This window comes from Tolypothrix tenuis PCC 7101 (assembly GCF_963874875.1).
In the GTDB taxonomy this organism is placed as follows: domain Bacteria; phylum Cyanobacteriota; class Cyanobacteriia; order Cyanobacteriales; family Nostocaceae; genus Aulosira; species Aulosira tenue.
Window position 1 is genome coordinate 115,344 of the sequence record NZ_CAWNJS010000002.1, and the last position, 57,671, is coordinate 173,014.

57 protein-coding genes and 2 pseudogenes (2 of these 59 cut by a window edge) are annotated in these 57,671 nt (G+C 40.1%); 41 read left to right on the forward strand and 18 right to left on the reverse strand.

All coding sequences use genetic code 11. From position 1 onward, the window contains the following. Positions 1-1,098 (reverse strand): annotated as a pseudogene (locus tag AACU25_RS34655) (CARDB domain-containing protein); its annotated part reaches 23,895 nt to the left of the window's first position; the annotation flags it as partial. 396 nt (positions 1,099-1,494) lie between these two features. Beyond that, complete coding sequence (locus tag AACU25_RS34660; RefSeq protein ID WP_096584613.1) at positions 1,495-2,226, reverse strand: hypothetical protein; 732 nt, start codon at positions 2,224-2,226, stop codon at positions 1,495-1,497. Between the two features lie 719 nt (positions 2,227-2,945). Between AACU25_RS34660 and AACU25_RS34665 the strand changes: the two genes are divergently transcribed. Then, positions 2,946-3,269 carry an XRE family transcriptional regulator gene (locus tag AACU25_RS34665; protein WP_321206565.1) on the forward strand — a complete coding sequence of 108 codons (324 nt, stop codon included), beginning with the start codon at positions 2,946-2,948 and terminating at the stop codon, positions 3,267-3,269. Positions 3,270-3,618: 349 nt separating this feature from the next. On the opposite strand, the gene AACU25_RS34670 is transcribed toward AACU25_RS34665, so the two are convergent. After that, positions 3,619-3,750: a hypothetical protein gene (locus AACU25_RS34670; RefSeq protein WP_339382127.1), complete on the reverse strand. Its 132-nt coding sequence runs from the start codon at positions 3,748-3,750 to the stop codon at positions 3,619-3,621. A 40-nt stretch (positions 3,751-3,790) separates the two neighbouring features. On the opposite strand from AACU25_RS34670, the gene AACU25_RS34675 reads away from it, so the two are divergent. From AACU25_RS34675 to AACU25_RS34740, 14 genes are all read left to right on the forward strand, one after another. After that, positions 3,791-4,492, forward strand: a complete 702-nt coding sequence (locus tag AACU25_RS34675; RefSeq protein WP_321206566.1) for a hypothetical protein — start codon at positions 3,791-3,793, stop codon at positions 4,490-4,492. 484 nt (positions 4,493-4,976) lie between these two features. Beyond that, a complete protein-coding gene (locus AACU25_RS34680; protein ID WP_096584619.1) occupies positions 4,977-5,240 on the forward strand; it encodes a hypothetical protein in 264 nt (87 codons plus the stop codon). Between the two features lie 2 nt (positions 5,241-5,242). Continuing rightward, the gene (locus AACU25_RS34685) at positions 5,243-6,097 is read left to right on the forward strand and encodes a hypothetical protein (RefSeq protein WP_096584622.1); all 855 of its coding nucleotides are present in this window, start codon (positions 5,243-5,245) and stop codon (positions 6,095-6,097) included. Positions 6,098-6,418: 321 nt separating this feature from the next. Then, the gene (locus AACU25_RS34690) at positions 6,419-7,300 is read left to right on the forward strand and encodes a hypothetical protein (RefSeq protein ID WP_096584628.1); all 882 of its coding nucleotides are present in this window, start codon (positions 6,419-6,421) and stop codon (positions 7,298-7,300) included. Positions 7,301-7,398: 98 nt separating this feature from the next. Continuing rightward, the gene (locus AACU25_RS34695) at positions 7,399-7,617 is read left to right on the forward strand and encodes a hypothetical protein (RefSeq protein WP_096578395.1); all 219 of its coding nucleotides are present in this window, start codon (positions 7,399-7,401) and stop codon (positions 7,615-7,617) included. 39 nt (positions 7,618-7,656) lie between these two features. After that, a complete protein-coding gene (locus AACU25_RS34700; protein WP_096584631.1) occupies positions 7,657-7,953 on the forward strand; it encodes a hypothetical protein in 297 nt (98 codons plus the stop codon). Positions 7,954-8,034: 81 nt separating this feature from the next. After that, the gene (locus AACU25_RS34705; RefSeq protein ID WP_096583243.1) at positions 8,035-8,328 is read left to right on the forward strand and encodes a hypothetical protein; all 294 of its coding nucleotides are present in this window, start codon (positions 8,035-8,037) and stop codon (positions 8,326-8,328) included. Between the two features lie 134 nt (positions 8,329-8,462). Further along, positions 8,463-8,762, forward strand: coding sequence for a hypothetical protein (locus AACU25_RS34710; RefSeq protein ID WP_096584634.1), 300 nt, complete (start codon positions 8,463-8,465; stop codon positions 8,760-8,762). Positions 8,763-8,765: 3 nt separating this feature from the next. Further along, the gene (locus AACU25_RS34715; RefSeq protein ID WP_096584636.1) at positions 8,766-9,341 is read left to right on the forward strand and encodes a hypothetical protein; all 576 of its coding nucleotides are present in this window, start codon (positions 8,766-8,768) and stop codon (positions 9,339-9,341) included. Positions 9,342-9,454: 113 nt separating this feature from the next. After that, positions 9,455-9,628: a hypothetical protein gene (locus tag AACU25_RS34720; RefSeq protein ID WP_190446070.1), complete on the forward strand. Its 174-nt coding sequence runs from the start codon at positions 9,455-9,457 to the stop codon at positions 9,626-9,628. Continuing rightward, the gene (locus AACU25_RS34725; RefSeq protein ID WP_096584639.1) at positions 9,625-9,957 is read left to right on the forward strand and encodes a hypothetical protein; all 333 of its coding nucleotides are present in this window, start codon (positions 9,625-9,627) and stop codon (positions 9,955-9,957) included. The genes AACU25_RS34720 and AACU25_RS34725 overlap by 4 nt, the downstream gene beginning before the upstream one ends. Beyond that, on the forward strand, positions 9,954-10,361 hold the full coding sequence (locus AACU25_RS34730) for a hypothetical protein (protein WP_096584642.1): 408 nt from the start codon (positions 9,954-9,956) through the stop codon (positions 10,359-10,361). Before AACU25_RS34725 ends, AACU25_RS34730 begins: the two co-directional genes overlap by 4 nt. 14 nt (positions 10,362-10,375) lie before the next feature. Beyond that, positions 10,376-11,080, forward strand: coding sequence for a hypothetical protein (locus tag AACU25_RS34735; protein WP_096584645.1), 705 nt, complete (start codon positions 10,376-10,378; stop codon positions 11,078-11,080). Positions 11,081-11,403: 323 nt separating this feature from the next. Beyond that, positions 11,404-13,353 carry a nucleoside/nucleotide kinase family protein gene (locus tag AACU25_RS34740; protein WP_096584648.1) on the forward strand — a complete coding sequence of 650 codons (1,950 nt, stop codon included), beginning with the start codon at positions 11,404-11,406 and terminating at the stop codon, positions 13,351-13,353. A 320-nt stretch (positions 13,354-13,673) separates the two neighbouring features. On the opposite strand, the gene AACU25_RS34745 is transcribed toward AACU25_RS34740, so the two are convergent. Beyond that, positions 13,674-15,014, reverse strand: a complete 1,341-nt coding sequence (locus AACU25_RS34745; protein ID WP_096584651.1) for a sulfatase-like hydrolase/transferase — start codon at positions 15,012-15,014, stop codon at positions 13,674-13,676. A gap of 194 nt (positions 15,015-15,208) precedes the next feature. Here AACU25_RS34745 and AACU25_RS34750 point away from each other — a divergent pair, with 194 nt between their 5' ends. From AACU25_RS34750 to AACU25_RS34755, 3 genes are all read left to right on the forward strand, one after another. Next, positions 15,209-15,685, forward strand: a complete 477-nt coding sequence (locus AACU25_RS34750; protein ID WP_096584653.1) for a nuclear transport factor 2 family protein — start codon at positions 15,209-15,211, stop codon at positions 15,683-15,685. Position 15,686: 1 nt separating this feature from the next. Further along, a complete protein-coding gene (locus tag AACU25_RS37055; RefSeq protein ID WP_190446080.1) occupies positions 15,687-15,932 on the forward strand; it encodes a QcrA and Rieske domain-containing protein in 246 nt (81 codons plus the stop codon). 171 nt (positions 15,933-16,103) lie between these two features. After that, positions 16,104-17,174: a DUF6745 domain-containing protein gene (locus AACU25_RS34755; RefSeq protein WP_190446082.1), complete on the forward strand. Its 1,071-nt coding sequence runs from the start codon at positions 16,104-16,106 to the stop codon at positions 17,172-17,174. 166 nt (positions 17,175-17,340) lie between these two features. Here the strand turns inward: AACU25_RS34755 and AACU25_RS34760 are convergent, their stop codons facing one another. The 3 genes from AACU25_RS34760 to AACU25_RS34770 all read right to left on the reverse strand — a co-directional run bounded on the left by AACU25_RS34760 (position 17,341) and on the right by AACU25_RS34770 (position 19,814). Further along, positions 17,341-17,589: a hypothetical protein gene (locus AACU25_RS34760; RefSeq protein ID WP_096584661.1), complete on the reverse strand. Its 249-nt coding sequence runs from the start codon at positions 17,587-17,589 to the stop codon at positions 17,341-17,343. A 649-nt stretch (positions 17,590-18,238) separates the two neighbouring features. Next, positions 18,239-18,571, reverse strand: a complete 333-nt coding sequence (locus AACU25_RS34765) for a hypothetical protein (protein WP_190446083.1) — start codon at positions 18,569-18,571, stop codon at positions 18,239-18,241. Positions 18,572-18,863: 292 nt separating this feature from the next. Continuing rightward, on the reverse strand, positions 18,864-19,814 hold the full coding sequence (locus AACU25_RS34770) for an RNA polymerase sigma factor, RpoD/SigA family (protein WP_096584664.1): 951 nt from the start codon (positions 19,812-19,814) through the stop codon (positions 18,864-18,866). 266 nt (positions 19,815-20,080) lie between these two features. On the opposite strand from AACU25_RS34770, the gene AACU25_RS34775 reads away from it, so the two are divergent. Next, positions 20,081-21,283, forward strand: a complete 1,203-nt coding sequence (locus AACU25_RS34775; protein ID WP_096584667.1) for an AIPR family protein — start codon at positions 20,081-20,083, stop codon at positions 21,281-21,283. A gap of 196 nt (positions 21,284-21,479) precedes the next feature. Here AACU25_RS34775 and AACU25_RS34780 read toward each other — a convergent pair whose 3' ends face one another. Next, a complete protein-coding gene (locus AACU25_RS34780; RefSeq protein ID WP_242044081.1) occupies positions 21,480-21,932 on the reverse strand; it encodes a helix-turn-helix domain-containing protein in 453 nt (150 codons plus the stop codon). An 872-nt stretch (positions 21,933-22,804) separates the two neighbouring features. Between AACU25_RS34780 and AACU25_RS34785 the strand changes: the two genes are divergently transcribed. Together AACU25_RS34785 and AACU25_RS34790 are read left to right on the forward strand one after the other, a co-directional pair. Next, positions 22,805-23,794, forward strand: a complete 990-nt coding sequence (locus AACU25_RS34785; protein ID WP_096584670.1) for a hypothetical protein — start codon at positions 22,805-22,807, stop codon at positions 23,792-23,794. A 556-nt stretch (positions 23,795-24,350) separates the two neighbouring features. Further along, a complete protein-coding gene (locus tag AACU25_RS34790; RefSeq protein WP_096584673.1) occupies positions 24,351-25,913 on the forward strand; it encodes a helix-turn-helix domain-containing protein in 1,563 nt (520 codons plus the stop codon). A gap of 569 nt (positions 25,914-26,482) precedes the next feature. On the opposite strand, the gene AACU25_RS34795 is transcribed toward AACU25_RS34790, so the two are convergent. Then, positions 26,483-26,728, reverse strand: a complete 246-nt coding sequence (locus AACU25_RS34795) for a hypothetical protein (protein WP_096584676.1) — start codon at positions 26,726-26,728, stop codon at positions 26,483-26,485. Between the two features lie 132 nt (positions 26,729-26,860). On the opposite strand from AACU25_RS34795, the gene AACU25_RS34800 reads away from it, so the two are divergent. Continuing rightward, entirely contained in the window at positions 26,861-30,526 is a 3,666-nt protein-coding gene (locus tag AACU25_RS34800) for a hypothetical protein (protein WP_096584679.1), read from the forward strand. A gap of 7 nt (positions 30,527-30,533) precedes the next feature. On the opposite strand, the gene AACU25_RS34805 is transcribed toward AACU25_RS34800, so the two are convergent. After that, on the reverse strand, positions 30,534-32,144 hold the full coding sequence (locus tag AACU25_RS34805; protein ID WP_096584682.1) for an AAA family ATPase: 1,611 nt from the start codon (positions 32,142-32,144) through the stop codon (positions 30,534-30,536). Between the two features lie 265 nt (positions 32,145-32,409). Here AACU25_RS34805 and AACU25_RS34810 point away from each other — a divergent pair, with 265 nt between their 5' ends. Continuing rightward, the gene (locus AACU25_RS34810) at positions 32,410-33,060 is read left to right on the forward strand and encodes a primosomal protein (RefSeq protein WP_190445785.1); all 651 of its coding nucleotides are present in this window, start codon (positions 32,410-32,412) and stop codon (positions 33,058-33,060) included. Positions 33,061-33,230: 170 nt separating this feature from the next. Beyond that, entirely contained in the window at positions 33,231-33,662 is a 432-nt protein-coding gene (locus AACU25_RS34815) for a hypothetical protein (protein ID WP_096584688.1), read from the forward strand. A gap of 126 nt (positions 33,663-33,788) precedes the next feature. On the opposite strand, the gene AACU25_RS34820 is transcribed toward AACU25_RS34815, so the two are convergent. From AACU25_RS34820 to AACU25_RS34840, 5 genes are all read right to left on the reverse strand, one after another. Then, positions 33,789-34,337: a hypothetical protein gene (locus AACU25_RS34820; RefSeq protein WP_096584691.1), complete on the reverse strand. Its 549-nt coding sequence runs from the start codon at positions 34,335-34,337 to the stop codon at positions 33,789-33,791. A 187-nt stretch (positions 34,338-34,524) separates the two neighbouring features. Beyond that, positions 34,525-35,307, reverse strand: coding sequence for a DUF6753 family protein (locus AACU25_RS34825; protein ID WP_096584694.1), 783 nt, complete (start codon positions 35,305-35,307; stop codon positions 34,525-34,527). An 81-nt stretch (positions 35,308-35,388) separates the two neighbouring features. Then, complete coding sequence (locus tag AACU25_RS34830) at positions 35,389-36,159, reverse strand: mobilization protein (protein WP_096584697.1); 771 nt, start codon at positions 36,157-36,159, stop codon at positions 35,389-35,391. A 45-nt stretch (positions 36,160-36,204) separates the two neighbouring features. Then, positions 36,205-36,828 (reverse strand): hypothetical protein, encoded by a 624-nt coding sequence (locus AACU25_RS34835; RefSeq protein WP_096584700.1) that lies wholly within the window; start codon positions 36,826-36,828, stop codon positions 36,205-36,207. Then, entirely contained in the window at positions 36,825-37,973 is a 1,149-nt protein-coding gene (locus AACU25_RS34840; RefSeq protein ID WP_096584703.1) for a ParM/StbA family protein, read from the reverse strand. The genes AACU25_RS34835 and AACU25_RS34840 overlap by 4 nt, the downstream gene beginning before the upstream one ends. Before the next feature lie 771 nt (positions 37,974-38,744). On the opposite strand from AACU25_RS34840, the gene AACU25_RS34845 reads away from it, so the two are divergent. From AACU25_RS34845 to AACU25_RS34870, 6 genes and pseudogenes are all read left to right on the forward strand, one after another. Next, positions 38,745-39,227 (forward strand): AAC(3)-I family aminoglycoside N-acetyltransferase, encoded by a 483-nt coding sequence (locus tag AACU25_RS34845; protein WP_096584705.1) that lies wholly within the window; start codon positions 38,745-38,747, stop codon positions 39,225-39,227. 128 nt (positions 39,228-39,355) lie between these two features. Further along, on the forward strand, positions 39,356-39,895 hold the full coding sequence (locus AACU25_RS34850; protein WP_199347337.1) for a GNAT family N-acetyltransferase: 540 nt from the start codon (positions 39,356-39,358) through the stop codon (positions 39,893-39,895). 530 nt (positions 39,896-40,425) lie between these two features. Further along, complete coding sequence (locus AACU25_RS34855; RefSeq protein ID WP_321206715.1) at positions 40,426-40,881, forward strand: helix-turn-helix domain-containing protein; 456 nt, start codon at positions 40,426-40,428, stop codon at positions 40,879-40,881. 55 nt (positions 40,882-40,936) lie between these two features. Beyond that, positions 40,937-41,350, forward strand: a pseudogene (locus AACU25_RS34860) (transposase family protein); the annotation flags it as partial. A gap of 147 nt (positions 41,351-41,497) precedes the next feature. Beyond that, positions 41,498-41,944 carry a plasmid mobilization protein gene (locus tag AACU25_RS34865; protein WP_321206716.1) on the forward strand — a complete coding sequence of 149 codons (447 nt, stop codon included), beginning with the start codon at positions 41,498-41,500 and terminating at the stop codon, positions 41,942-41,944. Further along, on the forward strand, positions 41,941-43,443 hold the full coding sequence (locus AACU25_RS34870) for a relaxase/mobilization nuclease domain-containing protein (RefSeq protein ID WP_096584711.1): 1,503 nt from the start codon (positions 41,941-41,943) through the stop codon (positions 43,441-43,443). The genes AACU25_RS34865 and AACU25_RS34870 overlap by 4 nt, the downstream gene beginning before the upstream one ends. A 314-nt stretch (positions 43,444-43,757) precedes the next feature. Here AACU25_RS34870 and AACU25_RS34875 read toward each other — a convergent pair whose 3' ends face one another. Further along, positions 43,758-44,378 (reverse strand): hypothetical protein, encoded by a 621-nt coding sequence (locus AACU25_RS34875; protein WP_096584714.1) that lies wholly within the window; start codon positions 44,376-44,378, stop codon positions 43,758-43,760. Positions 44,379-44,524: 146 nt separating this feature from the next. Between AACU25_RS34875 and AACU25_RS34880 the strand changes: the two genes are divergently transcribed. The 8 genes from AACU25_RS34880 (at position 44,525) to AACU25_RS34915 (ending at position 49,875) form a co-directional block, all read left to right on the forward strand. Next, positions 44,525-44,809 (forward strand): hypothetical protein, encoded by a 285-nt coding sequence (locus tag AACU25_RS34880; protein ID WP_096584717.1) that lies wholly within the window; start codon positions 44,525-44,527, stop codon positions 44,807-44,809. Between the two features lie 2 nt (positions 44,810-44,811). Then, entirely contained in the window at positions 44,812-45,372 is a 561-nt protein-coding gene (locus AACU25_RS34885) for a siphovirus Gp157 family protein (protein ID WP_096584720.1), read from the forward strand. 222 nt (positions 45,373-45,594) lie between these two features. Beyond that, positions 45,595-46,239, forward strand: coding sequence for a hypothetical protein (locus AACU25_RS34890; RefSeq protein ID WP_096584723.1), 645 nt, complete (start codon positions 45,595-45,597; stop codon positions 46,237-46,239). 5 nt (positions 46,240-46,244) lie between these two features. Beyond that, the gene (locus AACU25_RS34895; protein ID WP_096584726.1) at positions 46,245-46,682 is read left to right on the forward strand and encodes a hypothetical protein; all 438 of its coding nucleotides are present in this window, start codon (positions 46,245-46,247) and stop codon (positions 46,680-46,682) included. 152 nt (positions 46,683-46,834) lie between these two features. Then, on the forward strand, positions 46,835-47,659 hold the full coding sequence (locus AACU25_RS34900; RefSeq protein WP_096584729.1) for a hypothetical protein: 825 nt from the start codon (positions 46,835-46,837) through the stop codon (positions 47,657-47,659). Continuing rightward, a complete protein-coding gene (locus AACU25_RS34905) occupies positions 47,632-48,390 on the forward strand; it encodes a hypothetical protein (protein ID WP_096584732.1) in 759 nt (252 codons plus the stop codon). The genes AACU25_RS34900 and AACU25_RS34905 overlap by 28 nt, the downstream gene beginning before the upstream one ends. Then, positions 48,374-49,066, forward strand: a complete 693-nt coding sequence (locus AACU25_RS34910; RefSeq protein ID WP_096584735.1) for a hypothetical protein — start codon at positions 48,374-48,376, stop codon at positions 49,064-49,066. The genes AACU25_RS34905 and AACU25_RS34910 overlap by 17 nt, the downstream gene beginning before the upstream one ends. Beyond that, entirely contained in the window at positions 49,057-49,875 is an 819-nt protein-coding gene (locus AACU25_RS34915) for a ThiF family adenylyltransferase (protein WP_096584739.1), read from the forward strand. The genes AACU25_RS34910 and AACU25_RS34915 overlap by 10 nt, the downstream gene beginning before the upstream one ends. Positions 49,876-49,955: 80 nt before the next feature. Here AACU25_RS34915 and AACU25_RS34920 read toward each other — a convergent pair whose 3' ends face one another. Then, the gene (locus AACU25_RS34920; protein WP_096584742.1) at positions 49,956-50,672 is read right to left on the reverse strand and encodes a response regulator; all 717 of its coding nucleotides are present in this window, start codon (positions 50,670-50,672) and stop codon (positions 49,956-49,958) included. A gap of 464 nt (positions 50,673-51,136) precedes the next feature. Between AACU25_RS34920 and AACU25_RS34925 the strand changes: the two genes are divergently transcribed. Further along, positions 51,137-52,246 (forward strand): hybrid sensor histidine kinase/response regulator, encoded by a 1,110-nt coding sequence (locus AACU25_RS34925; protein ID WP_096584745.1) that lies wholly within the window; start codon positions 51,137-51,139, stop codon positions 52,244-52,246. 23 nt (positions 52,247-52,269) lie between these two features. Here the strand turns inward: AACU25_RS34925 and AACU25_RS34930 are convergent, their stop codons facing one another. Then, the gene (locus AACU25_RS34930) at positions 52,270-52,569 is read right to left on the reverse strand and encodes a hypothetical protein (protein ID WP_096584748.1); all 300 of its coding nucleotides are present in this window, start codon (positions 52,567-52,569) and stop codon (positions 52,270-52,272) included. A gap of 251 nt (positions 52,570-52,820) precedes the next feature. On the opposite strand from AACU25_RS34930, the gene AACU25_RS34935 reads away from it, so the two are divergent. Together AACU25_RS34935 and AACU25_RS34940 are read left to right on the forward strand one after the other, a co-directional pair. Then, entirely contained in the window at positions 52,821-56,204 is a 3,384-nt protein-coding gene (locus AACU25_RS34935) for an RNA dependent RNA polymerase (protein ID WP_096584751.1), read from the forward strand. Positions 56,205-56,517: 313 nt separating this feature from the next. After that, positions 56,518-57,671 carry the 5' portion of a hypothetical protein gene (locus AACU25_RS34940; protein ID WP_096584754.1) on the forward strand. It continues 871 nt past the right edge of the window, so 1,154 of the gene's 2,025 nt are visible here — the first part of the coding sequence; it begins with the start codon at positions 56,518-56,520; its stop codon lies off the right edge, out of view.

The following is a 57,671-nucleotide window of genomic DNA, read 5'->3' on the forward strand; positions in this document are numbered from 1 at the left end:
GGTGTGAAATTCGGTAGAGGCTAAGTTTAGCCTGATCGGTTGACCGACAATAAAATCAGTCAGTTGATAATCATCTCTGTAACGTCCCCAAAGAATTGGGTCACCCGGACTTAAAGAACCAGTAATTAAACCGCTAGCAGTTGAGATTTTCGGTAATGCAAGAGTATCGAGCTGTGCTGTTTCTCGATCGGATTCTTTTTCTTGAGTAGAGTTTAAATCTCCCTGCAAAGGTAAGAGTCGGGTTCCTATTGGCAATGTGGCACTCATTATCTGGTCAGCTTCTATATGATGCAGACCAAGTACGTGGCCTATTTCATGAGTCACTACTGTCAGCAAATCCACATAAAAAGAAGCTTTTTCGTTTTCAATAGCCTCTAACTGGCCTGAGGAAATAATCTTGCTAAACTCTGAATCATCAGCAGGAGAAGAATCAATAAACCATCCAATACCCGCAGCATCCGTATCAATTGTAACAACCTCTCCCAATGCTGAACCTAGTACATAACCAGGTAAATCTGCAATTACAAGTTGCACTTGTTGAAGAATACCTTGCTCTCCTGGTGTGATACCGACATTCGCCCATCGTGCGATCGCTTCAGTACGGAATCTTTCCAATACATCTGGTGTGAGTTGGTTTAAGTTCTGGCGATTATTGTTATCACTGGGTAAAGTTATAGTGCTTATCAGCTGGTCAGACTGCTCTTTGTCATCGCTAGGTTCTGTCTTAACAGGTACATTTAGTCTGCTTTGGGGAATTTCATCTTGACTCAACAAGCCAACTAATAGGTCATCACCTGTAAATCCTGTAATATTGTCAAAGCTAGCGGTTGAGGTGTTGCTTAAGTTTGATTTAGGAAATAAAGAAACTGGAGCTACGGTAAAGGGTTGTTCTCCGAGAGATGTCGATGAATTATAAGTATTAATTATTATAAGGTCGGTGCTGGCAGAGCCAACTGTTGCTGTCGTGGGATTATTTGGAGAAATTCCGATTACTGGACTCGATTTGAACGGGTCTTCTGCAATCACGGGCTTGACTATTGACCCATCAAGAGAAAACATTGAGTCTGCGGTCGGGAACAACTCGTTTATCCCTGACATATATACCTCTGTTCAAATTAAAAAAGTAAGTATTAAAGAAGTCGGAAGTCGGAAGTCAGAAGTACAGTTTTGTAACAGGGATTGAGACCCCGCAAAAACATACTTGTGGCTTCTCTTGTCGCCCGGGACTTAACCCGCCGTTGGCGCAGCCTCTCGCAGAGAAGTTTGTTAAGATGCGATTGTATTCTCTAAGAAAATATCGCTCAAAGTAGATTTATAAGCACAGAATTTCGGCGGGAGTGAATACTCTATCCGCCGAAATATTCAGATACTTATTGTCTTGCTTGACTAATAGTTCTCACAAATCATTAATGTATAAAATAGGATGTTAGCTATTAGTTTTAACTAATAGCTATGTCGAGAACGCTGCTATTTAATATTGATTTACAGCCGCACTTAAACAGCAGCACTCATAGAGAATACATCAGGGACTATAGTTTTTTCTTCGCTATTCTTACCAAGAAACTTGCTGCTAATAATATCTTGGTAAGCTGATAAATCTGCTTGCCAATTATTCAGGGCTTGATCTAGATTATTCTTGCGAAGGGAGCTACTTTCACTTTTTACTTCGTAGCTAAAGCTACCACTGAATAAGACAATAGGAGTAGTTGTTTCGTCTGGGTTACGCAGCATTGCTTCATTGATGCTTAAATACAAAGGACCGCGCTCCAGGGTGTAAGCCAGATTGAGTGTAGCTCGCATAGATGCATTTCCAACTTCTTGCCAATCTCCCGGAGATAGCAGGGTTTCAGCTAGGAACAAGCGGGCTGCATCTTGGGACTTTTCAAAAGCAACGTAGCCTCTAGGATTAATACCTACAGCTTCATACTCTACATTAGGAAGAGTTTCGACATATTTTTTTGCAATAGCTGGAACAGCTATTTCTGTGACTGCTTTACCTTCAATTGCTTCGATGAACATAACTCTCGTCGGTTCAGCGACAATCACAACGCCGTTGGTGAAGGCGACTTGGGATACGCTTTGGGTATATATCGGTTGACGAGCCAATTCCCACTCAGTTGGGACAATACCACTGTATTGGAGAAATTCTGGATTAAGGATGGTAGGTTTATGATTTTTAGCAGCAATAATAATCCCGAATTCTTGCGTAATTAAGGTTTGGCTCATGATGTTTTCCTGATAAATGAAATGTTAATTTCAATAACCTACTGGAGCGATTGTGGTTTAGTTCTTTGTATTTAATAGGTAACCACTAGTTCCCAAAATTCAACCCTGTATATTTTATTTGTATACATTATTATTAAGATTTCCATCTGCGAATCTACGCAGATTTTTTTCCTAGCGATATTTAAGTAATAACCACATTTTAGAATATTGTTCTGGTAAAATCACATTTTATCTGAGTAAATATGCTTAAGAAAAAGATTCACATCTTCTTCCGAGAAATTAGAATTTTTACAAATTTCTGTTTTGCAGTATCTGTTATGGCAAATTCTTAGTTAAAAAAGGATTTGTCAACAAGAGGAAAAGGGGCATAGTGACAAGGGGAATACTGGGATTCCATCTCAGTCTCCGCCCCAGTCAAGCACTTTGGAAGGGCGGGGCTTGTACCTATGTTCCCTTGAACCCTATCTCTTTCGGTCAACAAAAGTTGACGATATTGTTTGTTTTACCTTCAACAGCAATAAAACATAAATCATTACTTCACTTAACTCTGTGTACAACTTATTACCCGTAATTCAAATAGTGAAATTCATTAAGCCACTCCTAAGGACTTTTTACAATCTATCCTTAAATCACTTGTCATTTGGTGATAATTCCCACTTTTTCCTTGATACTAATAGTTGCACTTGACTCTTGTTTTTGTCAACTAAAGATTGCATAATATGGCTAGCCAAGAACAGATAGAAGAGGTAGTAATGTTACCACTAACTGAAGTGGGATCTATTAGATGGACAAAGGAGCGTGGGCAGAAAATGCGCTCATTGCGTGGTGATATGCCATTAGTAACTTTATCTAAAAAGCTTGCTGAATATGACGTAGATATGTCTAGGCAATATTTGAACCGGATGGAAACCTTCACAGAGGTCAAAAGTGCTTCCCCAGAACTCGTTACTGGCTTATGTAAAGTATTTGGCTGTACTTTGGCTGAATTACTGTGTTTAACAGAAACCAAAATTGTGCAATTAGGGGTTGACAAATGCAACTAAAAGTTGCATTATATTGTTAAGGAGAGCAAACTGCCTGCACTTAAACGGCGAAAGGGTTGCAAATCGAAGCATGGAAGAAGGAGTCAGGAGTCAGAATACATCAGTTGGGGATTTAGACCCGCGACTGATTGAAGACCAAATTTTTAATTTGGTGGGGGTGCAAAAACGCCGTTTATTCATGTGCTAGATGCACAAAATACAAGCAAGAGAATTCTGCCTCCTGACTCCTGAATTCTGTTTAGATACCCACAAAACCCAATGCCGCCGGGACTAGCAGCCGGAAGCCAAACTTGTAATGCTCAAGCCGCCGGAGATGATTCCGATGACCTAACTAAGTCTGAAAAATTGGTTATTTACGCATATACGCCCGTAATCCAAAGATTTGTACAGCTTCGCTGATTCTGTTGTGAGAGCGTTTTGTCATTTGCACAGCGCTTTTTTGTACATCAAAAACAAAGGCGATCGCCTGCCTGAGAAACATTGCGATCGCCTTTTATCCAAATTTACTGGAGATTTTCATTATGACCCATACAACGCATGTACAGCAAGCAATTTTCGCTTCTTTCGTCGTTGATGAGCAAACGATAACTCAAGCAGAACTAGAGCAGCACATCACACAACAGGGTGAAGTTTTAGCACCCGAAGAATTCACCGTTATTGAAATCAGCTGCTACGACTATGAAATTTACGTTGGCGACAAACTAATAGCTAGCATCACCTACGATCATGACGACTTCGTGACCCAACGCTGGGTAGTGAGCGTGAACTCAACCGAAGTACACCGTGCAAACAGCTGGGCTAAGTGCCACAGCCACGTCACTTGGCACCACAAGCAAGGCACACTACCTGTACAAAAGCAAAAAGTTCCAGCCAATACTACGGGTAACGAAGTGATGGCACAAATTGCCTTGGAATGTGAGAAATTTGGCTTTGAACTCCTTGATGAAGGTATCTACAACAACGACAAAAAGCTAGGCTCGGCGGGATGCACTGATGGTCGCTGGTGGGTGAAAAGAGCCTCATCAGAGCATCAGCAGCAAGTGCCCTGTGATTCTGCATTCGATGCCGTGTGGTCATTGTCGATGGTCGAAGTATTGCCTAGTCTCGAAACTAGGTCTTGCGAGGAATTGTTGGATAAACCGTTTGATCAACTGACGAGCGAGGAATGGAAGCGGCTGATGGAGTATCAGCCACTTCCAGAGAGTATGGTGTTAGTCGCGTAGTTTAAGAGAGAATATGGTGGGCACAATGCGCCCACCATCTCAATATCAGCATAATAAGCCGGACGTGAGAAGTCTTATTAGATTCATTCAAAAGAGTTAATCATTAAAAAAGTTTGGGTTTAAATCAACAAACAGCGCTGAATCAATTTCAATAAGATGAAAATTGACCGAGACAATTTTAGATTTTAGATTTTGGATTTTGGATTAAAGTCAAAAGTTAAAATCTAAAAACAAGGTTTCAAGCTTCTCCATTTATGGAGAAAAAGAACAAAAATTTCATTTTCATCAAGCCTCGCCATTAATGGAGAGGTTAATCCAAAAGACGCTCGCGGACTCGCTCTAAGCGAAGCTATGCCGAAGGCTTTACGCTGCGCTATCGTAAATCCAAAATCTAAAATTGAATGACTGACTCGCGCTCAAAATTAATTCAATTAGCAAAATAGATTGCAAATCTCCACTTAATTATTAGGGATTTAAAAACCTGATGGATATTAAAACTATTGCTGTCACCTATCACAGAAAATTTAACTTAGGTGACTATGAATCGTTGGAATTGGGTTGCTCATTATGGGCACAAATAGACCCAGAAGAAGATGCAGAAGGCGTAACACAATTTTTATATCAGCAAGCCAAATCCTCTGTTAAAGAAGCTGCAAGGCCTGTAATTCAAGAATCAATTTATCAAATGAACAAAGCCAGAATCCAAAAGCAGCCTACTAAAGCTCAAACTGAAGTAGATGATTTCTAATTATGCATGAAATTAAACTAGGACTTTGTAATCCACCACAGCCAATCTATCTATACGTGAAGAAATTAGAGGTTGATGGGCGAATTTACGCTTGGTATAACTGTGAAATTGAACAAGACAAAAAGATTCCTGTCAGCCAAAGAGCATTAACAGGTTATGTATCAGAGCTAAGACTAACAGATAAGGATTTCAAAGGCAAGGACAATTTAAAATTAGATATTGTTGTACAAGCCGATGAAATTTATATCGTCCGCAGTGGCATTGAAACCAACTTTGCCAAATCATTCTTATTAGCTGCATCTGTTGTGAAAGATTTTACTCAGCCTTTGATAATTGTTGCTACTCCTGGGGATGAAAATTCAGTTTTCTGCAATCTCTATGATGCTTTGACTAAAACTAAAATTCGTCGAGAATGGAATCCAAACGCTGACTGGGGAGCAATTATTCGTGATGTTCAATATAAGTTAACTCCAATTTCAGATTCAGTCGATTATGTTCAACCTGTACAACCGCAATCAAATCCAAAGCAAACTACTGTAACATCTGCAATACATCCTCAAGATTTACGGGTAAAACAAATTCGGACTTTACTAAATTACCCGCTTGATTTAATCAAAGAATGGTTAAATTTCCAAGATGTTAGTAGCCCGAGTGAGCTTCATCACAGTAAGGTTGATGAGCTTGTGAAAACCATGTGTATTGCTTGGGCATCAGATAAGTTTGACCACCCCAATCATGCTGCTAATTCCTATGAGAAACACGTTGTTAATGCTGTAGCTGATGGTGTGGATGAACTACAAGCGATTAAGGGATGGATGCAGCAAGTTCAACAGCAGACTGTTGCACAGATGGTATAGATACTCGCTGAAAAAAGACACATTTGGACAGGGCAACACTATTAAGTTGACAGCAAAAATTCTTGAAGGAGAATTCAGGAGTCAGGAGTCAGAAGCCAGAATTCTCCAATTTAATTCTGTGCAACTGGTGGATAAATTGTGGTTTAAAGCTCCCGATTTTAAGGCTCTAAAAGACTCGATAACGCTACGCTGTCGTGGAGACAAAGAAAAATTTTTCTTGTTTGAAACCCCTGATTTTAAACATGGGGTATTCTGACTCCTGGATTCTGACTTCTGACTCCTTTTCATGCCTTTAAATACAATAGATATCACATTGTCAATATGACTCGAAAGCCTTACGATCAATTTTCAAAGCAACTACTGGAAGAATTACTTTTGCCTTTAGGAAATGTGCAAGTCAATAGGGAGGTGACTGATGAAATCCGCCAAGTAGATATTTTGTTTTCTGCCTCACCAACACCCCAAGCTAATCAACAGTCATTGGGGCTACTTGGCAAAATAGCTGTAGGAACTTCTCTGCTAGAACCATTTCGCAATCAACCAACGAAAACAGAAGTACGCAACTGTCTTCTGAAGGTCTTGACAGTCATGGCAGACTCACAACGGAAAGCTAAGCGAGAGGATGTAAGCTTACCAGAAGATAATCTTGCACGATTGTGGATTTTAGCACCATCAGCTTCTCCCAGTTTGCTTAACAGTTTTGGCGCTAAACTGGAGCTAGACAATTGGTCTGCTGGAGTTTATTTTCTAGCTGACTCGTTGAGAACGGCGATAGTCGCGATTAACCAGCTACCAGTAACCAGTGAAACATTGTGGTTAAGGCTCTTAGGTAAAGGAGAAACTCAACGCCAAGCTGTCACTGAATTACTAGCACTACCCGATAACAACGTAGTACGACAAAACACTCTTAAACTAATTACCAATTGGCGAATTATTTCAATTCAACAGCCGGAAAATCTCACACAAGATGACCAGGAGTTAATCATGAATTTGTCACAAGCATATCAAGAATGGGAAGAAACTACAAAGCAAAAAGGGCAACGTGAAGTTGTAGAGAATTTACTGAGAGTCAGGTTTGGTAATTTAGATGAAGAGCTATCAAGAGTAGTTGATAGGTTGTTACAGTTACAACCAGAAGAATTTACGCCTCTATGCATTCAATTAAGCCGTGAAGAATTGTTGACAAGATTTGCTGCAACTTGACAGCAATCCGAAGACATATTAGTAGCAACTTACCACAATCTATCAATCACCAAGCGCTTTGTTATTAACAGAGCGCTTCTTTATATCGGATAGAAATCATGATTGAACAAACTCTAGATAAAGCACTGTACTTAGACAGCCGAACCAGAGAATCTGTGCATGAAGAATTGGAGAAAATATTCAATTCACTGGTAGATTTTCAAGAGTATAACCCACGAGTTTATCAATTCTTATGCGAGCGCACAAGGGATTTGAGTTTGGCAGATGCAATACAGGCGCTTGCACAAACTTTGGAAGTTTTGAAACTAGATGAATAGCTTTGTTACGAGCAATTACCAAGATTTAGGTTAATCAATATGGATGTACAGCAACAAACTCAACAAGCTTGGGATGCATTAATGGGTATTGACAAGCGACATTATGTAATCACTGGCTTTTATGCATTAGGAGATGCATTTTTGATCAGTGGTCAAAATCCTACTTATCAAAACCAAATAGTTTTGGTAGAGCATCGTGTGAAATCTCAAATTAATCACTGGGATTTCAGATGTAATCGTTCGGAATGTAGACAGCAGCCCACCATTACAACCAATGGGGATGATGGCAACGGTAATTTGAAGCGAAAAGCTCCATCACTTCAGGTGTACAGCTAAAAAGAAGTAAAGACCCAAAGCTCAAAGTGTTAACTTTCGTCCCTGAGTGCTTGTCCCTAATCAACCTGGAAGGAGAGAGCAATGTTACCAAAAACTCGGATTCAGGAGATATCTCCATTAACTTTTTGTAGAAAAATTAAATCCGCCTATAGTGGAATGTCTTTGCAGACTGTAGAAACTCAAGAGAGCGAACGCGGAACTTTCAAAGAATACTGTTCGATTCTGTCACAAGAACTAGATATTCCTTTCAAAACAGTACAAATTAAATGGGGGCCTGGCATAGAATTTCCCAATATGCCTCAAAGAACAAGAAGTATGCTGAAGTTCGTTTTAATAGCTCGTTTATTAGAAATGAAACAAATACAAGCTGCCTAATTATTAACTAAGAGTTAATCAAGTGATGACCTGCTTTGTCTGAGCAGGTATTTTTATGTTGATGGCATCTAATAGTTCCGGTCAAATTCCGGAACTAGACCGGAACTCAATGAGAACTCAAGGAGGCGAAAAGCTTGTTAATTCAAGGTAATTGCGTAGTCGAACAACCTCTCACACGAGAGCAAGTAGCAAAGAATTTGCAACCACAGGTGACGATGAGGCAATTGCAAAAGTATTTAGACTTAGCCAGTCTTTACTTACCAGAGTTTGCAGATTTTAGAAATGAAGAAAATGGGGGATTAAATGGACATATCAAGTTAACAAACTGGCATATCCCAACTCTGCAACTGATTAGAACTTCAGTACTTATCAAAGGGCTGAAAAAAACAGCAATAGAATTAGCCAACTACCCAGAAAAATTTACAGGAGTTTAAATAATGACTATTAAAGAATATGCAGAATCTATTGGTATAAAGCCTGGTAAGTTAGTTGACGAGTTCCGCAAAAACTTCCCAGGACAAACTTGGACAATTAATTCCCAACTCCCCGAAGAATTTCTGGCTGCTCATTCAAAAGTCAAACAAGACCAACACCAACAGCAAGCAACACAACCATTCAATGGCATGGGAGAAGCCACAATTACGAAGGCTGACGAGGCAATTCAACAAGCGTCATACAAGTTAACAGCAGCAGATAAACAGACGATATCAGGAGCGATCGCGGTTCAAAACGAACAATCGAAAATCTTGGGTGCCTCAACTGGGGTGACAGGCGCATTGTTGTTCATGGAATCCTTAATAGCTGCCAAAGGGACTGTGCTAGACGCTTTTGCAGAGCAATCTCTGCTTGAGGTGGACAATCAGATAGCGGAGATTGATCAGAGCTTAATTAACCTAGCCGAAGAAGCCTCAACAAGATTGGGGGAGTCCATCCGAAACAAGGAACAACTCAAACAACGACTCAATTCACTCAGACACAGAGTCAGCTCAATGGGGACACAGATCCAGTTCTAAGAGCTTATTCAACAGTAGCGCTGGCTCTGCAACTCCATCAGGAGACTATCGCTACTGTTGCTCAAATACAACTACTGCAAGAAATCTTGAAATCCCAAAGGAAAAAGACAGTTATGGATATTCTCAGTACAAGTTTATTCACCACTTCAGTTTTAGGTGCTTTGGGTGGTAGTAGCTATCTCGTAGGATGTGCGATCGCTACTGGTGTACTTTCTACTGGACTGCTTCCAGCTTTAGGAATAGTTGTTGGCGCAGGTTTTGCAATTTTGGGGCGTGTTTCAAAATGAGCCAAAAACTCGTGGAAGCATTGCAGAAATTAGCAACAAGCCCAGTGAAGCTTGACCAAATAGCAATTACAAGGCTTGAAAAAGAGTACGGCGCTTCTTTAACAGACATTCTAACTGAGCTGGAAGATTACGCAATCGTACATCAGGTGATCAACGACCAAATAACCAAGCCAAAAAACAAACCATTAATTGCTATTACGAATGGTTGTTTTTGGGCAGCTTTAATTGGGATTTCAACATTACTAATAAAGCCCAATGTCACTATAGCTGCGATGACTTTAGGTTTTACTGCTGGTATATCGGTGAAATTGATTGGGGAAAAATCATGAGTGCCAGTGCTAATAAATACCTTGGACAAGCAATACTCGGTTTTATAGGAATCGCCTTAATTGCATCTCCTTTATTCCTAAAACTCCCATCCCAATTTCAATCATTTAACGCAGCAGCAAGCATTGAACAGAACGAAGATGTAGAACGCTCACGCATCGAGCAACGCCAGCTAACAGCTTTAAAGTTAGCTCAAACCCAAGTCATGCCCAATACTCAAAAACTGAAAATCCGGCAGTACATTGATAACCCAAAACGAGATCCTCGCCCAGAAACTACTGGTTGGTTAGAGTCGGAAGTAATTTATGTTTATGATTCTGCGGGTGCTTGCATAGGAAGAATTTCAAGCAAGCAATGGCAATGGAAATATCACTATAAAAATGCTTGCAGTGATGCACCTGACTAGGAGGAATTAAGAGCATGGATACTCAGAAAAATTCATCTTCTGAGCAAGCAACCGAAAAGCAGACCCAAAAGAGGAAGGGAGTTTCTGACTACATAGAAATCCTTGCAGGCTGGATTGTTGATATTATCTCTATCCCCGTGTCTTTCGTTTCCTATATCCTGGCACAGTTCGTCACCCCTGGTTCTGGCGGTACAAAAATCATCGGCGCACTGGGCTTTTTCATCGGTTCGTTACTCAGTACTGATGGCATTTGGCAGACGATGTTTGCTGGAACTCCTCTCTTCCCGTGGTTTGAGCAAAATTGGATAGGGTGGATTGGTTGGCTAACACTGCCCTTCAACCCATTATTCTGGCTATCTTTTGGCATATCTGCATTAGTCCAAGTAATGCAAGCTCGAACATTAAGGGGTAAACGTCCAGAGGAAGCTAAAACCGAGTTTGAATATTCCAAGCAATTTACATTAGGCAGCAAACCCAGTGGCAGTATTGACCTAACACAGGCATTGTGGCGGGATTACAAGGTTGCTGGGATGAAAGAACGACACACAGGCGGTGCAGTTGCTTTGTTCTTTTGGATTTTTGATTTGACAACCACTTTTGTTGGACGCAACCCTTTTGCTTTCACCAATCCCAGCACTATCCTTGCCTGCCTTATCTACAACTTAGGCTCAATGATGGCTGGTGAAATCGGCTACACCATTTGGAAATTAACCAAATGAAGAAGAATCCAGAAGTCAGAAGTCAGGAGTCAGAATGCAATTAGTGGGGGATTCAGATAGTGGGGGATTCAGACCCGCCACTCTCTTACAAAGTTCAGAGCGGAGGAAGCTTCCGCTCTGACTTTGCGCTAATTGTAGACCGCTAAATTTTTAATTTAGCGGGGGTCTTAAACCCACTTATTCATCCGCCCTACGGGTTCAGCAGTTCCTTTAAGTGGGGGAACCCTGCCAACGGACTGCCTCACCAGTCGTACAGAATTCATGACTTTATTCTGACTCCTGACTCCTGAATTCTATTTTGATAATCAGTATTGGTGAACTCTATGGATTTTCTCAATTATCAGCCAGACCCTGCATCTCATCAAAACCAGACTCATCAAGAAAACCAAGTACCATCTTTAACTACTCTAGAAACTGCTCGACTTAGAGAAGATTATCCTTCAATAGAACACCTGGAAGCGGGAAATGTTGCGGCTTGGTTAGTTGAACGCACTGACCAGCTATTAGTCAGAGCCAAAGATGAGCGAGCCGGGATGAACCTCTCCAAACTCATCACTCTTGCTGGTGGGGCAATTGGAGCAATATGTTACGCTACCAGTCCTCTGGCACCCATCGGTGCATTAATTGCCAGTGCTGGGTATGTTTGGGCGGTTGCAACTGACATGAATGCTTCTCATCAGTTTGCTCCCATACCCTTTATTCGAGGTAACTTCTTTGAGTTTTTATCAGCAATGGGTGATAGTCAAGCCAGAGAAGAATGGTTCTCAAATCAAAACGAATTTGTTGACTTGATGCATCACTTGGAACCGCTTGAGCGTTATGAATTTGCCATGCTCAGACAGCACACTCATACCTTAACTGAGTTTATTAATATTGTGGAACCGGGGAAACGCTTTTACGCTTACCGATATCTGCTTGATTGCTTTGTCAATTTTCGCGGTGTCTTCCCTACGTTTGACCAACTCAATCAACATCTTGCCAAAGTCTCAGTTGACCCCAGGGTGAATTATCACCATGTTCAAGCGATTCAACAAATACGTCCACCACAATTAGAAGCACATCAAATCAACTTACCGCCTCCACCCATTGCTCACTTACCTTTAGCCGCACCGACAACTGATTTACCGCTTGGTATTCCTTGTTCACCAACTTCAGAAACTAACACATACATTGATGAATTCACCCCCCAAAGAGCGCAAACACTTGATGTAATTGAGAAGATGTCACAACGGATTTCTAATCACTTGATTATTGGGATTCCTGGGGCTGGCAAAGGTTTACTTGTCAGTAATGCTTTGCGGCGAATTAAACAATTGCACCCGCAGACTACCATTTTTTACATTGATCCCAAAAACGACCCAAAGGAGACTGGTTATTTCTCTGGTTGTGTAGATGTCCTCAAACGAGCTTCTACTCCATCGATGACTCCTGTTGAAATTGTCAGTTGGTTTCAAAACTGCATTAAAGAATTCGATGCTCTAAGGGGTGACAAGTTATTAGCTTTTGATGAAGGGACACAGATTGGCAGTCAATTTAAAATTGCTAAACAACTTGACTGGCTCAAGGGAAAATTGACCAGTTATACTTCCTGCGGTGACTCTGCGGGGATTAGAGTTTGGATTTTAGCCCAGAATCCCCATACTGAGGATTTGGGTATTAGCGGCGGATTGCGATCGCAATTTACTCCCTTAGCGATTGTCTCTAGTGTGAATATTGCTGCTTACAGTGCCATGATTTCTACTGGTTTTATCCCCAGTTCTCAGAAAATCACTGATGCCAAACTTCAGGAGTTCATTGATGCTTCACCTGTAAACCGAGCAGTTTATCACGGTGGATTAAATAGTTGGTTTGCAATGCCCAAGCTAGAAAATCATTCTGGCTATGACCGTGATTCCAGAACTTTTCTTGAAGGATTTCAGCCACCCACACCAGGAGAATTTATTAGTTCTGATATCGACACTATCAAGAGACTGGAGTCGAGTTTTCACGCTGATGAAGCCGTTTCGGATTCCTCACCTAGCGAAACGGCGAAACATTCATCCGAAACGCCGAAAGAGGGCGAAATAAATAGTTTCAGTTCACAAGAACAGCGTTTCACCCGTTTCGGCTTACTCCGAAATGAGGCAATAGCGGAGATTTTGCGCTTGCGAAACGAAATGAATCTCAACCAAACCAACATCATTAGAATCCTTTGGGATGCAAGACCTGGGGAGAATGAGGCTTATCGAAACGCCGTTTCAGAATATAAACAACTGATGGCAAATGTTGAATAGTACTTATCCCGGAGGCTGGCAGATTTTCTATGTTTTATCTTAACCCCCACTGAAAAGATTTAAATTCAGCGGGGGTTTATTTTACCTAGGAGTTCTATTGAAGTAATTTTGCCTGGTTTTGCAGTTTTCATAAAACTTGATATTAGCTAGACGTAATTGAGTAGCGGTTAAATTTCTTTGTCAGGTCTATGTTTTGGGCGTTACAGTTCCGGTTGAGTTCCGGAAGTAAATCGGAACTCAGCTTACTATATTGTATTCTGTAGCAAAAAGACGATTGAGGAAAATTTTCCACAACCGTTAATAGTTTTGTGAAGCAGTGTTTACTCCTGTCTGCGGGTGTCTCCTACCGAGCAAGTGGGATAAGGCTCTAAATTCAATGCCCATTTTTCATATCGAGCGCGTAGCTGTTCAAATGTTTCTTTCTGCTGTGTTTTTAAGTCTACTTCTTCCGTTTCATCGGTCGCTAAGTTAAAAAGATATTCATTTTCTCCCGATTTTAAATACTTCCAATCCCCACTGCGTACCGCACCTTGTAGCACCTTTGGCGGTAAAGCTGGGTTATCAACGCCTTTATGTCGCCAGAAAAGTGTCCGGGGAGTAACAGGCGCTTCACCTTTGATCGTGGGGAGTAAGTTCTGACCATCTAAAGGATAATTGGGATCGGGATTTGTATTTGTAGCTGCCAGAATGGTGGCTGTAATATCGTGGGTGATAATCACTTGCTCGCTCACTTGGTTTGGTTGAATCACTCCCGGCCAGCGAATAAATGTAGGGACGCGGATACCACCTTCATATAAATTCCCTTTCTTACCTTTAAAACCACCCAAATTTGAGAACTTCTCACCTCCATTGTCACTGGCAAAAATCACAATGGTATTGTCCGCAACGCTAGCATCACTCAATGCTTGCAATACTCTCCCAACTCCATAATCTAGCCTCTCCACTACAGCAGCATAGGATTCTGCTGTGCCTGTATTCACCCAATTTTGCACGTTATCTTTGCCAATCAAGGTATTACTGAGTTCAATATCATTTGGGCCTTCCCAAGGCCAATGGGGTGCAGTGTGGTGCAAACTCAGATAAAACGGGCGGTTGTGGGGTCTTTTGATAAAATCTATAGCCCGTTCAGTAAATAAATCTGTCACATATCCTATTTCCTTTACTGATACTTCAGCTTCCCATAAGTCAGGCTCTCCACTTGTATCTACATGCCTAAAGTAGTCAATAGCACCGCTTAAATTGCCAAAAAATTCATCAAAGCCACTTTTTAATGGGCCGTATTTGGGTAAATAACCGCAATGCCATTTACCAACTAAAGCTGTTTCATAGCCGTTGGCTTTCAGTAAAGAGGCAATGGTTGGATGTTCTGGAGGTAATCCTACTTTGTCTCCTATTTGTTTAAAACTCAATAAAGGCTCTCGCACACCAAGGGGAATTCGTCCCGGATAACGTCCCGTAAAAAAGCTAACGCGTGTTGGTGTGCAAACTGGGGAAGCAGAATAAGCATTACTAAATCGTATTCCCTCTTTAGCCAGATTATCTAGATGAGGTGTGTGATAGTTTTGTTGTCCGTCAATGCTGAGATCGCCCCAACCTAGATCATCAGCCAAAATGAACACTATATTAGGATGCTGTGTAGTCGCAGAGCTAGTATCAACCATATCCCACAAACTTTACTAACTTGATAGATTTACAGTAGTTTATTAATAGAGTAAGAGTATTGCACATTTGGAGCGAGTAAAGCAAATAAGTAGCCGTCACAAAATTAAATTCATTCGTGGAGGGAGGGAATAGGAAACAGAAAAACTATGTGTGTAATTAATTCTGTTTAGCTACTTATTGCTGATATTGAGATATGCATCAAACACAAAATATTGATTGGCTTATTGAGCGAAGCAAAATTATAGAAGTAATTGTTGGTTTTGCGAACGCATTGGATGAAAAAAATTGGCAGAAATTACAAGGTTATCTAGCAAATGAAATCGAGATTGATTATTCAGATTTTCGAGGTGAAGCACCTCAACGAGTAACCGCCCAAGAATATGTACAACAACGAGTCGATGGTTTGGCAGGATTACGGACTTTGCATATCAGCACGAATCATGAAGTCACAATCGAAGAAAATGTAGCTTATTGCAGATCAGCTTATTGCATTTATCGAGTTAATCCCACAGTTGAAGCCGGACAAAATCGGCTGGATACGGCAGGAAACTATCTTCATCAGTTGATTCGAGTCGGTGAAGAGTGGCGAATCAATGCAGTCAAGCAAACAGTGGTGGTAATAAGCGGCAATCGACAAGTGCATGGTGCATTTCGCAATAGCTCATCATAAAATGCGGCAAAAGGCATTAATCTGTTCGCACGATGAACATGGTAAGGTGTTGACTGATAAAGTTCTGATTGTGCGAAATACCGCCAATAAGAAATTAGTTGCTGTCAGTCCACTATGTGCTCATAAAAATTGCGTCGTTGATTGGAAACAAGACAAGCAGCGTTTTGTTTGCCCATATCATGGTTCTGAATTTGGTACTGACGGCAAAGTGGTGAATGGGCCAGCGGCCAGCAGAACGCGGACTTAAACCTTTTGAAGCCAAAATCGAAGATAACTGCTTTCTCATTAAACCTATCCAACCGAGCAAAGTTATTTCATAACTAATACAAAGCAAGAAAAATGATTGTAACAGATACAAACTTATAAACCTTTGTTATGTTTGGCTTTCTTAATGTTGAATTGGTATAACTATCAGCGTATGACTGCCAGAAAAATTTGTAACCTCACACCAGAACAGTCAGAATTAATTCCGGTTTACAACCAGAAGTGGAAAAATATTGCGCTTTCTACTGAGCCTATAGACCGAAGAGAATCAGTAGAAATCATTAAGGAGCTGTATAGCTTTTTGGGATTAAATGAGCCTGAAGTTGTTGTTTGTGTTAGTCCCGCAGCTGTTCTCAATTTTTTAGCAGAACCACCATATCCGGCATCCAATCGAGAGATGTATTATATCTATTCTCTTCTGAATAATCCATTGCGTCAGGAATTATATAGTCAGTTATATGATGCTTTAAAAGCAGAACTCAGGGTTCGGCTCTCTATGAGATTTACCCAAAACATACACTACTTAATTGAGAGGGAAATATATAATTTTTTTGATAAAAGGTATCTTAAATATAGTGAAGATGGAGAAGGCGACATCAAGGGATTTGGTATAGATTTACCAGAACCAATGGAGTCTGGTTGTGAGCTTGACTTTTGTATTTCTGTACTCAACTGTAATTGTTCACCTGTACGGTGGCAGATTTTTGAATCTTTAGCCAAAAATAGCTTCTGGCTTTTTCCTTATGACAGGCTAGCAGTAGTATGCGAGCGCCCAACCAAAATCTCCTTTGACGACCAACAACGCCCCCATGCTGTTATGCAACCTGCCATTCAATTTGCAGATGGATACAGTATTTATGCACATCATGGTGTGGTAATCCCTGAAAAATACGCCAATCTGCATCCCCTACAGTGGCAAACTCAATGGCTGTTAGAAAATAATACCCAGCTGCGAAAACCTTTTATTCAAGAAATTACGGATCATCAAAGAATCGAAAGAGCACTTGTGACTCAATTAGATTCTCAAGAAGAATATACTTTATTAGAAATTGATGACAATGTGGATGCAAAGACAATTTATTTCTTAAAGATGACTTGTCCCATTACTAGAGAAATTCATGCTTTAATCCATGTACCTGCTGATATTAAATCTGTACACCAGGCAATCCTGTGGGTAAATTGGGGAATTGAGCCTGAAGAATTTGTTATGCCATATTTAAGCTAAATGCTCGAAATGCTAAATTATCTAAAAGTTTTGTACGTTCAATACATTTTGTATTTTGTTTGAGTTGTGAAAAATTACAACTCAAACTTTGATAATTATTAACTGTTTTAACTGCTCTTAAGTACGGTAATTAAAACGCTGTCACTGAACAATTAAATATCAGCTTTTACGCCAGATCAATATCGCTCTTGTAAGTCATAGGTCTTGGCAGTGCTTTCTTCTTGGGAGGCGCTGAAGATTTCTTCGGTGGTTGTGGCGCACGGCATTTTTCACAGTAGAGTGGTCGTGGCCCATAAGTTTCACGCTGCGTTGGTTGTTCGCACTGCTTACACACAAAGTTGAAAATCCGAGTGTGAATCTCACGTTGATGCGCTCGAACTGTGTATTCTTTGACGTTGATTACCTTGCTTGGCATTGTCTATAGTAAATAGGGACTCAATTAAGTTGGATTTGAATTGACCCAACAACTTCTTGAATCTTAACCGCTCTGTTAGAAGTTTCAAGTACATATATCAAAACTTGAAGTAGATTTGAATAGTACGCTTGCAGTTTCCTGTTTTAGGCAATTTCTCAGAAGCTACATTATAGCTGGCGATTTTAGAACCTATTTTAGATTTTGTGAAATATTCCTTAATGGAGTTCAAAAAATGACTCTTGTCCTAAATGTTTTACATAATTTTTGACAAGCTCCTGAAGAGTGCTTTGATTCCCTATGTCAATCCAGTCATCAATTCTTCCTAAAAAACAATATCTTTGGGTGATAAATCTCCGCTTCTGTTCATCAATCAAAATAAACCGAAGCATGGGCGAATAAGAGATTGACTTCTTAAGTCTAGTTTGTGCTTCTCGCAATTTATCTATTAAACTAAAGTTTAGCAGTTCTGATAGCAGATTAACGTCTTGATCTGGTGTATATACAGTAATAGTCTCTTTTTTTATCAAACAGAATTCAGGAGTCAGGAGCCAGAATTCAGAATTGAATTCTGTGCGACTGGCGGATGAATAAACGGGTTTAAGACCCCCACCAAATTGAAAATTTGGTGGTCTTCTCCCAAAGGGAGACGCTACGCGAACAATGAGTGGCGAGTCTGAATCCCCCACTGATTGTATTCTGACTCCTGAATTCTGACTTCTGAATTCTTCAAATCTATTTGGTAGGATTCTAAATTAGAAAACTTTTTTATTCCTTCTTCTACAGTTGACCTTTCTTCATCACTAATAATTTTAGGTTGAACCTTTCTCAGAAAAACCTGAGCGTTAGGATTTTCATAGATTTCATAGCCTTTAGGCATAGCTTCAATTACATGCCCTTCATTTTTCATAGAAAAGAAATACTTTGGTTTACCAGTTTTGGTCATCCCTTGATGAAGATAATATATCTGTTCTTTTCTATTCACGTATTTTATCGGCATTTAACCTCATACCTTGCTACTATTTTCTTAAATGACTTTTATATAGCAGAATTCAAAAATCAGGAGTCAGAATTCATACTGAATTCTGTGCGACTGGTGGATGAATATTGGTTTAAAACCTTGCCCCTAGTGGGCGAAACTAGTATTAAATATTCAACAATAATTAAAACTCTATCCCTTTATGGGTAGAGTATTCTGAATTCTGAATTCTGTCTTCTGACTCCTTTTTATATCCTCAATCATACCAGTCATCAACCTGGTGGGGAGACAATGCAGTTCAAGAAGCTAAATACAGTCGGATATCGTTTGGAAAGCGACGTAGAGTATTCATGACTTGTTGTTGGATTTGGCGTACTTTTTGGGGACTGATATTTAACTGTTGTGCAACTTCTTGTGCAGTTAGTTGGCGCTCGCTGTCTAGTCCATATCGCAGAATTAAAACTTCCCTTTGGATCGGTTTAAGAAATGCCAACAACTTTGCGAGGTCTTCACGCAGACACTCCTGGGTAACAAGCTCATCAATAGAAATGCTATCTGAAGGTATGATTTCTTGGAGTTCCATTTCTCGCTCTTCGCCTACAGGCTTTTCTAAAGACACTAACGGACGAAATGCCCCTAGATATTCCCGCATCTGTTGAGGCTCTACCCCTATAACTTGTGCAATTTCTTCAGTACTTGCTCTTCGACCCAGTTTTTGGGATAGTTCTCGCTGTACTTTTCTAATTTGAACAAATTTTTCAGTCAAATGCACAGGTAAGCGCACTGTGCGAGATTTTTCTGCAATAGCTCGCATGATTGCTTCTCTAATCCACCAGTAGGCGTAAGTAGAAAATTTATAACCTCGATTGGGGTCAAATTTTTCTACACCCCTTTGTAAACCAATGGCTCCTTCTTGAAGCAAATCCAGCAGCTCTAATTTACTCCACTGATATTTTTTCGCAATCGAAACCACCAACCGTAGGTTCGATGTTACCATCTTCTGTTTGGCTCGTTGACCTAGCTGTTGAATCCTGTTTAATTCTGTTTCATCTTTGCCCACATCCGCCGCCAATTCAGCTCTCATCGGTTCTCGATGCAGCTTTTGCTTGAGCGCACTTGTGGCTTGCTCAATAGCTATCATCTGCTGTATCTGTCTGCTATAAGCAATTTCCTGTTCGGCACTCAATAAGGGAAAACGGCTAATTTCTTGTAGATACTGGCGAACCATATCTTGATTGAGACGGGACATACACAAAAATTCACAAATTCGGTAAATAAAGAAATTACTATCGCAGAATCATACAATAACTTCTACCGAAAATCACAACCCATCAAAGCATCACGCCACTCCCAGCGCAGCGTCAGTTAAATTGGTTGATCCAGAATCTTAGTGGATGGGAGTTAACGGGTTGTGGCGATCGCTTTCATAACTACTTTTAAATTTCTTTCGTGCCATTTGATTCTGAATTTTGTATTCTTCTTTGAAGAAGCTGCACTCCTTACATGAGAAAAACTATGCCAAAAAATTGGGCTTTAAAAGTAGATCAGTATTTCAACGCAAATTCTAACTGCATTGTCGCTACCGCCCATGTAGATACCTTTCCCACTGACCTTCCATTAGAGCCAAATATCAGAGAACCTAACCGCAAAAGTTCCACTTACAGACAAATCTATGACTCATTGACCACTGAACCCGAAAAATTCTTTGAGCGACATAGCGGCATCGTGCTGTGTGCAAATAAGGTTAAGCCTAACAGTAAAAAGACACAGCTAGACTTAGAAATCCTTGAGGCACAAGAAGGTGGTAGCGATGGCATCATTAACGGGGGGCATACGGTTTTGGCTTTTCAACAGGCCAGAGGCTACAACTTTGACCTCTCGAAAGCCAGGGTTAAAGTTACCATTCATATTGGCTTAAGCGAGGATGAAGCAAAAGATATCGCCTTAGCATCTAATACATCTGCCCCTGTAGATGCGCGCTCAAAGGTCAATGCCAGGGGTGATTATAAATTCATTAAACAGTTTTTAGCGCAACTAGAGCGTGACCAAGAAACAAAATTCCGCATTGCCTATTACCAAAACCAAAGCGGTGCACCCAAAAGTCCGCAATGCAACGTCAACCATTTGATTAAGTTGATGAATTGCCTGGACAGAAACAAATACAACCCAGACAGCAAGAGTAGAACCAAACACCCACCTGTCAGTAATACACCGTCCTTGAGTGAAGCGGAAAGACAAAGACTATCGAAATTACTGCCGCTACTGCCAAAAGCATTGTGGATTGAACAACAATTATTTAAGACTATTGAGGAACATATCACCAAGCCCAGAAAAAAAGGAATCATTGACTTAGCCTCAATTGACCCACGCAAGAATACGCTCTTGCCAGATAGCCGATATTCTTTTGGGTTTAGCGCGCCTGCTGATATTGCTATGCCCATTGTTGCTGCTTATCGGGTGTTTTTGGACGAGCAGTACAATTGGATTATTCCTTTTGATGAGTTCGCTCTTGATTTCCTTCAACATCTGTGGACTAACTATTACAGGAAATACTTGGTGTCAGAAAAATTAGCTGGGAATACAGTTGGGACTAAAATCTGCCGCAATCCGGTAATTTGGGATAACCTTTATGTTTCAGCACAAAGCTACTTGAATCAGCACTTGATCAAGATGGTTGGCTCAAACACCAAGCGCGAAGATTTGAAACTAGTGAATTGATTACTATGGTGGAAAGCGTATTGTTAGACTTCGATTGCAAAATGCGCTTTCCAAAAAAGCATCACCATCATCGCAGTACCGTAAGTAAGCGATCGCACGGTTAGAAGCCTTGTCATTACCCACATTTTCTTATAACTGGCGATCACCCTTTAGCGTTTATACTTATACTTATTAGATAAATACAAATATAATTAGCTTAAGCCCGTTTAATTAAAAATGCTACACTTGTAGAAATTACTTCTGCAATATCTGCTGGATCGAGTAAATAAATTTGTGCTAAGACTTCTCTTTTAATCTCTTCAGAACTCAAAGTTTTACGTTTTTTTATACCTTGCAATTTTTGTTTCTCTAAACCTTGGCAGTATGTCGATAAGGAAATTTCTCCATCTAAATAAAGCTGTAATGATTCACTATCGCCACCAGTTACCTTTGCTAACCGCTGAAAGTTCCTAGAATCAGCTTCGGGAACAGTTTTTCCTTTCAACCACCGATAAACTGTTGTGAAATCTACACCCAGCGCTTCAGATAAGGTCGTTTGAGTCCAGCCATCTTTTAACAGCTGCTCAACCAACTGAGCTAATCGTTTCTGGCGTTCCTGCATTGTAGAAGACCCGGAATTAAAAGTGGCAACTGATACTTGAGGTTTCATACTTACTTAATTTAATTTAGTATTTATACCACTGGATACTAACCACTAAAGGATACTAGGGCAGCTGTTGTGGGCTTAGATTGCTAATTTTAATATAACTAATTTAAGACTAAAATTCTAATATTTACAAGGGTTTCAGCTACCCCAACTGATTGTAAAGAAATAGACAAGCACAAATTTATTTCCTAAATCTCCAGATTCTTAGGGCTACTTTCAGCCTAATACCATCAAATCTGGAAAGCTCTTAGCACGGTGATTAATTTATCTCAGTCTTAAGAATTTTCAACAATACTTATTTTTGCTGTCTTGGTTTTAGAGCTAATTTGTAAACTTAAGTAAACTCTTCGTATCGTAAGGGTTTCAGGAATTTAAATTAATCAAGTCTTTATCCTGCGAAAGCTAGAAGCTAATGAGCATTTAAGTTGCATAACCCCAAGGCTGAACCGCTGACCACAAGCGACTCATCCCGGAAAAATGAATGACGATTAGCTTACCCAGTAATGAATTGGGTGTCCTTAAGATTTTCTTTACGAATTAGCCCTTAATACAGGCATTTTGGGCTATACATGCCTACTTCTCCAAATAAGCATACTTACAACATCATAGTTAAATCGTATTTGTTGTTAAATCTGCTACTTTTATACTGCTAGACTAGACCTCTAATTTTAACATTCTGTATTGTAGGATACAAATTATAAATATTAAGAAAATTTAAGCAGCTATGTAATTATTATTGCACTGTGCAATAGTAAGTATTGCATGGTGCAAAAGAAATACTATGTATACAAAAATATCTGTTAATCACAGCATAGTTCAGTATACCTCTAGTTTAAACAAAGACTTAAAACCTTATCAGAGGAGAAAACATATTAATGTCATCCTCTAGCTCTGCCATTAATTTGGATAAACTTAATCTTCTTACTTCCACACCCGATTGTGAGCCAGTGGATTTAAAGAAAGACCATGAATATAACAAGACTAATGGTGAAAATATACAAAACAGCGAAATTATCAGCGAGGCTGAGGCGCAGGAACTAAGGAGGTTAGAAGCTAAAGTAGAACGTGGATTAAGAGCATTTTGGGAAATAGGACAAGCCTTACGCCAGATTCAAGATCAACGTTTATATCGGCAACACTACAAAAATTTTGAGGAATATTGCATTAATCGTTGGGAGATGTCACGACGTTCGGCTTATCAACTGATGGAGGCAGCCTCAGTTTATGAAAATGTGCGCCATGGCGCACAAATTCTTCCCGCCAATGAGCGCCAAGCCCGTCCTCTAACAGTACTACCTCCTGAAAAACAACGAGAAGCTTGGAATAAAGCAGTTTCCACAGCTCCTAGTGGCAAAGTGACATCTATCCACGTTGCCCAAGTTGCCAAAGAATATCAGCAAGGTAATGTAGTAACCAAATCTAGGAAAAATAAAACTCCTAATCTACAACAATCAACTAACAACTCTAAACCATCAGATGAGCGTAGCTGCTGGAACTGTCTTCATTGCAGCAAAGAGTTTGTTGATGACCCCCACAGTTTCTATTGCTATCAACTAGGGAAATTAAGCTTTATCGAAAAAGACGGTAATCAACGGGCACAGTCATGCAAATTCTGGACTCATCGACAAGCAGAATTAGATGAAATCAATCAGTCTCGGCCAACCTCACAAGAAAGCTTTACTTTAACTCTACAACTGCCTGCATATTTACAGCCATTAATACAAGATGCTGCCAAAGAGTCTGGTTTAGTTGTGGTTGATTGGGTTACAAATATTTTAAAAGCAGCTGTTCTTAAAAGCGAAGAATCCCGCAATACGCAGATTCATCAAGAGATTATTGATATTCAAGTTTCAGAAATTGCTTGACCAAAGCAAAACTATATTCGCTGTTATGTAAACAGAAATTATTTGCTTAAACCTTTCAATACCATTCCAAAAGCCTATATAGGACTACTACAAATGTTCATTTAAAGGATGAATATACACCTAAACCTCTAAAAAAATAACTATACTTGTCAGATATACATAAGTTTTATTATACGCTAGATAAGTCAAAGTTAGCTTATTATTGAGCTAAAATTTCAGCAAACATAAGTAATTTTAGAGATTAATTACAATTTTTAATATAAAATTTTCCCAAGAATTAAGTCTTCAATTCCTGTTACATAAACTTAGTAATTACTAATCTGTAGCAGTGCAAAATTTGCTGCTCGCTTGTTCAAAGAACAATTTGTAGAATTCTGGTTTAGTCCATGAGTAAAAAAGCAGGCATTTCTAAATGTAATTCAAATCATTTACAATTTTTGGCATTGAAAGCAATATGGCTTAAAGCCTTAGATAATAACCTGAAAATAATGTTGACATTTACTGCTCAACTCAATTCTCTAACACATATCTTACATGGCTGGGGAGGGCAGTTTTGATGTCGGTCAAACATAATAAAATAGAGTTAGCTGACCCTCAATCAGCAAACTATCAACTAGGAATATCTGGATTAGAAGTACCATCTACAGCAAAAACAACCAAGCGTCTTAGAAAACCGAAGAACCTTCCTTTTACAAAACCACCACTGTTTATCAGCAAAAACTACGAGATGACCGCAACAGGCGCACCAATTATTAGTGCCACTCAAGCCTACTTAAAACATCCAGACTGGAGTCAGTACAGTAATGGCAGCCTTTACTTCCAAAAACCATTTGGGAAGGGTCGTTATATTGAATTTTACATTCTGCACAAACAAGAGCATCAACCACAATACATCTCAGACCTTGCCGAACATCAAATTCTGGAGCAATATGGTGTGATGGCGGCAAGACTTCATGCTGTATTCGCTACATATGCAGCTGCACAAGCAGAACCTTGGAAGCAACCATTTGTGTTGCGAGGTTCAGAACTGATCAAAACACTGAAGATATATAAAAGTAAAAAACTAACAAAATCTCAAAGACTGAAGGCGATCGCAGACTTAGCTTTGGTAGTAGGGACTTTAGGTGCAGTTATCCACTGGTATGAAGGAGAGTTAAATCTTTGTATCAAAGAGCGCTGCCTACTTTGGATAGTGAGCGTCCAGGAATATAGTCAACCAAATTTGTTCGGGGAAGATGATGATCTTTGCGAAGCGATCATCCGCGTACAACCAGGTCTTTGGACTTACAATTTCCTCAATTCCCAAGGTGAGCAATCGAGAACCGCTTTGTACCAGTATGGATTTATCCCGAAACAAGTCTTTGATCTAGATCCACATCAACATAAACTAGCATCTAGCCTAGCATTGTACATTATTCAAAATAGCCGCGCTCACAAGAATGGGATTTACACAGTTCATAGCCTATTGAGCAACGTTTTACCGTCCTATCAAATAGAACAAGCAGTCAATGATTATCGTTATGGTTGGAGACTGAAAGAAAATTTAGAAGAAGCATTGCTAGTTTTAAAAGATAAAGTTGGTATCAAAGTAGAGTTTGATGATGAAAGCTACCCACAGTGGCTTAGACCTTTATGGGCGATGCCAGATGAATTGAGTTGCCTACCTGCTAAACAAAGAAATCAGCAGTTACTAGGAACTAAGCGCTTGCCAGATAACTATATTCAGAACATTTTATTTCCAGCAAAGTTGACTTTTAAGCTTCCTCTATCTGCTCAAAGACATCAAAATCAATTCAAAACTCCCAAAAGCAATGAAGTCTCTGGCAATTCCCAATGCCAGAAAAAAAATCACGAAACTCTCACCTCAGCCAGTACTCCTAAATTAGTAAAAACATCTTCAAAAACAAGTGATGTTCCAAAAATCATAGATTTAGACCAAAATAAGGAGCTTACAGGAGATATTGTCCGGCTTTTAAGAACAGCCAAACGAATCAGTCAAAGGAAGCTTGCTCAGTCCGTAGGGATGAGTCAGAGTTGGATCAGGGATATTGAAAATGAGGGTAGAAATCAACCGATTCCTGAAAAGTACGCAACTAAGCTTAGAGAAATTTTAGCTTGATCAAAAAGCTACCCTTTGCAGAGAGCCTCGCATACAAGAGAGACATGGGACAGATGGTTCGCTCAAGTCGAGCCAGCCGCTTGCAAAGAGAAGTCTGAGCGGAGGGTTCCTACGCCACTTGCTCCACTTGGAGAAACCTCAAACGCTCTCTACGAGACGCTGCGCGTAGCTTGCTTCTCCGTAGGAGTACGCGGATTCGCTCTAAGCGTAAAGCCTACGGCATAGCTTCGCTTAGGGCGCAGCCTCTCATAGAGAAGCTATACCGTACCACTTCGTGGAAGCAAGCTACACGTAGCGTCTCCCCTTGGGAGAAGACCGCAGTGGTTCCCCGTTGTGCGGACTGGCGTGGGTTTCCCACGCAACTTTCCTCATAAATTTTTGGGTGATAAAGAGTTAACTGATTAATGAGGCTTTCAGCTTTTTCTGATTAACTATATTTTGAGATATTTCCGCTAGCAGCCCCACACCTATGAAAAGCTTATGAAGTCAGGGTTTGAAGGCTTTACTCTGGTTCTTATTTATCAATGTTTATTGAGGTCACACAAGAATCAGGGTTACAAAATCAGATTTTAGAGCGATCGCCAGTTAGAAAAAAATGTGGGTAATGGATCAAAGTTAGAAACTAGGGGCTTGCGCGGCATTGCTCGTCGGTCAACCAAGCTCTCTAAAGTTTTAAAGGTTTTTGAGTACTCAACTTTTTGTTTTAAATCAAAATTATCGCCCCCTGGCGTGATAATAACGCCCCCTGGCGTGATAATAACGCCCCCTGGCGTGATAGTTACTTTTTTTAAATGCTTACCAAATAAGGGTTTCATCCAAAAGTACTCACCTGATCATATTGATCATATTGATCTTTGAGTACTTTTTTAGCCAAAAAAAGTGAAACGGTATTCTAGTGACGCATATAAATTTCGCTAATTAGACCAGCAAAGCTCTGTCCCTGCGTCATGAAACGTCAATACACTTCCAAACGCAATCCCTGTCCCGTCTGCGGCAACCATCACGGCTGTGCCATCCATGTCAATGGCTTAATTGAGTGCTTGCGGAGTTTTAGCCAACAGGATGCACCCACAGGTTATCGCTTCATCAAGTTGCTACGTAATGACATGGGCGGTTTATTTGTTAAGGACGACAGCAGTCACTACTCTCAAGAAAAGAAACTAGAATTTCGACAGCAATACCACTCAGGCAATAGCAAGGTCAAGCAGTGGTTGAGTATAGAGAAACGCAATAAACTATTCGGACTGCTGTTGCAAACATCTGTGACAACTTTGAGTACTCAACACGCCTTGCATCTACAAGAGAATAGGCAATTGAGTACTGACGAAATTCACTGGCTAGAAACGTTAGGTTGGCTAAGAAGTTGGGAACCAGGTCTTTATGCTCCCCTTGGCATAACATCCGACCTCCCTGGCATTTCCCCCTTTGGTAAGCTTTTAGGCAGGGAGGGGATAGCGATCGCAGCCCTCGACCCCAATTTTCAAATCACTGGCTTTCAAATTGCCACTTTGCGTACTAACCCCAAATACATCTGGCTGAGTGGTATGAGTCAGGGAGGAACGGGGCCACAACTACCAAATAGTGAATTACCAGTATTTTGCTGGAAACACCCCAACAATAAAAGAGTAAGAGTAGTAATTCTTTGTGAGGGGGCGCTTAAGTCTCTACTCACAGCAATTTTCTTATGGCGTTCTGGACAAACTGACATTGCTGTCATCGGTACAGCCGGTGCTGCTCATTACGGTGAAAAAACCCTAAAGGATTACCTCAAACGCTTGCGTCCTAAAGAAATTCGCCTCATGCCTGATGCTGGGGCAAGTCTCAATCCTCATATCGCTAAAGCTAATGAACAAACACTGCAACAATGCCGTTCGCAAAAATCTCATCTGGCGGTGGGTGATTGGGGGCAACTGGAGACTAAAAAACACTTGGACATTGACGAATTACTGGCAGCAGGTCGCCAAAATGAAATTAAACTAATTACCACTGCTGCTTACCTCAACAAATGCCATATTCATCACCAAATCAGAAAATTACTCAAAATCGGTTCGTTCCATCGAGTAGAAGACAAACTCATTGAGTTGCGTCCAGCCCTAGACTCTACAGAAAATTTAGATTTAATCCGCCAGTATGCCAGAGGTGTTGAGTACTGCCGCAAAGGTGGATATCAGGTAGGTGTAACTTGGAACAACGACACGCTACAACCAGAAGATTTCTTTGCCTTATGTCCGGAAGCAATCCAGAAAGCCCTTGCTGGTGTAGATAGAGAATGGGGAATGCTCTACAAACTCAAGCTGTGGTTTCGGCGAATGGTGGAGCGTTATCGACCCAAAAACGGTTTTGGTAAACAAAATCCTACTATACACAGAAGCATAAACCACACTGAACAAGAAAAAATCACTCCAGCGACAATTGAGTACAAACCAGGGAAGTTACCCAGATGGGGTGACTTTGAGCATCCACCGAATATAATCTTCAAGAAAGGTCAACGGTTACAAGTTTACAAGGAAGCCATTGCTGCCGGGTGGAAACATATTTTAGACAAAAGTCCCACGGGAACATCCAAAAGCTATGATGCAGGGATTGTTCAGCCAGAAACTTTAGGGGTAGAAAAACTTTGGTACTTTACTACTCATGCCAGAAACGTAACCACAGAAACTATTGAACGTAATTACAAGTATCTGGATGTTCGCAATTCAGGGATGGTATGGGACTCAACGCCTAACGGTAAACAATATTTGAGATGGCCTAAAAATGGGGAACTCGCTGACACACCTGGTAACTGCCATCGCAGTTCCATCTTTGCAGCCTTACGGAACAAAAATATCTCAATTCAGGAAGGTACAGAAAATCCAGTTTGCAGTACTTGCCATTTACTCGAAGCTTGTCGTTCTCTGACAGGTGCTGGGTTTGGACATCGCTTTATGCGAAGAGAAGCTCTAAAGTGCGATCGCATCCGCGCTCATCCTGATAGCGCCCCTGGTACTGATAACTTCGACTGGTCAAATAGCGGTGTCTTCTGGGATGAAGCAATGCGGACAGTACAACCAATTACTAAGATAGCTGCTAGCCTCAAAGACTTAAATCAAGTAATTGCCCAAATAACTGTCTACTACCCCCAAATCAATACTCAGTTGCAGCCGATGTGGATGTTACTGCGTCAATGCTTGACAGGAGAAATCAAGCAACCATTATACGGGTGGAATGATACAGCCGTGCGAGAAATGCTTGGTGAATTACCAGATAATTTAGATGAAATCATCGCTGTGGTTACAGAAATTTTACATCCCAATTTAGAACATCTATTTAATACTACTGGGGAATATGGAGCCAATCTCAATGATTTACCTAAAACATTGCGAAAACGTTTTGGTGAAAAAAGCTTTGAAATCACACAAAAAATTCAGCAAGATATTCCTCTAGATTGGGTTGTACCATTTTTACAAATCTGGGGTAGACAAATCCCAGGTAATTTCCGAATAGAACAGGGTCAGTTACTCATTTCAATTCGTAATGAAAGGCATATATCAATAGCACAAGCTGCTACTTGGAATGTTTATCTAGATGCGACAGCTTCTCCTGAATACTTAGCGTGGTGGATGGGCATTAATAGTGAAGAAATTTTAACTATAGAGCAAGAGGTATCAGTAAACAAAAATTTGAAAATTATTCAAATCACAGGACTGGGACAAGTTTCTAAAAACCGCACTGACTATTGCCAAAGTAGAGTTAATGCACTACGGGCAGAATTATCAGTAAAGCACTCGGATATCAAATTCATTGACTTTGTAAAATTCTGCCAAGAAGGTGATGGTGGTTGGTTTAGAGATAGTCGAGGATCAAATGACTTTAAAGATGTATCAGCTTTAGGCACTTTTGGTATTCCCTACCAAAATATTGGCTCTTTAGAAGCGCTTTACTTAACTTTGCATAATAGCGATTATATTTCAAAATCGACTATTGATCATGAAGAATTTAATCGTTTTATAGATTGGTCAACACAAGCTGAAATTAGACAGTGTATAGGACGCTTACGAGCGGATAATCGAACTAAAGAACAACTTTACTTCTACTTCTGTGCTGACTATGACCTTAGCTTTATTAACCAGGAAATAGAAATTATTAACGCTGCTTCAATCACCATTGAAGCAGGTTCTAAAGATGAAAAATCTTGGTGGAAAATCAAGCAGTCAGTTAAAGAACTTTGGGAGAAGGGACAAAAAATTACTCAATCCGCAGTTGAAGCAGTTTCTGGTATTAGCCAAGGATATATTTCTAAATTAGCAAGTGAATTTGGTGATTGTTGGAAAAAGTGGCTAAAAATATTCCTATCTGTATTAGAGACTGATAATAGTAATATGAATAATTTAGAACCTGAATCACATAATTTAGAATCAGACAATAATTCATTAGTTAGTGATTGCCAATCGAATCCTAATTTATTATCAATAATCCATTATGATTATGAAAATTTAGAGCAGCATTGTCATTTGATGTTGAAAACAACTACTTTGAAAACGCAAGTGATAATTATAAGTATTTTACTTTCAATACTGCCTAAACCTTGGCATCAAGACTTTTTACTAGAGGTGATGGATAATTTCAAAAATTAGATTTGGCTCATCCAAATAACTCCCGGTGCTGATAAGCAAATCGAGAAATATCTTGACTAGCTACAGGTTTAGCATAAATAGCCTGATTGCGAATTGCCTGTATCTGTTCTGACTCTCGCTCCATAGCTGGTGTAAATTCTTGTCGCTGTTTTAGCAGATCCTCAAACTCAATTTTCCCAGGTCTACCTTGGTAAAAAGCCTCTTCAGCACAACGATGGACTGCATTACCAATTTCTGCTGGGCTGCAAATACGATATTCTGCCAACAACCTACGCCATTGGTCATCACTCCAAGGTGAATTATTGTTTCTAAATGCTGGAAAATACTTGGCTAAATGTAGATTGAATACTTCATATCTTGCCCCTTCATGGGGTAAGTCCATAAAAAAGATATCATCAAAACGACGCACTAATTCCGCAGGTAACATTTCTAAGCGGTTGACAGTAGCAATTGTATAAACTGGCTCTTGATGCTCTTGCATCCAAGTAAGTATTGCAGCAGATAAACGCCGTGCTATACCTCCATCTGCATTAGAGTCCCAGCCAGCAAAGCCTTTATCAAAGTCATCCCAATAAAGTACACAGGGAGCAAGGGAAGTCACCAAAGCAATAAACTCCTTTAATGCTCTGTCGGGATGAGAAGTACTCAATAGTACACCCCAATTAGCTGCTAACAGTGGCAATCCCATTTTCTTAGCTGCTAACTTGGCACAAAGACTCTTACCAGTACCCGGTGGCCCCCAAAGTAGCATTCCAGTGGGAAACTTCAATCCATATTTCTCTGCTTCTGTTTGAAGTAGATAGGTAATAGTTTCCAACCTTTTTTCTAGTAAATCTAATCCCCCTGCTGAAGGTACATCCGGTTGGGCAATGTATTCTAAACCTCGTCCCCGCAATTTGCTAACTTTATGCTTTAGCACTAATTGGGCGATTTCCTCAAGCTGTTCTGCAAAACCCAGACATTGCTGTAGTAGCATATTTATCTCGCCTATAGGTAAACCCTGACAGGCACGAAAGAGCGATCGCAGTGCTTCTGTTGTTTCTGTTGTTTTTAGGCTTGGATAGCGATCGCATTTCGCGCAGTTCTGAAGGCGATGATCGCTATGCCCAACCCAAGTATCACAAAACTGCTGCACAACTATCTGTACCTGCTCTTTGTCTGGAAGTGGATTTGACAATATGGGAATAAAAGGCTGTAATTCTAGCGGTAGTTGAACGTAAGTTTCCAATAATACCCAGTAATGATGTTTTTTACTCCAGAGAGCCTGATAACAGGCATTGAGTAATTGATAGCTACATTTTTGACTGATTTTGCTACCATCACTCTCATTTAGCACCCCCTCCAGTAAATAAATGCCTGGTTGATATTCCTCCAGAAGATACTGAATAATGTCCCAATCTTTACCCCTGTCAGTTGACTGTAAGATGTACTGACCTTGATGGCGAATTAATTGCTGTAGTCCACAGTAACCAGGATTCCAGACAAAGACTGACAAAGAACGCTCCTCACCCCAATGGTAAAACTGTTGTAATATCTGCATTCTGTCAGGCGTATGATACTCCACAGCCACAATTGCAGTATTTTGGTCAGCCAGAGCAGGCCAGTCTGTCAACTTCATAATTCCAGCTTGAACAACTTACTTCCCCCTTTTAGAGCAAATTGGTTACTGATGCTTTAGCCACACGGATAATTATCACTAACGAGTTGGCTATATTTATTACATGAAAAAGAGCGATGGCTACGCCCAGAGCAGGCATCGCCTCCAGCACAGTGTTAATTTCAGAAACTGCTCCGCATAGGTTTGAAATTGGAAGTAAATGGATGTGAAAGCCGCGATTGCGGCAAGGAGGTGAAAAATTCACTTTATTAAAGGAAGCTGTAAAATGGCTTACGCAAAGCGCTCCGAAGGAATCGCTAAAGCTACAACCAATAACAACAATCGCAACGGAGCTAATGCTAAAACATCTGCCAAAACTAATGGTACATCTGCTACAACTAAATCAAAGGTAGCGAATGCTTCACCACAAGAAGAGGCATTAGCCTTGTTGAAAGAATTGCGGAATCTAATCTTCAAGGAATACGGCGTTAAATTACAGTTACGAGATTCCCGTGTTTCCACAAAAATCGGTCATGCAGCCCGTGAAAAACTCGGACTTGACATTGCTGCTCAAGTGAAAAAGAAAGGTGGTAACAAAAAGTTTGATTGGCAGAAATGGAATACCAAATTATTTCCTAAATTGTTTGGACAACCAGATGCACTCAAATATGCACCAGAAATAGTGGCAATTTTCATGAGTATGCTGTATGACACTATTAGCACTGATCCAGAGCAAGCAATAGCAGATTTAGTGGAATTCAATCGCGCCTCTCTGGAACGTCGTAATTCTTTCCAAGAACAAGAAGAGGAAGAACTTGACGATTTAGATGACGAACTTGATGAAGACTTGGATGAAGATGAGGACGATATTGAATATGAACTCGACGAAGATTTAGATGAAGATGACGAATTAGATGAAGAAGATGAAGACGAATAAATAATTCCGGTTTATTCTCAGTAATTCACAGATAAAACTTGAAATAGCCATGTATTACCTCAAACAATACATGGCTATTTTTTCCTGTATTCAGTTAGATAAAACAAGATAAATTGCATCTTTCGATGCGGTTTTTATGAAAAAAATATAAGTATGAAGGAGTAAATCTCATGGTTAACATTAGCGCTCGCAAAACTGCCAAACCATCACGTAAAATTGAAAGGCATATTCCTGCTTTAGAACGAGTGATGACTTATCAGGAAAAAGTACACTTGATGGTAGTTGAAGTATTGCGGGAAGAATCAGGAAGAGAGTTAGCAGCAGCAGCCAGATTTAATGGGATTGTGTTTGATTGGGACAAACATAATTCCCAATTCCGTAAGGATTATGTAAATACACCATTAAAAGAACTGGTGAATTATGCCCGCAGACTTTACGGCTTGAATAATCTTGATGAAATTCGAGATAGACGTGCTTCTCATAAAGCTGCTCGGTTTAGACGTATGGACGTACTCAATAGTTTGAGTAGCAACTCTAATGACTTGATAAATGATGATTTTGAAGAAGATGAAGATGACGAAGATATAGAAATTGACGATTAATTACAATGCTCTGAATTATCTAATTCAGGGCATTTTATTTCCCACCCACCCGCATCCAAAAAACAGAATTGAAGGAAGCGATTGCTGTTGAATTCAAGAGGTTCAAAAGTGGTTGACCGAGTAGCTTTATTTTACTGAAGATGCAGATTCGCACCCCACCCCACCAAATGTTGTAATTGTCCGACTGGAAAGTTTACTGGTCATTAAATCATGAATCTGCTGGTTTGAAAGTTGAGTTGGCTTGACCTCAACTGTAGGTGCAGTTCCTCCCTTGTTGACTTGAATCATCGAATCAGCCCAATAAAACTGCTGCTGGGAAGGTTGAGAATAAACAGGATAACAGCCTTTCGAGGCGATCGCCAATTTATTCTCTACGCTAGACACTGATGGCAGAGAAATACCAGCACGAACTAATTTTGCCTCTCCTACTGGCCCCCACAAACGTAATTCTTGATTGACACAACGTTTTCCTTCCTTTAGAGGGGCAATGATGTTGCCACAAACTTTAACATCCACGTCATACATTGGTGGATAATCAGGCACAGTTTCAGCTTGTGCTTGAGTTGTATTCCTCTCATCCTTGTCATTAAGATTTACAAGAGTAGGAGGGGTACAGGCTGTAACTGTACCTCCTATTACCAGCAGCCAAAGCCAGTTAACTTTACGGGTAAACATCTGCTGAATTCTCCTCTACGATTGAGAACTTGACAAACAAGGGAACGCCAAAAAAACAATTATCCCAATTTCTGGACTCAACAAGACTGTTCCTGTTTTCCACCCCTGTTCTAAATTCTTACCCCTATGGGTAAGCAAGCTAAACTTAGCGTCCCAAAGGGAGAATATTTTTTTAGTTGAAAGTCCGTTAATTTTTGGGCTTAGATACAAATTGGCGTTGATTAGCAGGTGATATCCATAATGTGCAGAACCCGGACAAGGCTTTTCTGCTACTTCCTCCAATTTGAAGTGTTACCCCCAAACGCTTGACATCCTTTGTACAAGCAAGTTGACCATTTTGGTCACGACTCAGCAAATCTTGATTCCATTGCATTAGATTGTGAGCAAACTTACCTTCATTACTGGTTGCCCATTCCAAAGCATCGGCTTGGGCTTGTGTAAGTTGGCGTGGCCCAGTAGGATCTAAATTACTGAATTGATACCAAGACGTTCCAGCTACACCTACCAGTCCACCAATTCCTGCTGCAATTAATAGCAATATTCCCGCAGCAATTAGAGAGGGAACTGAATGAATAGCACGCTCAAATTCACTACGTCTGATTAATGCTGTTACTGCCTGAGCGATCGCTTTTTGCTGGCCTTTCACTGCTATCTTTTCATATGTCTGGAGATGGTCATAAAGCTGCGTTTGCCACAGGTCAAACATTGCCTCCATTTCTTTGGGATTGTCTTCCAATAGCACTTGTAGCCTGCCAGTAGCAATCATCATCAGAAATGCTGGGTCGTCAGGGTCTACTCCAGTTTGAACTACTATTTCCCAAACCCTAGCTTTAAATGAATCATCTTTACCTCGAATGGCTAAATCTAGTAAAGTTGGGTAAGGAATTTGGCTCAGTCCTTTACCTCTAGCAGCGACTGAATTCAAAAATTCATCGTCTAAATCAAGTTCTTCTGTGTGAGATTTACTCATATTTGTATTTACTTTTAGCTAATTTGCCCCTTCTCACGCTCATTTGGTAATCTGGCTTGATGGTGAGAGATGTCATTAAGATTACTTTTTAGTAGCAACTTTTCTGTTGGTATTAGAATTACCAACTTTTTCGCTTGGGGAAGTAATAGAAGCTGCGGTCAGATTCCAAATTTTAGCTTCTTCAATTTCCTCAAAAGCTTTTTTGAGAAAATTGTGTAATCGCTGCTTACCTAATACACCTAACTCTCCATAATTTCTAGCCGCAGAAAAATTTATCTGATTAGCATCGAGGATATCCCGTTCTCGATAGCTAAACTTGGGAAAATTAATGACAGCTACTTTATAGGTTTTGATTAATTCCTGTAAATTCTTACGTCCATCTATGTGTCTCCAGTCATCGCATAAACCAAAATTGCGTACAAATATGTGCTTAATCTTGTTTTCAAATCGTTCTAGAGATTGAATAAATAATTGAACACTGTCATATCCACCGCTACAAACAAACCATTTATATATTTTGACCTGATTTTTTCCAGTAATTTCTAGGATTTGATTACGCTCAATCCAGTCAGTTACTGCTGGGTAGACTTGAGCAGGTAAATTGACAATCACAGAAGTTATGAGTGCTGAATTAAAAATTTCATCAGCATCATAAGCTTTACGCTCTGATTCGCTAAAAACTGCTTTTTTATGATTATTTGGGTAAAATGCGCCCACATCAGGATTACTTTGGTCTGCTTCTACTAACTCATAAGATATTTTATTGTCAATACAGTATTGCACCATAACTCGTGCAAACAAAGACTTGCCAACTCCACCTTTTTCACCGTCAATAAAGTGAATTGCCGCCATCTAAAATCTCCTTGATAATTATCCTAAATGTGCATTAATAAATTTTTAGATATCATCAAACATACTGTCTGTTTCATCATAGAAAGACCCCGTACCAGGAATGAATAAATCAGAATCTATCTTATGTTTTTGCTGGTTGTTATTCTGACTATTCTCATTGCCTTTGCTCTTACCTTTAGCACTAGCTTTAGGATAATTTTCATCATTACTACTGCTATTACCAATGTTTAAACCGAACATAGTAGCAAGTGTTTGAGAATTGCTCATAGTGCTTAGAGGTACAGATAAAACATCACTTGATTGATGTGGTAATTTAAGCGCCATTCGTAAGTAAGCCAAATGTTGCTCTAAAGCATGACAACAAATTAACCCTACCTGATGTACTTCTTGATCGCTAATTTCTACATCGACATTTGCTTGCGCTTGATATGCTAAAGGCAACCAACACATTCGTAATGCCTGTAATACCATCTCTTTGCTACTACTGACTCCATTTCCCTTTTGCAAATATATAATTAGCTTTCCATCAACAGTATTTGAGTAAGCACGAATCCGAAAACTCAAATTTTTATATTGTCTTGGGTTGTCAGTTTCTTCAGATAGTTTGCAACTATTACTGGACTGTCTTTTATTGTCATTATTTTTGGATTGTTTTTTATTTGTGGTCATGCTACTTTTTCCAATTGCGCTCTAAATCGCATAAACAAACCAAATGCATCAATCAACCTAAACGACAAAGCTTCCTGTTCTCGGAAATTACGGTAATAATCATTACTTTTATCCTTGAATACTTCTTGTACCTGTTGCTGTAAGTCAGCACCCCAATAAGTTGAAATTTCTTGAAAACACTCTTGTAACTCTGGCTCCAAGTACAATGCTGCACCACCGCTCAAAATCACCTCGTTCACTGCAGGTAAAGTTGATTCGAGCCAATCGTAAAGTCTAGACCAATACTCAGCTTTAGCCGTAGCAATGGCATTAACAATCATCTGCAATTCATAATTAATGTTGTTAGGTTCTCTGCTTTTCACCAGAGTGCGAATTGCTTGGTTATCAGCCGTGATATGTGAACCAGCTGCATAGATAGCAGAGGTCAAATTAGTAGCATCCTGTCCAGATGTGCGCTCAATTACTCGCTTTACCATTTGGTGAAAGCCCAGCCCATTGGTGTAACCCGCAGTCATTTTGCCCCGTTCAAATAATAGAAGGCTGGTATTGCGATGTCCAAACATTAGCACTGCGATGGTTTGGGCGTTGAACCATTCTTTACCATTTTGGCGTTGGCGAATCATTGCTAATCCCGCACCTTCGGGTAAGCACTCGAATCGCTCCAGTTTCACCCGCAATCTTTGACCCCGAAACCTAAAATCCTTGAGTGCAGACTGCAATTGTTGCTCAAATGCTTGGCGATTTTGATATTCACCATAGGGTAGTAGTGAAGTCAGTGAGAGTGAAAACCTGTTAGGCAAGTTGTTATTTTGAGCGATCGCACCAATAACCGCTAAGGCTTTGTGAATTGAGGTTTCGTACTTGAGTTTATCAAGTCTAGCAGATGCTGAAAACTGCCGTGCGAGGAATCCGACTACTGTACATTGTCTATCACCATCCGCAGGACTTGACACCCAGGCTTCATCTACTGGTTTAGAAGATTCAAGACCCCTGCGACTTGACATATAAGCGTCAATCGAACTTTGAGGCAACTTCAGCATCTCTGGTTCCATTGTCATCAAACATGGTCTACCTTCAGTTGCTAGTTCGTAAACAATCTTAGTTAAGGAAGCGCCAGGGTCAAAACTGACTATCAGGTTTGACATTGATTGTGGTTCACCTAAAAGCTTTCCTTTAAGTTAGGTGCAAATATAAATCATGCCAATCTACCCACTGACCATTTTTATAATGCGAAAAATTAGCCTATTGGTTATTTTTTTTGCTGCATTCTCGGAATTGGTCATTCTTATGTATTAAATTCGCTTCAAAAATACGCCACTCGAATGCCAATTCAACGCCAATTGAATGCTAATTGAACGTCAATTAAATACCAACTAAATACAACTTGAGCGCCAATTCAATGCAACTGCGTACATTATGTATATATTTTTATTGCCAATAAAAGTGCTTATTGACAATACAATAGTCAAAAAATGCCAATTAAGTGTCGCTTAAATGCCAACTCAATGCCACTCATGTTTTTAATTCGAGCAGCCCAAAAAACGTTTGGTGAGTAGCAAGCTATGTTGCTGTCCGGACATTTTTTCTTGGGAGAAAAAACGCACCCTCAGGTGTGGCAACAAGCTTGCCCTCCTTTCACGGTTCCCCTACCTCAGTAGGTTAACCACCGTGACAGAGGGGAGATAATACGAAAATAATCAAAATTAGAGTGCCGATCCAGTAATGGAATAGTTATACGTATTGAGGAAGTTCCCAATACCTACTCTAGGCAGTGAATTTACTTAGAAACGAATCGCACACGGAAAAATTTTGTATAATACCCAAAATAGGGGTTTAAAAAAGAAGTTTTCCGTACAATAAATAATTGTGCATCTTACCCAGCACCTTTGTGCACCGCTCCAATTAATAGGTAGAAAATGTCATCCTCCGAGCCAATTAGCATTCGTCAGCTTTCCGCCAACGACCTGACACTTATGGAGGGCTTATTGATTACCTTCGGTGAGGCTTTCGATGAAGTTGATACCTATAGCTCGTCTCGTCCAAGTAATGCCTATCTCAAGCGTTTGTTAAACAGCGATTATTTCATTGCGCTTGTAGCATTAAAAAATGGATCAGTAGTTGGAGGTATCGCCGCTTACGAACTCCAGAAGTTTGAGCAGGAGCGTAGTGAAATTTATATTTACGATCTAGCTGTTGCAGCAGCGCATCGACGTGAAGGAATTGCCACCGCATTAATCCAGGAATTAAAGAAGATCGCTGTAGCGCGAGCAGCTTATGTTATTTTCGTGCAGGCGGACATCGGGGATGACCCTGCGATTGCACTCTACACAAAGCTTGGGGTACGCGAAGATGTGCTTCATTTCGATATTGCTGTTCCTGTCGGCGATGAAGATGCATAACAACCGGAATGCACCGGAACTTTGGAGTATACTATCTAGTAGCTAGAGTTGTAGGAGTCCGGCGAGCGCGAACGTTAGCTAGCAGGTGTTGAGCCCATCTCAATTAAGCAAAAAGGAGAAGGATTCTCTTGTTTTCAGAGAATTTTCTACCCCAAGCAACTGAACGGCTGATTCTCCGTCGGTTTATTGATCTGGATCTGGAACGATTTCTTGCTTACCGCCAAGACCCTCAAGTATCTCGGTTCCAAGGTTGGTCAATGCTCTCTGACGCTGAAGCAAAACTCTTTATCAACGAAATGCAGACAGCAGTAATCGGGATACCAGGCGAATGGTTTCAAATTGCGATCGCACACAAGCAATCCAATTTACTCCTTGGTGACATCGGGATGCAGATTTATGCCGAAAATCCAACAATTGTGGAAATTGGTTTTACTTTGAGTCCTGATGGGCAAGGTAAAGGATATGCTAAAGAAGCTGCTCAAGCTCTAATTGATTCACTGTTTGAGCTTGAAGCTATCAACAAGATTGTTGGTCTAACTGATATGCGAAATGAACCATCCATCAATCTGCTTAGACGTTTGGGAATGAATCTAGTGCGATCACAAGAGGTGGAATTTAAGGGTGAATTATGTATTGAGCAAACTTTTGAATTAGGCAGAAAAGATTGATTACCCGCTCAAAAAAATTCCGATGAATAAATAATGAGAAATTAGAACAATATTGGCAGTCATATATAGCATAACTTCCGAATATTTCATCTGGGTTTTTTAGTTAGGAGGCGCATCAATTTGGTGATCCTTCTGCTTTGGTAGATGGACTCGGAGCTTTAATTCTAAAGGGAGTTAAAACTGCATATTTAGCCATAAATCAGCATTTTACCAAAAATATCATGTCTGCTTGAACAGTTACGTTAAAAATAACGCTGATATCCTCAAAATAAAGACCGTGGAAACTTTGATATGGTAACTAACTACCAGATACGAATCAACACATAATTTTGTCTTTGTCAATTTATATTAGTGAACTGACGCTTTAGAAGTGACGGTGCAAGAGAGTGATCGCCTATAGCACTCTCCCACAGTAATGGAAGTGCGTAGTGATCGCACTAAATTTGTTGTAGTTGCTTTTGCATTAGACATCTCCGAAATAGTAACGTTGTGTGGTAAAGAATATAATAAAAGGTTTTTACACCAAGCTTATGAGTTCTGTACTAGATCATATCGAAGCGAATCCTCAAGAAACACAACGGTTAATTGGTCTAGGGTATCCGGAGCTACAAATATTACTTCAAAATGCGGAGCAATTACACTATGAAAAACAAGCTCTGTTAGAGTCACAGAAAATCAGAATTATATCGGGTGGTGGTGGTCGCAAACCCAAACTATCTATCACTGAACAGATAATTTTAACATTGGTCTATCTTCGACACTTGATGACATTTCAACTTCTTGGCATCCAGTTTGGAGTGAGTGAATCGACAGCGAATGACACATTTAATTATTGGTTACCAATATTACGAGAATTACTACCATCTAGCCTAATTGAACAAGTAAAAAAAAACAAACTAGATTATGAAGTTGTTAAAGAAGTTTTGACAGAATATGAACTAACTGTTGATAGCTACGAACAAGTAAGAGAAAGACAAGCGAGATAATGAGGAGCAAGAAAAGTATTTCTCAGGAAAGAAGAGTCATCATACATTTAAAAGTCAAATGATCGTATTGCCTGATGGTCAAGACATTGTGGATGTTGTTGCAGGTGAACCAGGACCAAAGAGTGATATAACTTTGTTTCGGGAGAATCGCGACCGCTTTGACCCAAAACAAAAATTTAAAGGAGACTTGGCTTATATAGGAGAAGATTTAATTGAAACTCCTATAAAGAAACCAAAAAATAGAGAGTTAACCATTGAACAAAAATCATCAAACAAAAAGTTTTCAGCCAAACGGATATTTGTTGAACATCGAATCCGTTCCGTAAAAATATTTCGAGTCGTCCAAGAAAGATTTAGGTTAAATTCAAAAAAGTATGAGCAAGTAATTCTGACTATTTGCGGATTAGTAAGATTACGAATAAAAGCCCTAATTTTACCAGAGAAAAGACCTCCTATTTCACTCTTTTAAAAGAAATGCATCTTACTATATCTTTTGGGGCTGTTAACATCAATAAATATCTCAAAGTCTTATTGTATCGTATAAACTAGTTAATCTGCTTTGCCTGTCTTTACAGCTTAGAACTTAGTCACAAAGAAGCTTTGAGAGTTTTCGGAGATGTCTATTACAAATTCAAAAATAGACAGTTGGTTGATGACTACTTGTAACAATACTGTCAAACTGAAAAAACCAATGACTAATGCACTGATAATGCAAAAGCGCTCCTTAAGGATAGATATTAGATTGACTCCAAAAGAATATGAAAAAGCACAGCAAATGGCATCTGAAAACAATCTCACAATTAGTGAATTGTTTCGTAGCAAGACTCTGAAAAACCAATTGCCCCGGCGTGTCACTAAAGTGGCAGGTCAAACTTACTGGGAGCTAGGTAAAATTGGCAATAATCTCAATCAAATAACTAAAGCAATAAATACTTCAGTACTAATGGGAGAACCGATTGTTGTAAATAGAACATTGTTAGAACAACTTAGGGATATGGTGAAGCAAGTGCGACGAGAGATTACCGAAATCGATTTGATCAGCGATTTACAAGATGAAGCGTGATTGGCAAGCAGATTAAAGGCAAAAGTTTTCGGGGACTACTAAACTATCTCTTTAGTAAAAAAGGAGCTAAACAAATTGGTGGGAACATGGAAGCAAACAACCCACGAGAACTGGCTGCTGAGTTCCGCTTCTCCAGACAACTAAACCCAAAAGTTAGTAGGGCTGTTTATCATGCTTCTCTCAGCTTGCCTCACCAAGAGAGTTTGGATGATGAGACTTGGCATGAAATTACCCAAAAATATTTGCAAGCAATGGGTTTTGACATGAATCAATATACAGTAGTGCGTCATATTGATCGAGAACATGACCATGTACACATTGTTGCCAGCCGCATTCGCTTAGATGGTACTACAGTTTCTGATAGCTGGGATTATCACAAAAGTGAAGTGGTAATTCGCAAGTTGGAGCAGGAATACAATTTACAATCTGTGCAACCCAGTTGGGGAAAAGATAAGCACAGTCCAACTACAGGCGAACTTAGACAACTTGCCAGAACTGGCGAGGAAAGCGTTAGAGTCAAACTTCAGCGATTCCTTGATCTAGCAACTCACGACAGTCCTACAATGTCAGAGTTAATAGAGCAAATGCAACAACAAGGTATTAATGTCCGCGTCGGTTATACTCGCACAGGTAAAGTCAAAGGCATAAGTTATCAACTTGACGGTGTAGCTTTTAGTGGTACGCATCTCGGTAAAGCATACACTTTTCCTGGTTTACAAAAACATCGCGGTATAAACTACAATCCCAAGCGGGATGATCAACGCATTCAAAAACTCATAGAACAAGCTGTTGAAAATTCCACACTAGCAGTGCCAAAACAGGATGATAAACGCAGAAAGAAACTAATAGAGCAAACTGTTGAAAATACTGCGTTCTCTGTTTCTGTGACCAATTCCTTGCCCATACCAGAACCAGCAAACTGGGAGCAAATACGCCTAAACCTAAGCAAGCAGTACAATTTACCTAATTCTCTGCTCACAGAAGTATATGAAAAGGGTTGGCTTTATGCGAGTCTTGCAGGTCAAGCAATATTTGTAGAACGCACACTCAATGATGTTCCGACTCAAGCCAAACAGCTAGAAGCAACAGGTAACTTCACCACTATTCCCCTTAACTCGGAGATGACGAAAAATGGTAGCTTCTGGATGGCTACAGATACCACAGTCAAAAGAGCAGTGCTACTAAGTGACCCGATTGAAGTTCTCTCTGTCATTGCCTTAGAATCAACTGTTGACAAAGAAAAGCGCAAACCTACATTGTATTGGAATGTAGGCGATAGCGAGCAATTACCTCTAGAACTTTTGCGATCGCTTGATACAGTAGTCATCGCTTTTAAAGATCATGAGAAAGTTGAGGAATTGATAGCTGAAATATTGGCTGAACTACCTCAAGCTAAACAAGTTTCTCCCGGTCAAGCTGGTTGGAATGGGATGCTAACCCTGAACAAACATCAACTCAAGCAAAGTCGAATAGCAGATTCTCAAATTTGGGAACTTTAATATTAGTCACCAAAATTCATCTAACATCCTGCCAATTTTTACTCATAATCTACTGTGTATACATATCTTTGAACAGCATTAAAAAGGTGTGAGACAACTCTAAAAGATTTGTGTGTACACAGTAGCTATATTCTGGGGAGACTATATGATTATTAAAATTATTCGTAATTGAATTAGTTGCTAATTAAGATAATAACAACAGACAAAGATAGCCAAAAAAGCTAGTTTATGATTGACTTAACCCCATAATTAAGATTAAAAAGTATGAATTAGTAATTCGTAAAAGGTAAGTCTGGAAGCTAATACCTCTCGTTTTAATTTCCCAGTTTTAGTAAATAAGACTGGCGATAATTCTTCTTAGCCATCAGTCTAGCTTCACGCTTTGTCCACTGTTTTTGTAAAGGAACATCAGCCAATCTTTGCAATAATATAAATACACTATCATCTCCAGTCAACCGAGCGATGATTTGAGCGATCGCCTTACAACAATTCCAAGGATGACGCACTACCTGAACTTCTGCAAATCTCACCACGCCCCAATTGCGTTGCAAGAAAAAACGGTTACGGATTTTATCGTCATCAACATCAATACAGTGGTGAGGTTTACCTGTATTTCCGGTGTAAGGCTCATCAATTTCAATATCAAGAGCTAACCCAGAAGATTGATGGTAGAGAATAAAATCGGCTGAATAGCATCGGGGTGAACCAGGAATTTCAAACTCAACCGCTTGACAGATAAGATTTCCTGGAAACGCACACAGTAAATAGCGATAAAACTCCTTTTCGCTTACACCTTGCTTGGCTGTACCATTTCCATCTGGTAATGCAATGTATCCTTGAAACAATGTTTTTAAATACCCCATTCCTTGGTCGTCGTTAGCAAACCGCCTTGCTAACGGTGGATAAAGAATAACCGGATAATAGCCAGTAGACATTAGTAGTTATCAATTTGCTTGTGTTTAATAATTAAATCAATGGCAAGAAGCTAGTATTGCTTATGGTAAAGCATTGGCAATTAAACCAGATTCAACTGAGGCAATGGAAAGAGCAAAACGACTAATAAATTGGAATTTTTAGAATTGTGTCAGGATTTGAAATCATATCCATTGGCAGAGAAAGTTGCTGCGCTTACCAGACGCGCTATCGCGCCATTGTTTTTGGCGTTAAGCAAGCAAAGTTTATGCAAACATTGAAAATAACTTCAACATCACCTAACTCAACTACTACTGCTTGTAAAAATCCTCAAATTACACAAAAGGTCACTTCAAATTTATATGACAATACTAATTTAGATTCAGGAACTATAGCTATTTTAGAACAGATTGAAGCTGAATATGAATACTACCAAGTTTGTCAGGAGTGGTAGTTATGAATTTAGCACTCGCTCAACAATCCTTAGCAGAACTTTCCCAAACTGCTGCTCATCTCTGGGAACAGCTGAGTAATTGCCAGACTCCTGAAGAGGAAGCTGCTATTATCACCGCTATTTGGGAAACTCAGGAAGTTCAAGAAGAAGTTATTGATATCCAAGCAGAACTAGCATTACAACTAAATGCTGAAATAGCGGCTATTAAGCAACGACTAGAACATCTAAAAGCTGTACATCAATCAGCATTGTTAAGACTAGAACGCTGGCGACAAAAATTAGATGAAACAATTTTAGAACAAGCCGCTACCGGAATTTTACCTGAACAAATGATCGGTAATTCACTTCGCATCACAATTAAAGAAAATCCACCAAGTTGTGAGGTGCTGATAGATGCAGAACAATTGCCTCCTAAATACCGCAAAGAAAAGACTGTTTACTCAGCAAACAAGAAAGCTATTATTGCTGCTTGGAAAAAAGGTATTCCTGTAAATGGCACTCATATCGAACGTAAGCGCCGAGTTGTCTATGCTTTAACAGCAACGGCAATCCACAGCTTCTAGCAATAGCTTTAACTAATTGAGTAGCCAACCACAGGAATTTCACTGTTTTGTTGGCTGCTAATCATAAATCTTGTTTGCAACTTACAACAGTTTTCATGTTCTTCAAAAAAACTCTTATATTCCTATTTACACCTTGGTGTGAGATAAAAAAATGTGGTTTATGTTTTTGCTTTTGGCTACCGCCACAATCGCTTGCATACTATTTAACAATACCAACAAGTTATGACCACAAAATGGCTAACCCCAGAACAGGCCATTGTCAAAGCCAATCTCACTGTTACACCTGAAACCTTAAAATCTTACATTTGGGAACAACAGGGAAAAACTACTGCTGAAGAACAATTCCAAGCTTTAGGATTGCTATTTGACAGGGAACGCTTGCGTGCAGGTAAACCTAACTTTTTGCAAGTTTTAGAACCAGTAAGTGAAGAAAATAACTACACCGACGATGAAATCGATTCTCATCAGTTAGACGGTGATGAGCTAGAAACATCTGCTACCAACAGAGTAAATCAACTAGAGCCATTTATTTTCGAGCAATGCAAAGTTCAAATCGTTATCACCCTACTACCTACACAACCAACAGGAGATAGGCCTGTAATGATTGCTGCCAGCAGTCACGGTGATTTTCCTGTAGTTACCCTACTCAATCAAGAAGAACTAGGTGATTTACCACCTGCAATTGTTCAACTACTAGACGAACTGAAAGCTGATTTTCCTAAACGTCAAATTCGCCGGAATATAGCCCAGACTCAAAGTGCCAAAATTAATAAGCCACACATTCCTCAGACTCCAATTCGCAGTCAAACTACTAGCTCAGATACTACCAAGCCACTTAGTAATAATACGCAGATTTCACTGTTTTAAATGCCATGACTAACATAAATAACAACAAATTACTTGTGATCTATGAAGGTCAACAACACTGGATTCCGGAGGCGATCGCCATTGACGACCAATTACTACGGGATGCTTTTACTCCTCTTTGCGCTGAACTGGCCAATGCACACATTGAGCGTCAACCGGGAAAACCCATCCACATCATCAAGAAGCCTGGTAAAAAAGGCACTTTTTCTCTAGATTGCCTGATAATGGCTTCTGAAGAAATCAACCCCGCTGTCCAAATGTGCTACCAAATGCGTCAACGTCAGGTGATCACTGGAATTGACTGGCAAAATGCAGGACAGCTATCAATTCAGATTGAAGAGGCGATCGCATCTGGGACAAAATTTTCTCAGTCACTCAACCAAACCCTAAAATCCCTCAAAGCCAGCATTCCCACATCTAGCGTTATCTCTGAAGGTTTTTGACTGCTGACAAAAGGGGTTGGAAATTGACTTGAGGGATAAATTATTGTCCGAATTACAGCAGTTTGCATTTTGACTGAAGTCCACCCCACACCCTAACTCTGTCTCTGTGTTATTCAATTCCGACCCCAATAAATGACGAGTCGCACTAAAAAATGTCTCACCTTGTACCCCTCACTATGGCAGAGGCAATTTACAGCCTTAGTCAGTATCAATTTACCTTAGATGCTACTGAATCATTTGAATATCTGGAAACCCAACTCAATATCTACTCCTTATTAGGACTGTATCAGCACTACTTCCCTAACGAATGGAAAGCCAGTCAAGCCACTATTTACTCACCTACAGATATAGATTGCCATAGTCCCAGAGAACTGGAATTCATTGTACTGATTTACACTCATTTGTTTCCCTTATCTGACTGGACTATAGAAACAGCCCACGAACAAAGATTGCACAGTATTCCTATTACACCAATGGGTATTGATTGGACAATGGATGGAGAAATTGAACATCTTAAAGACGGTTGGCAACTACTTTTACCTTTTAGCCATAATGGTCGCTGTTGGCTTGATGACATAGACCCAGAAGGTAGCGATTGGTTTGATAGTGAATTTGCAATTTACGAAATTACGTACAGTGACATCGACCACCCAGACAAAATTGACTACAAAAAACTAAAACGGCAGTGTCATAACTTAGATAATCCTTTAAAGTTTCTGCCTTTAACTTTAAAACTGCTAGATCATGAAACTAAAAACCTTTGGTTGGACCAGTACGCAGAAGATTATTACCACCAACCTGACTGCACCTCTTTACCTTGGTCAAAAGCATCTATTGATTTTCTCACCAGAAAATGGCAGCAAGCTGACCGAATCCTGAACTGTGCAGCTAACTTAATAGATTGGTTAGAAGCAGACTTAAAACCTCATGCTCAAATCCTACTAAAACTATGGAAACAAGCATTGAAACCACATTAATTGAAACTACATCGACAGCAGTTTTATCAGGCGAGATTTTACGAGCAATTTTGGCAGAACATCCCCGAACATCTCCAGTAATTCAAGCAGAATTGCTATTTTTGGATGGTATTTACATCTTCCACCACAAAGACACAGAAATTCCCGAAGCTCATATTTACAAATGTATTTCACCCGCAGCTTTGAGAACTGCTTTCAGCAATGAACCCATTGATACAGGTTGGATGGAACCAGGAATTGTGCGTTGGGGTACGGGCAGTACAGACACATATCTGGTAAAATTCATACCACCAGCCACTTATACGATCAATTGCGATGAACTTGGTACTTTAACCGTTCCGCTACCTGCAATGGTGTTTGTGGGTAAGGGATTAAAATACTGGGTTTGGGCAATTCAAGAACAGGAGTTTACTCCTCAAGCGCCGGCCTTTCATGCGCCACTACCCAATATCTACAGTTCTGGACAGGTGTGTTGGGGAGTGAACGAACCACCTGCTGCTAATGGTCTATCAATTAACCATGCTTGGAATTTGTTTATTTCTAGTATTTTCACTAACCATTTAACAATAAGTAAATCACAAAAATACCGCAAGGATGTTCGCCAGCAACTTCTAAAACTGCACAAAAGATGTAGACGCGCAACCTATCCTGTATCTGACCTTGTGCCTATCGGCAATCAAAAAAGTGTCGCTATCCTTGTGCAGGAAATCCTTGATGAACCTATTGCTTGAAGGTATTATTGGTTACAAAATTGTCACATCTTCATCTCTGCCTACACACACCAGCAGTGGACTAGAGTACCTTTATGCCGGAAATGGTATCTTTGCTAGAGCCATTCGTCCTGGTATAGAGGTATTAATGCCCATTTGCTTGAGTACCCAAACTATCAAAGGGCTACCTCATTTAACGCCTTATCTCAAAGTCACTCCCTTAATTCCCAAAGCTCTGCTACTGGAAATGTGGCGGTTGAGTTATCAAGCTGGCAATCAATTTCACGAAATTCTCTTTCACCTCCACTGTACTGATGCAGGCTGGGATTTACAAGTCCCACAGCAAATTCAAACTCCAACTAGCTGTCAGCCAACCCATTCTGGTAGCGACTCTTCCCACCATAAAGCGGCTTTCGATATCCATTCCCACGGTTCCTTAGCTGCCTTTTTCTCTACTACTGATAACGCTGACGAATCTGGCTTTCGTATCTATGCGGTACTAGGTCGAGTTAATACCAAAAAACCAGAGATTAAATTACGGGTTGGACTGTTTCGCCACTGTTGGGATGTACCTGCTAGAGCAGTGTTTGACATTGAGCGAGACTTTTTCATGGTTGATGTCTCGCTTTTATCTGGATGCAAATTTTACAGTACTGATGTACCGCCCATCAACGTGATGGAGAACTTATGGAGCTAAATCTTGATTTGGCAAATGCTTGTCCTGTAGTGAGTTTCAACTACTCGAAAATAGAACTGTGGTTAGTTGGGTGTGGTGGTACTGGTTCTTGGTTGGCTGCTTCTTTGGTTCGGTTAGGCAGAGTTCTTTCTCAGCAAGGTAAACAGGTGAAACTTTGCTTTGTTGACCCGGATCGTGTTGAGTCAGCTAATGTTTTACGCCAGTGCTTCTGTGATGCAGAAATTGGACTCAACAAAGCCAAAACGCTGGCACTGCGCTACTCCCTGGTTTGGAAGATGGAAATTAAAGCGATCACTCAACCTTTCCAACCCAAATGGATTGTCCCCAGCTACAATACCCTGATTGTTATCACTGCTTGCGTAGATAATGCCAAAGCCAGAGAGTCAATTACCAAAGTACTTGAGTACAATACTCATCGTTCTGCCCCTAGTATTTGGCATTTAGATTGTGGTAACTCTAAGCGTAGTGGTCAGGTACTATTAGGTTCTCATCTGTCTAATAATCCCAATGACTATTATTTTGAGGCTTTGGGCTGCTTTCGTTTACCTGCTCCAATCATACAGCAACCCGACCTACTGGTTCCACAACTAGAAGAGTTGGCAGACAACAACTTGTCCTGTGAACAAATGGCTTTGCTTAATAGCCAGTCCTTGAGCATTAACCAGCGAGTTGCTGCGGAAGCCTTTGATTATTTGTTGCAGTTGACGACGGGGAAACTACGACGATTTGCTACTTATTTTGATTTAGAGAGTGGTAGCGGCAAATCTCTGTATACAACGCAAGGCAGTATTATGCAGGCAATTAGATGATTCTCCCGAGCCATTTCTGTGCTTAGTCGTAGCTCGTCGTAGATAACCAAGCACTGTACAGAATCAACTGTACAGTGACTTCAATTAAGCAAACCAGCCCGCAAAGCTAATACAGCCGCTTGAGTGCGATCGCTTGCACAAAGCTTGTCCAAAATTCCACGCACGTATACTTTTACACTTCCCAAGCTGAGATAAAGTTTTGTAGCAATTTCTTTATTGGTATAGCCTTGGACAATTAACTCGAGGACTTGTTGCTCGCGATTTGTCAGTGGATTTGCTTTCAGAATGCTTGCTTGCTCCTGGTCAATTGCAGAGATAGTTACCGTCTGAGTAGCATTCGGTTTCACCACAGTCGCTGCTCCAGTACGAGTATGCTTGAGAACAATACGAGCGATCGCTGGATCAATCCACGACTGACCTTCATAGGTCATGTGCAGCGCTTCCAGCAACAACTCGAACTTAATTGTCTTCACACAGTAAGAGTCTGCTCCGGCTGCAAACGCTGCTAGTACCATCTGCTCTTTGGCAAAGGAAGTGAGCATTATAACTTTAGTCTGTGCTGCTGATGGTGCTAGAGATTCTCGAAACTCCTGCACCAGACATATCCCGTCTTTATCTGGCAAACCAATATCAATGATCGCTATATCTGGTTTTGTGCTTTGGAGTAGTTTCAAGCCATCAAAGGCTGTAGCTTCATCACCTACTACTTCAATACCTTCTTGTTCATTGAGAGAACTACGCATCCCAATCCGCGTTAAGCTGTGGTCTTCAATAATTGCCACTCGAATATCTCCCATCATTCACCTCAGCAACTTGGTAATTAGTGCTTTTCTAAATGTCGAATATGCTTTGAAGCAAAGGATTACTCTATTGGACGAAAAATTTTAGCTATTGAGCCAAAAAGTGGCTATTGAGGCATAAAGCAGCTACATAAATAAGTCTGCACTAATATTTCCAGCCATGTTAAGAAATTTAAATTTAGTGATTTAATCGAAAAATTCTCTAAAAAAATCTTCCTAAAGTCTTAAAAAAATATAAAAACACTGAAGTTAGACTAAAACGAATACACTTTATTCTCACCTGTGTCTACATCATACCCACAGCAGGATGCATCTTATCTCTAACCAAGAACCCTGGCTCTAACATATCAGCAGATTAAGAATCCGTAATTACGAATTAGTAATTGCATTACAGATGGGAGTTTAGACCCCAGCTATAAGATTGCGACCTGTAGAGTTCAAAGAGTATAACCAGTTGTTTAATGAATATAACTTCAGAAGAAACAAACCAAAGAATTCTGCTTGTGGATGACTCAGCTGATAGTCTCCGCTTGCTGCAAGTCACTTTGAGGCTGAAGGGATACAACGTGACCATAGCCCACAATGGTACTGAAGCATTGGTACAAATTGCTGAATCTCCTCCGAATTTGGTACTGCTAGATGTAGTGATGCCAGATATGGATGGCTATGAAGTTACTCGGCAAATTAAGCACAACTCAAACTTACCTTTTATTCCAATTTTGCTAGTAACAGGTTATGAAAAATCAAGTGTTGTCAAAGGTTTAGATGCAGGTGCAGACGAGTTTATTCGTAAGCCGATAGATAAGGAGGAATTACTGGCCAGGGTAAGGGCTTTGCTGAGACTGAAACACAGTATGGACGAACAATTTTTTCTCAATCAACGACGGGAAGATTTTGTAACTCGACTGACTCACGATATGCGAACTCCTTTGATAGCTGCTGACCAATTCTTGAATTTGCTGCAAAGAGGTGTTTTTGGCAATACCTTATCAACAATGCGTGAATCTTTAGAACAAATGGCTCAGAGTAACCAAACTTTGTTGTCAATGGTCGATACCTTGTTAGAAGTTTACCAGTATGAAGCTGGAGGCAAAACTCTAGATTTCTTTGTGGTTGATCTGTGGGAATTATGCCAGCAGGTAGTGCAAGAACTAATGCCTTTGGCTAATGTTAAACAGTTATCTCTCAAAGCTGTCTTGGCAGAAGGTACTGAAGCTTCTTTATTTAAGGTTAGAGGCGATCGCCTGGAACTACGCCGACTCCTCACTAACTTAGTCGGTAACGCCATTCGCTTCAGCGATGTTGGCTCAGTAAAAGTTCGCCTCAATTCTACTGTTCAAGGGGTAACGATTGAAGTACAGGATACAGGTATTGGCATGAGTCAGGAAGAACAATTACTCTTATTTGATCGCTTTCGACAGGGCAATCATCAGCGTCGCGGGAATGGTTTGGGATTATATTTGTCTCGTCAAATTGTTGAAGCTCATCAAGGAAATATTTCTGTTTCATCGACTGTTGGAAAAGGCAGTATTTTCACAGTTTATTTACCTGTCTACTCACCTGATTGCTGATTTTATTCAACTAAAAAATTTTGTTACCAACCACGAGTAGTTGAACTTTTATCACCCAGTTTATCAATTGCCCCAGGATCGCTATTGAGGAATTCATCTAAATCTTCATAACCACTTGGATAATAAGAACCTGATGTATGTTTGACAGTATTTTCCTTAATTATTAAGCTATCACCAGTTTTGAGATAAGCGTATTCGGGATAATGCTCATCTTGGGATATATGAAGAGAAGGAGTGATTAATTCATCTCCTGGCGAATCTGGGTCATCATCATAAAGCATGACTAATAAACCATTTTCGAGTCGTTGAATTCTTTTATTCATAAAATCTAGGTTGAGCTTCAAAAATTTGTAGCTTGAGTAACACAGTGGAAAAATGATAATACGATTAAAAGTTGTGTTCAAGTTTTAACTTTTGAGAAAGCCTGCTAGCAAAGCTAATAACGTGTAAAATACCGTTGACCATAAAATCAGTAAATTATCCACTTGGATGATTTTATCGCGTGTTATTTCATGCCAAGGTGAATATTAGAGTCTTATGCTTGTTAAATAAGCAGTATAATAGATTATTCGTAATGGATTTAACCACTAGAGTCTTAGAAGGTTCTGGTCTGAGTATACCTATCTTTGATGGGTCGTATAACAATGGTAAGGGGAGATATTTATCTGAACCAGAAATCATTAAAAATTCTCTGCTCGAACAGATGTTTGAAGCAGAAGATTTACAATCTCTACTACTGGTTAAAATCGATAGTAAAAATCCAGATGCTAACCATTTAAGACATAGAACATTTCAGGATGAAATCCAACGTAAATTAGCTTTCAGTTCTGGCAATAGTTATTACTTTGCTGATGATTTGCTGCATAAAAAAATTAGACGCTTATTCGCTACAGAACCGGATACTGCTTGTCGCTATGGTTCTTTGCTAGTTAGCAATTGCTATAAAGGCTCAGAAACTTTTACAGGGCTGCGAGTTAAAATTGTGGATTTTGAAGATTCACAGTATGCTCATTATAAAACAGGAGACTGTCACGGCAAGATTTCGCCCCAACTTGCCAAACTATTGGGAGGAGAACGCAATTGTCCATTCCAATTTCGGTTTGCTTGGAGGAGTAATTGGGCTGAATCAGATAATTCCCAGTGTCCAAAAACCAGCTTCTTGTCCAAAGGTACTTTTCTACCCGATGCGAATTTGACCGATGTTGAAGGCTACGACATTATTATGGATCGTTCCTCAATTAAAGGCATTAAAAAATCAGAACTTAAAAACTTAATACCTTGCGGTGACTATGAGTTTCCTCAAGCGGTAATCGGTAATCGAGGTAACGCCAAAGCCACCAGCTACGATAATAGTTGGCAGTTTACCATTTGGTACTCAGAAGAAGCAGTCAAACAAGATTTGAGCCAACCCACCGAAGAAAAAGCTAGAGAACTGGCCCAATTGCAACGCAATCCCTTAGCGTTGGCAAAATACATCATCCAACAATATGATAAACAACAGCGATCGCCTACGGCGGGCGTTCCGCCATCGCAGCAAAAGCAGTCAGAAGAAGCTTTTAACGAAATTGAGGATAATGCTAACAATCAAGCACAGGAATCTCGCTGGATTTCCTTATTACGTAGCGATAAATATGGTCAATTGATTGAAACCCCGAAATTCCGCAAGTTTGCTACCGATTACATAGCCAATCAATGGCGTGACCTAGCAATTAAGGGAGGATACAACCATAATTCGGGTATGGCAATGCCGTGCGATCGCCTAACTCGTGGCACAATCTGTGTACCCCATCTACCGGAAGGAGATGTCATTCTCACCCGTTACCCCATCGTCAACTCAGACAACATCCGCCTCTACCAAAACATCCACGATCCAGAATTGAAAAAAACTCGCAACGTAGTCTGGATTCACCCCAAGGATGCCGAAGAATACCACCAAGCCGATTTTGACGGCGACCAATTAATGGTCAGCCCAGCCAGTAAACTGCCTAATATTGCTCAAGAAACTCTCCGCGCAGGTGAACCAGGAAAATTTGAACCAGTTAAACAACGCCCTAAGCTGGCATATACGGAAATTACAGATGAAGAAGGCAACTTAAAATACAAAAGTTTAGCAGAGATTGCTGCTGCCAGCAGTCAAAATAAAGTAGGGCTAGTAGCAACAAACATTGGGCGTGTACAGTCATCGATGCCCAAAGAAGGTGAGAATGTGGAGCGATTTGGCAGACGACAAAGGAAGTTACTAAATCGTCTATTTCAAGCACTTCAGGTAGAGGTAGATTCGCCCAAAAGTGCAGAAAGATTGGAAGACATCAAAGAAATAGATGGGGAAAATTTGCTAGCTGATGCCAAACAATGGTCAGAATCTCATCCCAGTTACTTTTTTGACTTTAAAAAAGATGAACGGCTTTATCGCTCCTTTGCTATGCCTGCGGATGCTCCCGGCTCAATTAACGTCATTGCCAGAGTTGTTGTCAATCCTTTGTGGGAACCAACACGCATTCGCAGCAGAGACAGGCACGAGTTTCGCTACCTGTTTCCCAAAGAGATGCTATCTGTAGATGCCCTGGAATGGGCAGAAGAACTGAAAACAAGGTTTCAACAAGCTAGAGACGAAATTAAGGAACGGGTGGGAGATGACAGGGAAGCCTTTAATGAGGAATTAGGAAAGCTCTACGAAAGCTATCGAGCGGAGATTGATGAATTATTCACCACTCCAGAAGAGAAGTTTGTCAGTCCAAAAGGCAGACTCCGCCAACGCACAGAAGGTGCGGCGGCACTGTGGCACACACAACACACTCGTCCAGAATTAGATCGGCATCGCAAAGACTGTTTAAAGCTGGCAGAACAGATGGAAATTACGTTTTCGTTTCAGCACGATTATGAACTGCCAAGCGTTGCATTACCACAAGATATTTATGTTTTGAGTGTTCCTTTCGGTGCAGGTGCTGTTAAATGGAAAGAATCTTTAGAACAAAAGGGAATTAAATTTGATGCGACAATTCATCCTCAATTACCTTTAATTGAATTTGCTTTGAAAGACTTATCCCCCAAAGTAGTTGATAAATTAGCAGCTAAATTTGGTGAAAACGTTAACGATTTAGATGAACTTAATATCCCCAAGGATTTAAGAATTATCCCGCCAGCAGATCATAGTTGGGCAACATCACGTCAGGATTCAGGTGTTGGTGCTTTGGCATATAACCTATTTACAGATGAAGTATGTCAGCAGCTTCAGGATTTTCAGTTTGATGAAATTAAAGTGTTGGGTATCAAATACAATGACTTCGCCAATGAAAACTTTGCTAGTAAGCATTGGAAAAAGCGCAGCGTTACTTTGGAAGTAGGAGTTTTTGAGTTACCCGAATCACACCCAGAGTTTTATCGTTACAACGGTACACCGATATTACAGATTGATGGCAAGAATTTAGGGACTTTTGCTCCCGACAGCCCAAAACTACCAATTGGTGCTACATTTGCAGCTACTTTGCAGCCAGATGGCTCTAGTATTATCCTCAAGGTTAATCCTGAGTCAATCAATCTACCAGAAGTTCCATTACCGGAATCAGAACCAACGTTAGATACTGCGGGGCAATTGGGAGCCATTCACCGTGAACTCTGGCGTAAAGAAATGTTTGATAATTTAGTAGGAGCGATCGCTATCACCTACGAACAGCGACAAGTCCATCAATCTACAAGTAATGAAATTGAGCAGTTCAAAATTGGTAGTCATTGGACTGCTTATGTGCAATCCAGTGGTGATTTTATTGTGCGAAATGAAGGTAAGCGGACGATTTGTCGAGGCAATCTCGAGACGGGTGAGGAGATATTTCCACTTTCAGAAGAACGTGCCAGTGAGCTAGAAGCGATGATTTTAGAGAGAGCGCGATTACTTCACAGAAAACATGATGTATCACATAATTTACACCATATTAGCAGTCAGGATATAGATTTGAACTAAAGTGGTAAAAGAGATTATTTAAAATTATTTTGGCAACGGTATTGACTATGTGAGATGTTAAATAAACTATCGGAATGAATTTGACACTAACCTTGTTGGGGTTAGTTAACTATGCAAGTGAAGCTAACCCAAGTGTTAGAATTAGTATCCCCCGAAAGCAACGCTTAACTCTAGAATCGTTACTAGATTTAATAGCGAAGGTAAAAACAGCAATATTAGCCAACTGGACAACTTATAAATCGCCATTTGGTCTAGCTGTTTTCAGATCAAGCCTTGTTAGGTTAACTCTTAAGGCAATCAGCTTTGAGTACCTATGGCTACCAAAACACTGACCAAACCTAAGCAAAGACAAAATTCTCAAAATCGCTCATGGGAAAACCTGACAGATCGCCGTAAACTCCGCCATATTGAAAACACATTGGATAAAGCGATCGCATCTTCAATTCAGAATGATTCTATCCAGTCCCACGAAGACTTTAAAGCCTATGTAGAAAATTACAGCCAAGAATCGGGCAAAGCCCCCATTACTGTAGAACTCTGCGTAGGAGGTGGGGATAATGACGAGATAAAAGGTTATCGTTTCTACCTCACCAGCGATCCCAGCCACAGAACTAGCGGTAAGTACCTAATTAAAAATTTAGAAGGAATTACCAGCAAAGATGAAAACTACTTCACCCCTTCTAACATTGCTGAAATTTGCGGTTTTGCTGCAACAGAACTTGACGATATTGATGATGAATTAGAAGATAATCTGCTCGATTTAGATGAACAAGATGAAGAAATAGAAGCTATAAACAACGAACTAGACGACCTGTCAAATGACGATTTCAACACTCAAATAGACGAATTAGATGATTTAGGTGAAGAAGACGAGTCATTTATTAGTCGTGTGAAGATACCCCCGACTAAAACTCAAGCCAAAACTTCAGCTAAAACCCAAAGTAAGCCCCAAACCAAAACACAAGCTAATCTTCAAGATAGAGCTAAGACTAATAACACTGTTGCCAAAAATACCAACTCCAGAGAACCTATAGACGAAGCTTCGCGGTTAAGTGCCACAGCTGCTACCAATGGACGAGAAGTAAATGGTGTGAATTTAGCTGGACTAGCTGGACAATTGGGAACTCTGGGAATTGCGGTGGGACAAGGTATTTTAGAACAGCTAGCAGCCGAAGCTGATGAAAAGCGGCTGGAACGAATTCTTAAAGAACTACAAAGGCAAAATGACCGTGTAGATAACATAGCTAGTCGCTTGCAAGAAGCAAAGCCGGACTCATCAGAGTCTCAAAAGTCTCAAGATTCTCAAACTGTATCTGAAAAATCAGCCGCAGACAATCCACTGGCTGTAGCTGCTACTAAAATCGGCTCGAAAGTAGATAATCTTGGTTCCAAACTAGACCCCAAATACCAATCTCAACCATTTGAATTAGATAAGAATGCCAGCATCAACGAACAGCTTAACCAAAT

Excerpts from the sequence above, each read along its gene's own strand:
- AACU25_RS34935 (WP_096584751.1), top strand. The coding sequence starts at position 52,821 with ATGGATTTAACCACTAGAGTCTTAGAAGGTTCTGGTCTGAGTATACCT.
- AACU25_RS34910 (WP_096584735.1), top strand. The coding sequence starts at position 48,374 with ATGAACCTATTGCTTGAAGGTATTATTGGTTACAAAATTGTCACATCT.
- AACU25_RS34735 (WP_096584645.1), top strand. The coding sequence starts at position 10,376 with ATGGATACTCAGAAAAATTCATCTTCTGAGCAAGCAACCGAAAAGCAG.
- AACU25_RS34780 (WP_242044081.1), bottom strand. The coding sequence starts at position 21,932 with ATGAAACCTCAAGTATCAGTTGCCACTTTTAATTCCGGGTCTTCTACA.
- AACU25_RS34680 (WP_096584619.1), top strand. The coding sequence starts at position 4,977 with ATGGATATTAAAACTATTGCTGTCACCTATCACAGAAAATTTAACTTA.
- AACU25_RS34840 (WP_096584703.1), bottom strand. The coding sequence starts at position 37,973 with ATGTCAAACCTGATAGTCAGTTTTGACCCTGGCGCTTCCTTAACTAAG.
- AACU25_RS34810 (WP_190445785.1), top strand. The coding sequence starts at position 32,410 with ATGGCTTACGCAAAGCGCTCCGAAGGAATCGCTAAAGCTACAACCAAT.
- AACU25_RS34915 (WP_096584739.1), top strand. The coding sequence starts at position 49,057 with ATGGAGCTAAATCTTGATTTGGCAAATGCTTGTCCTGTAGTGAGTTTC.
- AACU25_RS34830 (WP_096584697.1), bottom strand. The coding sequence starts at position 36,159 with ATGGCGGCAATTCACTTTATTGACGGTGAAAAAGGTGGAGTTGGCAAG.
- AACU25_RS34930 (WP_096584748.1), bottom strand. The coding sequence starts at position 52,569 with ATGAATAAAAGAATTCAACGACTCGAAAATGGTTTATTAGTCATGCTT.
- AACU25_RS34740 (WP_096584648.1), top strand. The coding sequence starts at position 11,404 with ATGGATTTTCTCAATTATCAGCCAGACCCTGCATCTCATCAAAACCAG.
- AACU25_RS34865 (WP_321206716.1), top strand. The coding sequence starts at position 41,498 with ATGTCTATTACAAATTCAAAAATAGACAGTTGGTTGATGACTACTTGT.
- AACU25_RS34835 (WP_096584700.1), bottom strand. The coding sequence starts at position 36,828 with ATGACCACAAATAAAAAACAATCCAAAAATAATGACAATAAAAGACAG.
- AACU25_RS34785 (WP_096584670.1), top strand. The coding sequence starts at position 22,805 with ATGTCATCCTCTAGCTCTGCCATTAATTTGGATAAACTTAATCTTCTT.
- AACU25_RS34775 (WP_096584667.1), top strand. The coding sequence starts at position 20,081 with ATGCCAAAAAATTGGGCTTTAAAAGTAGATCAGTATTTCAACGCAAAT.
- AACU25_RS34855 (WP_321206715.1), top strand. The coding sequence starts at position 40,426 with ATGAGTTCTGTACTAGATCATATCGAAGCGAATCCTCAAGAAACACAA.
- AACU25_RS34760 (WP_096584661.1), bottom strand. The coding sequence starts at position 17,589 with ATGCCAAGCAAGGTAATCAACGTCAAAGAATACACAGTTCGAGCGCAT.
- AACU25_RS34815 (WP_096584688.1), top strand. The coding sequence starts at position 33,231 with ATGGTTAACATTAGCGCTCGCAAAACTGCCAAACCATCACGTAAAATT.
- AACU25_RS34665 (WP_321206565.1), top strand. The coding sequence starts at position 2,946 with ATGGCTAGCCAAGAACAGATAGAAGAGGTAGTAATGTTACCACTAACT.
- AACU25_RS34755 (WP_190446082.1), top strand. The coding sequence starts at position 16,104 with ATGACTGCCAGAAAAATTTGTAACCTCACACCAGAACAGTCAGAATTA.
- AACU25_RS37055 (WP_190446080.1), top strand. The coding sequence starts at position 15,687 with ATGCGGCAAAAGGCATTAATCTGTTCGCACGATGAACATGGTAAGGTG.
- AACU25_RS34770 (WP_096584664.1), bottom strand. The coding sequence starts at position 19,814 with ATGTCCCGTCTCAATCAAGATATGGTTCGCCAGTATCTACAAGAAATT.
- AACU25_RS34690 (WP_096584628.1), top strand. The coding sequence starts at position 6,419 with ATGACTCGAAAGCCTTACGATCAATTTTCAAAGCAACTACTGGAAGAA.
- AACU25_RS34720 (WP_190446070.1), top strand. The coding sequence starts at position 9,455 with ATGGATATTCTCAGTACAAGTTTATTCACCACTTCAGTTTTAGGTGCT.
- AACU25_RS34700 (WP_096584631.1), top strand. The coding sequence starts at position 7,657 with ATGGATGTACAGCAACAAACTCAACAAGCTTGGGATGCATTAATGGGT.
- AACU25_RS34675 (WP_321206566.1), top strand. The coding sequence starts at position 3,791 with ATGACCCATACAACGCATGTACAGCAAGCAATTTTCGCTTCTTTCGTC.
- AACU25_RS34790 (WP_096584673.1), top strand. The coding sequence starts at position 24,351 with ATGTCGGTCAAACATAATAAAATAGAGTTAGCTGACCCTCAATCAGCA.
- AACU25_RS34920 (WP_096584742.1), bottom strand. The coding sequence starts at position 50,672 with ATGGGAGATATTCGAGTGGCAATTATTGAAGACCACAGCTTAACGCGG.
- AACU25_RS34715 (WP_096584636.1), top strand. The coding sequence starts at position 8,766 with ATGACTATTAAAGAATATGCAGAATCTATTGGTATAAAGCCTGGTAAG.
- AACU25_RS34670 (WP_339382127.1), bottom strand. The coding sequence starts at position 3,750 with ATGTTTCTCAGGCAGGCGATCGCCTTTGTTTTTGATGTACAAAAAAGC.
- AACU25_RS34925 (WP_096584745.1), top strand. The coding sequence starts at position 51,137 with ATGAATATAACTTCAGAAGAAACAAACCAAAGAATTCTGCTTGTGGAT.
- AACU25_RS34895 (WP_096584726.1), top strand. The coding sequence starts at position 46,245 with ATGACTAACATAAATAACAACAAATTACTTGTGATCTATGAAGGTCAA.
- AACU25_RS34695 (WP_096578395.1), top strand. The coding sequence starts at position 7,399 with ATGATTGAACAAACTCTAGATAAAGCACTGTACTTAGACAGCCGAACC.
- AACU25_RS34875 (WP_096584714.1), bottom strand. The coding sequence starts at position 44,378 with ATGTCTACTGGCTATTATCCGGTTATTCTTTATCCACCGTTAGCAAGG.
- AACU25_RS34745 (WP_096584651.1), bottom strand. The coding sequence starts at position 15,014 with ATGGTTGATACTAGCTCTGCGACTACACAGCATCCTAATATAGTGTTC.
- AACU25_RS34705 (WP_096583243.1), top strand. The coding sequence starts at position 8,035 with ATGTTACCAAAAACTCGGATTCAGGAGATATCTCCATTAACTTTTTGT.
- AACU25_RS34730 (WP_096584642.1), top strand. The coding sequence starts at position 9,954 with ATGAGTGCCAGTGCTAATAAATACCTTGGACAAGCAATACTCGGTTTT.
- AACU25_RS34845 (WP_096584705.1), top strand. The coding sequence starts at position 38,745 with ATGTCATCCTCCGAGCCAATTAGCATTCGTCAGCTTTCCGCCAACGAC.
- AACU25_RS34725 (WP_096584639.1), top strand. The coding sequence starts at position 9,625 with ATGAGCCAAAAACTCGTGGAAGCATTGCAGAAATTAGCAACAAGCCCA.
- AACU25_RS34820 (WP_096584691.1), bottom strand. The coding sequence starts at position 34,337 with ATGTTTACCCGTAAAGTTAACTGGCTTTGGCTGCTGGTAATAGGAGGT.
- AACU25_RS34750 (WP_096584653.1), top strand. The coding sequence starts at position 15,209 with ATGCATCAAACACAAAATATTGATTGGCTTATTGAGCGAAGCAAAATT.
- AACU25_RS34805 (WP_096584682.1), bottom strand. The coding sequence starts at position 32,144 with ATGAAGTTGACAGACTGGCCTGCTCTGGCTGACCAAAATACTGCAATT.
- AACU25_RS34890 (WP_096584723.1), top strand. The coding sequence starts at position 45,595 with ATGACCACAAAATGGCTAACCCCAGAACAGGCCATTGTCAAAGCCAAT.
- AACU25_RS34885 (WP_096584720.1), top strand. The coding sequence starts at position 44,812 with ATGAATTTAGCACTCGCTCAACAATCCTTAGCAGAACTTTCCCAAACT.
- AACU25_RS34795 (WP_096584676.1), bottom strand. The coding sequence starts at position 26,728 with ATGAAACCCTTATTTGGTAAGCATTTAAAAAAAGTAACTATCACGCCA.
- AACU25_RS34905 (WP_096584732.1), top strand. The coding sequence starts at position 47,632 with ATGGAAACAAGCATTGAAACCACATTAATTGAAACTACATCGACAGCA.
- AACU25_RS34825 (WP_096584694.1), bottom strand. The coding sequence starts at position 35,307 with ATGAGTAAATCTCACACAGAAGAACTTGATTTAGACGATGAATTTTTG.
- AACU25_RS34685 (WP_096584622.1), top strand. The coding sequence starts at position 5,243 with ATGCATGAAATTAAACTAGGACTTTGTAATCCACCACAGCCAATCTAT.
- AACU25_RS34660 (WP_096584613.1), bottom strand. The coding sequence starts at position 2,226 with ATGAGCCAAACCTTAATTACGCAAGAATTCGGGATTATTATTGCTGCT.
- AACU25_RS34800 (WP_096584679.1), top strand. The coding sequence starts at position 26,861 with ATGAAACGTCAATACACTTCCAAACGCAATCCCTGTCCCGTCTGCGGC.
- AACU25_RS34900 (WP_096584729.1), top strand. The coding sequence starts at position 46,835 with ATGTCTCACCTTGTACCCCTCACTATGGCAGAGGCAATTTACAGCCTT.